Here is a 57,671-nt window from a genome sequence, read left to right as displayed (position 1 = left end):
CCTTTAAAAGAGATTCCATAGCCTTCATCATAACGATCTGGTATGTAGGTTGCGATTTGATCCGATTTGGTTTTCAAATACGACGACATTAACGCAACCGAAGTTGTACCATCAACATCATAATCACCATAAACCAAAATATTCTCGTCTTGAAGAAGCGCAGCTTCAATACGTGCTACAGCTTTATCCATATCTTTCATAAGAAAAGGGTCATGCAAATCATGAAAACTTGGGCGAAAAAATGTTTTGGCATCTTCATAGGTCTCTATGCCTCTTTGTACTAATAAAGACGCAATAGATATATCTACTTGTAATGCTTTTTGTAAAGTATCTACCGTTTGAGGGTCAGGTTTTGGTTTTAAAGTCCAACGCATATACTAATATAGAAAATTTTCGCTATACGTTGTGATAATGAATAGATGTTTTTACATCTGCAAATTTGCGGAACATTTCCATGACACCACAATATTTCTCTATGGAAAGGTCAACAGCTTTTTTGATCTTCTCTTCATCAAGATCTTTACCATACATGTGGTACTCTACCGAAACAGTATGGTAATATTTTGGATGTTCATCGGTAAGCTCGCCATAAGTGTCAATTCTAAAATCTGAAAAAGGTACTTTCATTTTCTTAAGAATAGAAACAACATCCAATCCAGAGCAGCCTGCTAGCGACGATAACATCATCGCTTTGGGGCCTAATCCAGAATTATGACCTCCGTGTTCTGGTGTTGTATCCATGGTAACTAGTTTACCATTAGGATTATCAGATTCAAATTGTAAATTTCCTTTCCAATGCGTGATAACTTTATGAGACATATCTGAAGAATTTTTCGTTTATTGTTATCTCAAAAATACCACTAAAAAAATCAAAAATATGCCATTAGTTACACCTTTATCTGCAGAACACGATCCAGAAACAAAACAACTTGCCGAATTTTTTAACGAGACTCTTGGGTTTTGTCCAAATTCAGTATTAACTATGCAACGTCGTCCTGCTATTAGTAAAGCATTTATCAATTTAAATAAAGCAGTTATGGCCAATGAAGGTCGCGTAACCTCAGCCTTAAAGCGTATGATTGCTTGGGTAAGTAGTAATTCTACTGGCTGTCGCTATTGCCAAGCTCATGCTATTCGTGCCGCAGAACGTTATGGTGCCGAACAAGAACAACTCGATAATATTTGGGAATATAGAACACATCCTGCATTTTCAGAAGCCGAGCGTGCTGCCTTAGATTTTAGTTTAGCTGCCTCTCTAGTGCCTAATGCCGTAAATGCTGATATCAAAAAACGTTTATATGAACACTGGAATGAAGGTGAAATTGTTGAAATGCTTGGTGTGATATCTCTATTTGGTTACCTCAACCGATGGAATGACTCGATGGGAACATCTATCGAAGAAGGCGCTGTTGAAAGCGGAGATCAATACCTAGGTAAACATGGCTGGGAAAGTGGTAAACATGATGGTTCTCAATATTAGCACATAAAACCTATAGAAAATATTGGAATACCAACAGTATTTAAGCCGACTTTAGGCTTAACTATACCTTAATTTATATTAACCTCTTCAAAATTGAAGAGGTTTTTTGTTTTAGGACACTTCACTCAATCAAAAGTGGCATTCACTCATTTTTAGTTTCTAAATCTCTAATGCTGAAATAGATTTGAACTATTAAACCGTCAGTATTATGAAAAATCAATTACTTAAAAAACTATGCATAGGGTTGGTCATACTTGTTTCGGCAAACCTGTTTGCCCAAGAAGGTATTGTGAGTGGTACCATAAATTCTGAAGCAGATGGTCTTCCTCTTCCAGGTGTTAATGTTATGGTGAAAGGCACCACTAGAGGTGTTCAAACCGACTTTGATGGTAATTACAGTATTAAATGCAAAGTTGGAGAAACTTTAGTATTTACTTATATAGCTATGACAACCAAAGAGGTAAGGGTCACGTCAAAAATGTTAGGATTAGATTCCAACGATTTTTTTGTTGATCAAATTCCTATTAAACCTATTGAAAATGACGCCTACAAGAATGCTATAAAAACTACTAGCGATACTCCATTTAATGTGCCTAGTTTAGACCTTTCTAATAAAACATATAACAAAGTAAATAATCACCAATATAGTAGAATTAAGGAGATTGAAGTGAAGGACAACAAAGTAGATATGACCTATTTTAATTCGGATATCTATTTTGAAATTAAATTCAATAGTAGGTTCGGAACTCAATTTTTTAAAGATAAGAATCTACCTAAGTTACAATCTGTTTATGCTCAAGGTGCTTCTCTCAATGATGAGCTTACTTTTCTAGGTGCTGAAACAGGAAATTTATTTTCTTATGGCCCAAAACTGAGCAACCTAGAATTTAATGGTAGCATTTATGATTATGATATTAACGGACAATTAGTTGCCCTAGGTAATGGAAATGGGATAGCTTCTAACCTATACGATAATGCCGTTTTACAAACAACATACAAAACAGATAATACGCTTTCCTTTAGCGCTTCTACAGATGGAAGTATTATCGAACTTAACTATACAAATACCCAATTTAAAGATGTCTTTAATAGAGAAAGAAGTGTTAGTGATTATATGAAAATCTCTTTTAATCAAAGCTACCGTAATTCAAAAAAATTGTCATGGAAAGCTTATCTAAAATATGGAAAAAACAGAGACAATCAACCCAATGTAAATGGATTTTTAAATAACACGTTGTTAAATGCTTGGGCTACTCCAGCTAGTTTTAGCAATGCTCAAAACTCTATTCTAGCCAATAATACGCAGCGTCGTTTTAATGCAAACTTCAATAATCCTAATTGGTTGCTAGACAACAACCGCAACGCCGAAAAAAACAAATTCTTTGTCGCTTATCTTAAAAATGGGATGGAACTATCTGAAACCATTAATATTCATAATAGTTTAAGTTATACAAGAAATACTGATACTCAAAATTTCGGACTGGTAGCTAATTCTGCTGGATTTGAAGATGGGTATTCTAGTGATAAAACTATTGAAAAGAATGTATTCAATGCAGCACTTGATTTTGAATACGAAAGCGACGATCGCAAAAATGAAATTCAAGTCTTCTCTAAACTCGACTTTTCTTCTGAAGATTTAACATATAACCTCAATGAAGGTATAGGGTTTAATCCGTTTAGCTTTGAAAACCCACAAACGATCAATACCATCAATAATCGATTGAACAGAAACACATTAAGAATTCTAAACAAATTCACGTACGGATTGAACTATTCTGATGTTGAGTTCACTATAGGAAATAATTCGTATATCTCATCAGTTCAAAACAATAAGTGGGCACTTCCATTTTTACAACTTAATGTTGACCTTGAGAGGATATTCGATATTTATAATTTTAGCAATTTTAATGTTTATGCTTCAACATCTTTTGATGTTAATAACCCATCATTATTTTACAACAATCAAAGTCATAACAGTCTGGCATTATTACCGTCTCAAAGTTTAGCATATACCGCCAACAACGATTTGTTTTTGAGTAATGCCTTAGATTTAGAAGAAAAAATAAATTATCAGTTTGGTGTAGATCTCGATTTTTATATCAGGAATATTTATTTCAGTTTTGATCTGGATTATTTCAATACTCAAATTAAAGGTTCTGTATTTCCAATTTTTGAGAACAATAATTATGCATTAAAAAACATTGCAGATATAACAAACAAAGGGCTTGAAATGAGTCTCAACTCAAGACTTAGAATAACAGATGATTTCTACTACAGTCCAACTTTTGTTTTTTCCACTAACAGAGCAAAAGTCACTAGTATAAATAGTGACGAAGAACGTGTTCCAATTGCTGGATTTTCATCGGTATCCAAAAATCTTATTGTAGGAGAATCTGCCGGAGCTATTGTTGGATCTGCTTATGCTAGAGATAGTCAAAATAACATAATCATTGATAATGAAGGGTTTCCTTTAGTGGCTAGTCAACCACAAATTATTGGTGATCCAATTCCTGATTTTAATCTTGGAGTCAGTCAGTCATTTACATGGAAAGATTTAAAACTAAAAGTTGTTTTAGATATCCAAAAAGGAGGAGATGTTTGGAATGGCACTCAAAATGTCCTTAACTATTTAGGGAGGTCTCAACAGTCTGCTAATGAAAGAACAATTACCAACTTTATATTTTCAGGCGTCAATCAACAAGGGCAACAAAATACAATTCCTGTAGATTTCTATAATCCGCAAAATGATATTTCACAAAACAGATTTGTACGATACGGGTTTTCCGGTGTTGACGAAGCTGCTATTCAAGATGGGAGTTATGTTAATATAAAATCAATCGACCTCTCATATAACTTCGATTTTGACGACGACCGTTCTACTTTTATAAGAGAATTAACTCTTGGTTTGTACGCTAATAATCTTATCACATGGACCAAGTTTGATGGTGCCTCTCCTTATCGTAGTCTCTACGATACATCATCTAGTCTTGGATTAAACTTCTTTAATATGCCAATTACTAGTGAGATTGGCTTTATGCTCAACATTAAAATATAATCGTTATGAAAACTATAAAAAACATAGGTGCTTATTTTCTTTTAGCTGTTATTGTCATGACATCATTGACGGCTTTCAAAGCGTATCAAAACACAATAGCTCCAATAGAAAAAATATATACACAAACTGATAGACCATTTTACTTTCCAGGTGAGACACTGTGGTTTAAATCTTATGTCGTTACCGAAAACAATACAGTTTCCAATCTTAGTGATGTCGCACATGCAGAACTTATTTCCCCTAAAGGAGCTATAGTTAAATCTCTAAAGCTATCTATCAAAGATGGTTATGCCTATGGCGATTTTGATATTAACGCTAATTGGGTAGGCGGTATTTACACATTAAAAGTCTATACGAATTGGATGCGCAATTTTGGTGAAGACTCCTTTTTTACAAAACAAATCACAGTTCAAAAAGTTGTGAAACCTAATTTGCTTTTAACATTGGACTTTCAAAAAGAAGGCTATGGAAAAAACAGTGAAGTCATTGCCAATTTTGAAGTTAAAGACCTAAAGAACAACCCACTTGCTAGTACAGAAGTCACGTATGAAGTCTCAGTAAAAGGACAAAAAATAATCACTCAAAACGCAGTGACAGATGTTAAGGGAAAAATAAATCCATCATTTACGCTTCCTAAAGCGTTGAGCTCTACAGATGTGGTTCTCAATGTTCTTATTCCTTATAAAGGATCAACAGAATCTATTTCTCGAAGTGTTCCTGTGGTCTTAGACAATCTTGATCTTCAGTTTTTTCCTGAAAGTGGACAAATCATAGCAGGAACTACAAACACTATTGCATTCAAGGCCCTTAATGAATTTGCAAAACCCGTTGATGTAAGCGGCGATATTATTGATAGCAAAGGTAACACTGTAGCCACATTTTCGAGTTTTCATGACGGTATGGGACGTGTTGCTATTTCCGCAGAACAAGGTGAAACCTATGTGGCAAAATTAAAATCGCCTTTTGTTTCTGAACGTGATATTGTACTTCCAAAAGTTCAAAATAAAGGAACGCGATTTTCAGTAGAGATTGAAAAATCTAGAGCTAAAATCATCCTGTTTTCTACTGAAAAAAAGTCATTACGATTAGAGGTTTCAAGTGCTTCCAAAGTATTACTTGAGAAAAAAATATCTAATAACGAGAATTTTATTAGCATAAACACTAAAGACTTTCCAATGGGAATTACCAAATTCAGTATAAAAAATAAAGCAAATCAAATTGTAGCTGAACGTCTGGTATTTGTCAATGCACATAAACAGTTAAATGTTGCTATAGACTTAGAAAAAACCGTTTACGAAACTCGTGAAAGAGTAAAATTAAAGATCAATACTACAGATGCCAAAGGTCAGCCTTTGCCTTCTAATGTATCTATTGCTGTTGCAGATAACAAGTTATTATCGTTTGCAGATGACAAGCAAGATCATATCCTGTCGTACTTATTAGTGTCTTCAGAATTAAAAGGAAAAATCCATAAGCCAAGTTTTTATCTCAATCCTAAAGAAGAAAAATCTGCCGAAGCTTTAGACTATTTGATGCTTACCCATGGATGGAGAAACTATATTGTGAATCCACAAGTGACATTAGAAAATGCTGAGTTTTTACCAGAACAACATGCCATACAATCTGGAACTGTTGTAGATAAAAAAGGAAAACCAATTACAGCGCATTTACTCCTTATGGATAGATTTGGTCATAAAATACTTGTATTTGATACTGAAGACGATGGGACGTTTACATTTAAATTCACAGATAGTCAGCACCTTGTTCTATTGGCTTACAGAGATGACAGAAAATCTGTATTTATCAAAAAAACGAACTTGATTAATGGTCGTTATCAATATCATAAAGACGCTACTTATAAAGAAAATGCTGAGAGCGTCAAAACATTTGACAAACGTGAAAAGCCTTTAAAAAAGAAAATCCTAAAAAAAGTGAAAGCCGCTGAAATCGCACTTACTGAGGATTCTAGTCAACTTGATGAAGTGGTGGTTGTAGGATATCGAGCAACAAGTAAGAGCAAAGCTACTACTGCTTCTATAGTAATAGTCTCAGAAGAAACTCTTTCAAATACATCTTCTGTAGCGCAATTATTACAAGGGCAAGTGGCAGGACTTAATATCACAACAGCCAATGGTGCGCCAGGCGCAAACTCAACCGTTCAACTGAGAGGTGTTGGAAGTATCTCTGGAAACATTGAGCCTTTGTTTATAGTTGATGGAGTTCCTGTAGACGACAGTGTTTTTAGAAACCTTAACCCTTCAGACCTCTATAGTGTTAGCGTGATAAAAGATGCTGGAGCTACTGCTATTTATGGTTGTAGAGGTTCTAACGGTGTTATTGTAATTCAAACCAATAGTGGTGGTTACATTAATAACAGTTCAAAGAAAAAACTAAATAACGCAAAGTTTAATAACTACGGTATCGCCTATTTTCAAAACTCGAAACCATCACGCCTCTCTCGAGTAAAGGAATTTTATGTTCCTGTTTATGTAGGTGAAAACACCACAAGTGAGAGAACCGATTTTAGACAAACCATTTATTGGAACCCTGTAGTACAAACTGATGCAAATGGGCAAGCAGAGGTTGAGTTTTACAATAACGATGCTATCACATCTTTTAAAATTACTACTGAAGGTGTTGGCTTTAATGGTATGATTGGACGTCAAGAAGAAACTTATGCCACAAAAAAATTATTGAATGTCGATTTTAAGTCACCTAATTATATGGCGCTCAAAGATGATGTGGTTTTACCATTAACCATAACAAACGAAACAGCAAAAGACATTACGACTGACATTGAAATTATACTGCCAAAACAATTAAAATTTGCCGAAAATTATGATCGTCAAGTCACTGTTAATGCCAACAGTTCGATATTGAGAAATGTTCGTGTTGTTCCTATTGAAAAAGCAGGGAACGCAACACTTGAAGTTCGTATAAACTCAGAAACACTAAGTGATGTGGTTAAAAAGAACGTGACGATTTTAAGTCCGTACTTCCCAACAGAAACCTCAATTTCTGGATCTAAATCTGGAGTCTACCAATTTGATATTAATAGTGTTGTTGATGGAAGCTTAAGCGCCAACTTCAACATTTATACAGATGTTATTGGTGATGTGATGAACGGAATAGAGTCTTTAATAAGAGCACCTTACGGCTGTTTTGAGCAAACCTCATCATCTACATATCCAAACATTATGGTACTTCAGTACCTTAAAGAATCTGGTAAAAGCAATCCTGAAATAGAAGCTAAAGCTTTAGACTTTATTGATAAAGGTTATAAGCGTCTCATCGGGTTTGAAACCAAGGAAGGTGGTTTTGAGTGGTTTGGTAAAACACCGCCTCATGAAACCTTAACAGCTTACGGGATTTTAGAATTCACCGAGATGAAACAGGTCTATGGTAATGTAGATCAAGCCATGATCGATAGAACCGTACAATGGCTAATGAGCAGAAAAGACGGGAAAGGTGGCTTTAAAAAAAGCACTAAAGGTTATGATAGTTTTGCGAGCTCTCCAGCAGATGTTGCCAATGCCTATATCGTCTATGCGATCAGTGAAGCTGGAATTGATGTAGACCTCAGCTTAGAGTACGAAGCAGCATTTAAAGATGCTCTAAAAAGTAAAGATGCCTATAAAATGGCAATGATGGCCTTGGCCAGTTATAATCTTGATATGCCAGAAAATGCAAGCACACTCATTAATAAACTTAAAGATCAGATCTTTAAAAACGAATTTAAAGGCTTACCAGTAGAAAATACTATTACAAGGTCCTACGGAAATGCAAAACATATAGAAACTACCGCTTTTACCTTGTTGGCTTTAATGAGAGAAGTTCAGGCAGATAAAGCTTTAATTGCTAAAGGTGTTGAGTACTTAGTAGGTCTAAGAAAGCAAAACAGATTTGGTTCTACACAATCTACTGCTATGGCATTAAAAGCATTGATTAATTACACTAAAATGCAAAAACAACTCATTATCAAAGCTAATGACACTGTAGAATTAACAATTAACGGACAGTCTCTAAAAAGACGACTGAGCATCAACGCTCAAGGAAAGATTATTATTGATAGTTTAGAAACTTATTTCAAAAAAGGACAACAAAAGGTTCAAGTACAATTTGCTAATGATGAAGTTACCTTCCCATATTGTTTAAGTATAAACTGGGATAGTTATGTTCCAGATTCGTCTGCTGAGAGCCCACTAAAATTAGACACAAAGCTTCTTGAAAACAAGTATAACGTTGGTGATAATGTAAGTATGACGATACATGTATCTAATACCAAAGAAGAGCCTTTAGGAATGGTGACATCTATTATTGGTATTCCATCAGGAACCACAGCACAACCATGGCAATTAAAAGAATTATTAGAAGAAGAAAAAGTAGCCTATTATGAAGTGTTTGATAATTATCTGGTGTTTTACTGGAGATCGCTCAAACCTTCTGAAACAAAAACCATCAGGCTTGACCTTAAAGCAGATATTGCAGGCGACTACCAAGCACCAGCAAGTACAGCCTACTTATATTATGGTGATGAATTCAAAACTTGGATTGAAGGAAATACAATTAAGATTTTGAATTGATGGTTGTCATATTTTAGTTGTTGAATGAGGCCTCTTCAGAAATGGAGAGGCTTTTATTTACGATAATCATCTATTCAAAAAGTAAATGTTCACATATTACTGATTTTTAAAAACAAAACCTCCTTGTTTATTAAGCAAGGAGGCTAATTTAACTATTGATATCCCTTAAATAATACAAATAGCTTGCAATAAACACTATTGCTATTCTTTTATCAGTTTGAAGGTCTTATTTGCTCCTGTATCACTATAAATTTTTACTAGATATACTGCCGATTTTAATTGACTTGTATCTAATCTGTTATCCAATATATCTTCTATAACCATGACGCGTTGTCCAGTGACGCTATAAACCTCAGCTCTATCTAGTATTAGATTACTAGCTAGAATTCTAACCTCATCCTGTGCTGGATTTGGATATACTGACAGTTCACTTATACTAGTCGTTGGAACGCTCAATGTATCAAATTCGTATGAAACTGTTCCTGATAAACCAGAAGCCATAGCATCAACTACTGGAGGAAATAAAGCCATTCCATCGTCAATCATATCTGCAGACATAAAGCATTTTAAAGGTGTTATTGCACTAGCTAAGGCAGAATCATTTGCTAAGATGCTAATAGTTCCTGTAGTTGGTGTACTATTCAATTGAATCGTAACTATAGGAGAAACTATTCCGCTTGATGGTGCTGGTAATCCTATAGGACTTCCTAGTGTTTCTGTAATTAAGTAACCGTCAATGGTTGGTTGCCCAACATTGGTTCCGTCGAAGAAAGTAGCAGCAGCTCCATTTCCAAGAGAAGATGTTACAGTGGCCGTAATTCCATTAGGTAAAATAATTGTAAATCCATAACTCTGTACAGATGTTGCAAAATTAGAAGCGCTTGCGTTTGGTACTACAGAAACTGAATAATTAAAGTTTCCGTTGTCTACTAATGTATAGGTATATCCATCTTGTGCATTTGATTCTCCTGAGAAAAAGCAAAGCACTAAAATTAGTAATCGAGATAAAATAATTTTGTTCATAATAAATAATTTAATAGGGTTATATGTTTAGTTTTCTTGAAGTATTTGTTCTTGTATTTGATAGGTACTAAAGTTTAGGAAGTTTCCTGGGTGTGCCAATACATTTTGAAGAATGAAAGGTGTATCAGGATTGGTTCCTGAATACTGTATATTTCCATCCATGTTTACATCATCTACTAAATACCCTGAAATACTATATGTAGGAAGATTTAAGAAGTTTCCTACGTCATTAAGTACAGAAGATAAAATATCTGGTACATCAGGATTGGTTCCTGAGTATTGAACAATAGCATCTCCATTTACATCACCAGCCCACATGGCAACAACACCGCTTGGCATGCCAAAAGTAGTCTGTGCATTGGTTCCATAGGTTGTTGGATTATTAGCATCTGTAAAGTCTATTGCTGTTACTGTGCTTGATAATGCTATTGTGTTCGATGTCATAATCCCTAAATGATTACGGTGCTTAATAACCACATAGTAATTATCTGGTGCTATATTAAATCTAAGGTTAGATACACCGTCTAGACCTACAACATCACCATCGCGTTGTAAAAGAGCAGATTGTGTATCTTCAATTTGTAAAACATCAAATTGATCTATTATTTCTACCCAAACCCAATCTACAATAGCATTGTCTCCAGTTGTAAGAAATACTCCAGCATCTATAATTGCTTCATCATTATAAGGGGTTAATGTTGGTATTAGATTAGCCACACGTAAATCGTCTCGCATAAGGTTTTCTTCTCCTGTATTTGGATTAAGTGTTGCTCCTTGTAAAAATACTTTTGGCGCTATAAAAACTGTTTCGCAAGTCGTATCGCTAAAACTCGTTTGCGGATCAATAAAATCACTCCAAACAGCATTAGCTGATGCCACATTACCTACTTTTATACAATACAGATTTGGATTACCTGTAGCATCAAAACCTAAGTTATCCTCACTAGTGCCATCCGCGAGACTTAGCGTGCTCAAATCGTTATTCTGTACATAAATCTGGTCTAAGCTACCGTTAGCCTCTAAGCTAAGCGTTGTTATATTGTTATCGTTAGCATATAAATTATCGAGTTCTGTATTAGAACTTAAATATAAAGCCGTTAATTGATTGTTACTACAATTTAAATCTAGTAATAAAACAAAATCTTCGATTCCAGTTAAATCGGCAATATTTTCATTACTTACATCTAAACTTTGTGCTTGATCTATATGAGCAGTTGTAACATAATTATCATTTGCAATGCCATTACCTAAACTACTAGAGTCGCCCAGTGGAACAACATCACCCATATCATTATGCGTTTCTAAGTAATTCTCAAAATTATCATCAGGCACATAGGTCTCGCATTTTACATCATTATAACTCGTTTGATTGTCTTTAATATCCCAGTACTCTAAAGAATATGCTGCGTCATCAACTAATACACAAGTTAGATTGGGATTAAAATCTATCTCAAAATCTGTAATAGCCATATTATTACCGTTAGCCGCATTTAATATCCTTAAGTTATTATCGTCGGCATATAACTCTTCTAATACTATATTTTGTGAAAGATCTAAACTAGTAATTTGATTATTTCCTAAATCGAACTCTTTTAATAATGGGTTTTGTGTGACATCTATACTTGTTAAATCATTCTTATCACAAAACAAGTAAACAAGATTAGGATTACTGGTAACATCTATATTTATTACGCTATTATCAGCTAAATCTAAATCTTCTAAAAGCGGATTTTGTGTCACATCCAGATTCGTAAGAAAATTGTTGTGACAACTTAGTATTTCTAAAAGTGGGTTCTGTGTAACATCTATGCTTGACACAGTATTATCACTTGTAGTTAATGTTACCAAAAGAGGGTTCTGCGTAACATCTAAATTAGCTAAATTATTATTGCCTATTCTAAGCGTTACTAAAAGAGGGTTTTGTGAAACATCTATACTTGTTAAAGCGTTATTTTGACAGCTCAAAGTTGCTAGTTGTGTGTTATTAGTAACATCTAAACTGGTTAATGAATTACTTCTACAAAACAACTCTGTTAATGCCTCAAAATCCTCTATTCCAGTTAAATCTGCTATGGCCTTACTTGATACATCTAAACTAGTTACAGTATTAACCTTGGCAGTTGTTACATAATCGTCATTAGCAATACCATTACCCATACTAGTTGGATCTCCAACTGCTACTGTATTTCCGGAAGCATCATGTGTTTCTAAATAATTTTCAAAATTATCATCTGGTATATAGGTATCATTACAATGTTCACTATAAGATGCTGTTGCGTCTTTTAGCCATGAAGGACCAGATAAATAAGATGCGGTGGCATCATCTACATTAATACATGTTAAATTCGGGTTATTTTCTGCATCAAACTCGGTAACATTTAAATTATTTCCATTGGCAAGACTTAATGCACTTAAATTATTACCTTTAATTTGTAATCTTTCTAAAGCTACGCAGTTATCTAAATTTAATTCTACTAAATCATTATTGTTTAAAAAGGCTTCTATTAAAGCAGTATTAAACTGTAAATCTAAAGTGGTTAGATTATTAGGTGATGAACTTAAATATTGTAGATTCGTATTTGCACTAAGGTCTAATGCTGAAATCTGATTTCCATAACATCTAAGATTAATTAATGCTATGTTTTGACTTGTATTTATTGTTGTTAAGTTATTGTTATTACAGAATATGGTTTCTAAAGCTGTGAAGTCTTCAATTCCTGTTAAATCGGCTATACTTCTACTACTAACGTTTAAGAAGGTTACTCCTGAAATTAAATCAGTAGGGACGTAATCATCTAAAGGGCCTGAATCGTAACCTAATTCAATTAATCGAGTTTCAAAATTATCATCGGGTACATAGGTTAGTCCACAATGTTCACTAAATAATGCTGTAGTATCGATATTTTCCCAGGTTGTGGTTGAGAAATTTTCATCATCTACATTAATACACGTTAAATTAGGGTTTCCTGTAGCATTAAAATCTGAGTTTGACTCCATTAATGCATTGGCACCATTTCTAATATCTAAACTGGTTAAATTATTATTAGACACAATTAAGCCTGTTAAATTAGGAAACGATGTAAAATCAAGACTGGTTAATGCATTATCGTGTAAGTTTAGAAATTGTAATGCTGTTATATTTTCTATATTAACAGACGTTAATCCATTACTCATAGCTACTAATACTCTTAAACTTGTATTAAAGTTTACGTCTATAGTGGCTAGATTATTATTACTACAAAGTAGTACTTCTAATGCTATAAAATCTTCGATACCTGTGAGGTCACTTATATTTAATCCACTTATACCTAGTGCGGTAACGGCATTAATAGAAGCCGTCGTTACATAATCATCCATAACACCATTTCCTAAGCTAGAAACATCACCAAGGTTTACAATAGCACCATTGATATCGTGAGTTTCCAAATAGGTTTCAAAATTATCATCTGGCACATAGGTTTCATCACAATGTTCATTAAAGGAAGTAGTAGTATCTACATGAGTGGTCCAGGTTTGTGTCGCAAAAACTTCATTATCTACATTAATACAGGTTAAATTAGGATTTCCTGAGGTTCTAAAGCTATTATCTACTATAGCTGTATTATTACCATTACGTATATCTAACGCTGTAAGTTCATTATCAGTGATGAATAGTTCCTCTAAGTCCGTGTTCGCCTTAAGATCTAATGCTGTCAAGTTATTATTTGATAAATTTAATAACCTTAAATCAACCAAATTATTTAATGTAATAGCAGAAATACTATTGTTGCCAGCAACAAGAATTTCTAGTAATGGGTTATTACTAACATCTAGGCTTGTTAATTGATTACCATTACATCTTAAATCAATTAAAGTAGTGTTTGTACTTATGTCTAAAGCCGGAATATTTGCATTAAAAACAAATAGTGTTTCTAAAGCAATATTGTTAGAAACATCTAAAGTGGTTAATCCAGTATCATAACACCAAAACTCTTTTAATAAGGTTAAGGATGAAATATCAACAGCCGTTAATTCCTCATTTTCTGTTACACGAAGGTCTTCTAAATGAATATTGTTTGTAAATGCTACTGAAGTTAAATTATTTCTCCAAGACTTAAATATTACCAAACCTAAAAAATCCTCAATTCCTGTTAAATCTGTAATTCCTAAATCATTTAAAGTTAATTCTGTCAGATTCGAAATACGGTAAGTAAACACAGTATCATCATTGGCTATTCCATTACCCATGCTAGATGCGTCACCCATACTTACTGTGTTTCCTGAGGCATCGTGTGTTTCTAAATAATTTTCAAAATTATCATCTGGCACATAGGTAGTAGCATTACAATCTTCACTAAAAAAAGTAACAGCATTATTAATACTAGTCCAATGGGTTGTTGAATAGGCCACATTATCAACAGTTGCACAGGTTAGGTTGTTGCTTCCTGATGTACTAAACGTTGTAACATTGGCATTGTTCCCGTTTTTAATATTCAAACTCTCTAATGCGCTATTGTTAGCTCTAAATTGTGTTAAAACAGTATTAAGGCTTAGATCTAGGTTAGTTATTGACGAATTGGATATATGTAAAAAATCTAACAACAGATTATTACTCACATCTAATGACGTTAATCCAGGTGCTCCCGCCCAAATTCTGTTTAATACGGTATTATTACTTAGATCTATAGCAGTAATTCCTGTACTCGAAATTTCTAAAGTTTCTAAAGCTGTTAATGTAGAAATATTCAAGCTTGTTAATGCTGTTGAAAAACTACACCATAGTTCTTTTAAATTTATATTCGCTGTTACATCTAAACTAGACATTGGATTCTCCATAGCATATAAAGTTTCTAGTGCCATAAAATCTTCAATACCAGTAAAATCTGAAATTCCCTGTCCTATAACACTTAAAAATGTAACTCCAGAAATATTAGCCTTAGTTACCAAATCATCATTTGCTATACCGTTACCCATACCGTTGGCTTCTAAATAGGCTTCAAAATTATCGTCTGGCACATAGGTACATTGACTATTAGCTGTACTAACAGAATAACCACAACCTGGATCTTCTGCGAAAATATCCATCGTGTAATTAGCAGCATCTATATCATCAGAGGTTAGCTCAAATTTTACATCACTAATACTTAAATTGTAATGCATTACTGCATTAGGGTCAATAACGTGTCCTAATTGATGTGCATGCCCTATTTCGTGTAATGCCACTGTTTTAAAATCATAGCGTGGTCCTGGTGACCCATAACCATAATACCAACTGACGCTTTCATTCCAGGTAATATCCATCTCGACTATAATACCTTTACTACTACTTGAACAAGCGATCATAAATCTAGATACAGCTCCTAAAACGCCAGAAGGTAGTTCTCCATTATCAAATCGAACCACATTAACGTTATCACTTGCAATCTCATCTATAGTTGTTGTTTCTGTTGCTATTTGAAAATTAACCCCAGATTGACAATTCCAAAGCGCTAATGCATCTTCAAAATATGTTTCTGCCTGTGTGGTCACAAAACCAGTATGATATTCAAAAGTAAAACCACCACTGCCATTATCATCTTGTAGAACAGTAGGAAATGGAATTCCAGCATTTATAGTATTAAGATGACTGTATCTAATAGTAACTGAAGCACTACTTGTTACAGTTTCATTTGTAGCATTGGTCACTCTTATGGTTCCTGTACCTGCTGTAGATGGCACTTCTATTTGTATTTGGGTATTAGACCAAGATATAATTTCAGCAGCTTGGGCAGCGATATAACTAGAACCTCCACTATTAGCAGATTTAAAACTTACTTCGCCTTGAGTTGAGCCAAAATTACTCCCATTTATCGTTAATATACTTTGTGTACCCGCAGTAATTGTTGTTGGTGAAAAGCTTGAAATTACTGGTGTAGCTCTGCGCAAATTTGTGATAGCTGGTCTTTGCTTTCCTTTTATTACAGTAAGCCTTTTATTGGTGGCTTGCTCTAGTTTAGAGTACAAATCGTTTTCTATTGAAAGATAGTTGTTAAATACATCTGATGCATTGTTCTCTATACGATTATATTTAATATAACCTTGGGCAGCAGCAACCATTTTATAAGTGGTTTGCGGTATACTAAATGAATGATTAGACGGTTTAAGAAAGAAGATGCCTTCATAGCCTATTCTTAATCTTGCAGCACTTGAAACTTCTTGGATTAGATCGCCAACTTGACCTCCTTGAGTTTCAACAAAAACAGTAGTTGCATTAGTACCTTTAGCATTTTTATACACGGTAACTTCGTGAATGGTATAAATGTTTTTATGGTCAACATCCCAATAGCTATTACTATTTATAACTTCGCCTTCTACGATAAGCGTGGCTTCATTTGTACGGGCTTGAAGAGATACCGGTTCCATTAGTGAGGAACATTCTTGAGCTTGAAAATGTAATGTAATCAATAATGTAAAAACAAGTAGGTATTGCTGTTTCATTGTTAGTAGGTTTTGATAATTAGTACTGCAAGGGTAAGAATCAATACCTAAATCTATCTGTTTTTGAAGTGACAAAAAGTGGCAATAGAGGTGACAAAAAGTGGTGCCGTGGACTTTTTTCTACTTTTAAACGGTTTTTTAAAGCTTTTAAACGGCGATTAACTTAGAGGTTTTGAATGAATTGTTCTAATTCATCTTTGGGAGAAAGGTCTAATTTTTTACGAATACGATAACGAACAGATTTTATAGCATCTTGTGAAGCGCCTCTAATATTCATAATTTCTTTAATAGATAAATTTAATCGTAATAAAGAGCACACTTCACGTTCGGTTTTAGTTAACTGTGGATATAAATCACGAAGTTTAGCCTCAAATCCTTCATTAACTTCACTTATACTTTGTTGTAAAAAGGAGAGTTTGTTTTCTGTTGAAATCTGTGCTTGTAAATCTGTTGTAAGTGTTGATATACGATCTTTTAATCCATCAACATTATCATTAGAAAGTTCCTTTTTTAATTGACCTAATAACTCTTCTTTAAATGCTAATCGCATATTATTATCAGCAACTAAACGCTTAATTTCTTCTTCTTTAGAGTGAACTTTATGGTTTAAAAGTTCTTTTTGAATCGCTTCTTTTTTTAGTTTCTCTTCATTTACAATAGATTTGCTTCTAAAGACACGACGTGCTAAAAGACCAATAATTAGTGATGCAATTAATGTGAGTATGAATAACAAGAAATAGGATTGCTTTTTAGACGCTTCAGCTTGAGCTAATACTTCAACTTCTTTTTTTTCTTGAGCAAAAGCAAGACTATCGGCTAATTTTTCTTTTTCAAATAGATAGGTTAATTCTAATTCTTGAATCTTCTTTGCATTATCTGAATTGTAAATAGAATCTGAATATTTTTTATACGTCTTATGGGTTGCGTATGCCGATTTATAGTTTTTTAATTTAGACCATAATATGCTTTTCTTTGCATAGGCTTCAGCAATCTTTTTTTTAAATCCTTCTTTTTTTGCTAACCTTAAAGCAGAATCGACATAACGTCCTGCTTCTCTGTATTCCTTCTTTTTATGATAAATACTTGATGTTGCCAAATAATTTGATACCAGGTTTAATCTTCTGTCTTTCTTTTTCGAATAAGCTACATTATCCTTGCTTAATTTTAAGGCTTCAGCATCTCTCCCTGTTCTACGATACAACGTCACCAAGTAATTATTGACTTGATGGAGATGTATAGGGTCATCAAGAGTAGTAAATATCTTTTTCGATTTATTATAGTATATTTCTGTAGAATCGTATTCCTTTAATGATTTATAACTACTACCAATCATCAATAATGCTAAGCCTAAATCCACATCATTATTCAATGACTCATTAATCTTTACGGCCTTTCCAAAGTAATCAAAAGCTTTTGGGTATGCTTTTTGAAACTTATAAATCATACCAATGTTATGATACACATCTGCAATGTTAGACGAATCTTGTTCTTTTTCAAAAATATCTAGTGCCTTTAAATAATGATTCAAAGCTTCGGTGTGCTTTCCCTTTCTTCTCTTCAAGATACCTAACTCCACAAGCACTAAAGCCTCATAATTTTGCCCTAGGTCCGTTTTATCGTCTTGTACAAAGGCATAGGCTTCATTAATAATATCTTCAGCTTTCCTAAAGTTATGATCCAGTTCATACTCACCTAAATTGAGCATTGCCTTGATTTTTGCAGTATCAGTCGTGGCTATTTCAATTGCTTTTTCCAGACGCATTAGGGTGCTATCTACTTCTTGAGAAAAGGATAAATTACTTATAAAAACTAATAGGGAGAGCACCAATAATTTCATGAATGCAAAATTACTGAATTAAGACCAAAATCTAACCATCTCATTAGTTTAGCTTAGGTGACAAAAAGTGGCAATATCAATATTTGACGCACATTTGCTAACTTCATAATACAGCCAATCGAAGATTAATCATTTTGAATTATATTGAAATCTCTTCAGAAATGGAGAGGCTTTTAAACTAAATGTGTTACTCTCTTTTTCAACTCTGGTAACACTTCCGTTTCAAACCATGGATTCTTAGCTAGCCAAAAACGGTTTCTCGGACTAGGGTGTGGCAAAGTAAAATATTGAGGCAAATAGTCTTTGTAGTTAGCGACCGTTTCAGTCAGCGTACGTTTAGCTTGGTCTTTTAAATAATACTTTTGTGCATACATGCCAATTAAAATAACCAACTCCACTTGTTTCATATGGTCAAATAAGGGCTGATGCCATTGTGGTGCACATTCGGTTCTTGGTGGTAAATCTCCACTTTTTCCTTTTCCAGGATAACAAAACCCCATTGGTATTATGGCAAATTTACGCTCATCATAAAAGTCGTCATCAGAAACACCTAGCCATTTACGTAATTGCTTTCCGCTAGCATCATCCCATGGAATTCCAGAAGCATGTACTTTTGTTCCTGGCGCCTGACCTATAATAACGATTTTAGAATCTGGATGTCCACTCGCAATTGGTCGTGGACCAAGTGGTAAATGTTGTTTGCAAATACTGCATTGCCTAATATCATGTAATAAATCTTGCATCACTTATTGCCGCTTACTATAATTACTATCTCTCCTTTTGGTGGCTTATTGGTATAATGCTCCAAAACTTCTTTTGCAGTACCTCTTATGGTTTCTTCATAAAGCTTGGTTAATTCTCTTGACACCGAAACCAATCGATCTTCCCCAAAATATTCACAAAAATTAGTGAGCGTTTTTATGAGTTTGTGCGGACTCTCATAAAACACCATTGTTCGGGTTTCTTCAGCTAATAATTTTAACCGTGTTTGTCTTCCTTTTTTTACCGGAAGAAAGCCTTCAAATACAAATTTGTCGTTTGGTAATCCTGAGTTGACTAAAGCAGGAACAAATGCAGTCGCTCCTGGTAAACAATCTACTTCAATGTTGTTTTCAATACAAGCTCTAGTTAATAAAAACCCAGGATCTGAAATTGCTGGTGTTCCAGCATCACTAATGAGTGCGATAGACATTCCGCTTTTTAATTTTTGTACGAGTTGATCTACCATTTTATGCTCATTATGCATATGATGGCTTTGCATTGGTGTTCCAATCTCAAAATGTTTCAGAAGCTTTCCAGATGTACGTGTGTCTTCAGCTAAAATCAAATCAACATCATTTAGAACTTCAATAGCTCTAAATGTAATGTCTTTTAAATTTCCGATAGGTGTTGGTACAATATAAAGTTTACTCATTTGTAAGAGATTTCTTTTCAAATTTACAATGTTTTAGACTATATTAACGCAACCTTTCGCAATATTTAGCGTCTTGTATTAAACCACCATTTATGATTGGAAAATTTTTCCGCTTAATTTTCTTTCTATGTGCTTGCAGTCAAATTTATGGGCAAACTACAGATTTGTCTATTGTTGCTCAAGCTCAAAATACAAGTGGTAGTGCCGTATCGCAAGTAGAAATTTTTCAAGATTTTCAATACATCGTAACCATAATTAACTCAGGTAATACTGTAAACGATGCGACATTTGAAATTACAATGGACAATGATTTGGCAAATTTAGATATTGATGCCATTAGTTCTCAAAATAATTCTGGAGGTGCCTCTGATGCATCAAACCTTAATCTAAATGGAAGTATTCTTACTGGAACCGTTGCTAATTTACCGAGTGATTCTAGTGTGGAATTAAAAATTGAAGTCACAGCTCCTGCTCAAGTTGGAGGTATTGCTATTAATGCGATAATCACGCCGCCTAATGGTACAACAGATACAAACGACTCTAATAACCAGTCGCTAATCTCTATTGATGTGATTGATGTGCTTATAGATTTTACTGTAGAACATTCTCAAATTTCTCCTACTCAAGGCACACCTATTCCTTCATGGAATACTTTTGTGACCTATCAATTTACCATTACTAATAACAGTGATATTGACTTCCCTTTAACTGAGATTGTAGGTGAGCTTAATTTACTTTCAGATTTAGACTATGGTCGACCAAATGTAAAATTAGAATCTATTGAATGTATTGGCACCACTAATGGAACAGAATGCCCAGATGTTTCAGGACTTGCTCCAGGAACGCCTAATTTGATTAGTGCCACTACAGATATGTTTTCTATTGGAGCTCCGCTTATATTTACCGCAGGAGGATCGGCTACTTTTGAAATTGTATACGAGTATCTTGATCCGTCTTGTGCTGTAGAGCAAATGCCTATTTCGGTGTCGAGTATTATACGGATAGAATTAGATCACGCTAATGTGTCACCAAGCGAATCAGATCCTGTTATAACACCATTACTAGAAGCTGAACTATGTCAGTTAACAGATCTCTGTATTGACACTATTCAAATCGATCCAGATCCTGCAACTGTAGCCGATTGGAATGAGGAAGTGACTTTTGAAACTACCATTTGCAACAATGGCCCATTGGATGCTAATGCTGCATTCTTTCTTCAAAATTTATCACCAGCAATTGAATGGCAGATCATTTCAGTAAACTGTACACAAACCACAGGAAATATAAGTTGTGATGATATCAATATAAATGTCAACGATCTATTTTGGGTTAGTGACCCCTTTCTAATGCCAGTTGGTGCTACAATCACGATTACGACAGTCGTTATATTTTTAGAGCCCGAATGTTCTTTCAGTACCGATATAAGTATGGCCAATATTAGAAGTGGGACAAATGTACTTGAAGCCGATATATTAGATTCTAACGTTCAAAATAGTTCGCAAACCGATTTTGTTATGTTGCCTGCAACTGAGGCTTGCCCTACAATAAATTTAGAAGTCACAAAAACGCAAATCGATCCTGTTTTACCTATTGGTGAGTCGCCTGATAATACAATTCAAGCAGGAAATGTGACCTATGAAATTACAGCTTCTAATCTTAGTGATTTAGATACAGAAATTGAATTGATAGACTTTACCGAAAATTTAGGAAGCATAAGTTACACAGGAGAACTGGTGTCGGTTGACTGTGTATCAACAACAGGTGACGCTCAGTGTTTTGCTATAAACACAGCCAATATTGGTGTGCCTTTGGATGGTATTTCTCTTAATGGTGAACCTGATATCTTTTGGGAAATTACCGAAGCTGATAATTGGACTTTACCTGCCAATAGCTCGGTGACGTTTCATGTTACAGTCGCTTGGGAAACCGATTGTGATGTCAATGCTATACCTGTTTTTAATTCTGTAGAAATCAACCATGCCAATAGTTCTTTTGATAATAATCCAGCAAATAACGAAGATAGTGTCACAACGTTTATTGCACCTTGCGTTGATTTAGTGGTTCAGACATTTCCAGAATTTACTCAAGTAAATATCAATCAAAATTTTAATTGGATCGTAGATATTACTAATAGTGAAAACAGCTCAAATGCTATCAATATTGACTTTGAAAATACTATTAATGACGTATTTATAACCAATGGTACTCCTACTTGTGTCGTTACCAACGGAAATGCAACATGTAGTACAGATCTTACTATAACCAATAATATTGTCACAGGAACTATTGCTAATATGGATGCAGGTTCTACGATAAGAATTACAATTCCCGTTACAGCTCCTAGTTTTGGAGGTGCTTATAATAATATTGCCGTAGCAACACCAAATGAAAATGATAATTCTGAAATTTCCCCTGAGACCAATACTTCTATCAGTAATGTTCAAATTGTAGCTCCTGTTCTTGACAAAAACTACAATCCTGATACCATAACTATTGGAGAACAAAGTACACTAACATTTACTATTACTAATTTACCGTCAAACCCATCTCAGAGCGATATTTCATTTACTGATGTGTTTCCTCAAGAGATTACTTTGGTTTCGGCTCCAGATTGGGTCATGAGCAACGGTTGTACAGCAACATTTGTTGGGAATACTGGAGATAATTTTGCAGGTGTTACCAATTTGGTTTTTCCTGAAGGCGTAGCTTCATGTACTTTTGATGTTGTGGTTACTTCCAATACACCTGGAGTCTATCTTAATGATACCAACAATTTTGAATCTCAAAACAATATAGATACGTCTCAAACGAATGCAACATTAACAGTGTTAGATGATAATTCTGATGTGGATATTCAAGTTTTAAAAACTGTTTCTCCTGAAGAAGCTTCAATTGGAGATCAAGTCACTTTTCAAATTACTGCTACTAACTTGGGAACGTCTCAAGGTACTGCAATAGAAATACTCGATGTGTTTCCAAATGGAATGAGTTTTATATCGGCATCTACTTCAGCAGGAACATTTAATAGTTCAACATTTATTTGGTCTATTAATGCATTAGATAGCAATCAATCTGAAATATTAACTATTGTTGCTCAAGTTACTTCAAGTTCTGATTTACTAAACGTGGCCTTGCTCAATAGCTTAGAGCAACCTGACAGAGATGAGACTAACAATATGGACGATGCTGAAGTCACTGTTGACTTTTGTCTGTATATTCCTGAAGGGTTGTCACCAAATGATGATGGCTTAAATGATCTGTTTTCTATAGAATGTATCGAAGAATATCCTAATAATCTTATTAAGATCTACAATAGATTGGGTGTACAAGTTTATGAAAGCAAGAATTACGAAAGTAATTGGGATGGAACACCAAATATGGGTATACCAACAACTTCAGGGTTACTTCCTGTTGGCACTTATTTTTATATTTTAGACCTAAATAATGGAGAAAAACCTATCCTAGGCTGGGTGTATTTAAATTATTAGAACGTACACGTTTTCCGAGAAAATATGACACTAATAAAATAGGGATTCCTGCTACCGAAAGTCCTATTGCATGTCCTGCATTTTGATGAGCTGCAGTTGCTAAAATCAAATCAAAGAAAAAACCTGCATAGGCCCACTCAGTAAGCCAATTACTTTTTCGCCATAATATCATAATGACACCTAAGACTTTAATAATAGCTAACGGAATCACAATATAAGAGGGATAACTAAGCGCTTCAAAATAACCTTTTACCATTTCGGTATTAAAAAAATACATCTGCGCAGAATATAAAAATATAAGCGATAAGAGGATTGTGGAAATCCAATATACAATTTTGGTTGTTTTCATTTGATGGTAGTCGAAAAACCTTAATCGAACTTACGCTCTACAATAGATAAAAAGCGTTCCTCAAACTCTTCTTTTCCTTCCCAATTATTATAATCGGGTTTAACTATATCTTTTATAAGGTGAGACGCTTCTTTAAAGGAATTAGTTGTTTTTAATTGAGACAATACACGCTCATAATCTTCAATTTTGCCATTAAAAAGATGTTTTATAAACGCTAATTTGTCATTAAGACCAATATTTAGTCCACCATTTTTAAGTTTATCATTTAATGATTTTCTTAGGTTTTCGTTGGACTCCGATACTGGCTCAAAAACGGGAATATCTTCAAAACCTGCCGTGATATCTTCAAGATGTGTTTCATGTTTAGGTTGCTCTGCAACTGCCGTTTCAACCATCTCATCAACTTGTTGTGATTCTTGAGGCATTTGAGCCACCATATCTTTAATTTTTTCCATGACTGGTTCATAGATATGGTCGTCTTCCTTTTCATCTAGATTAACATAAATCTTATCCTCAATTTCTATATTGTCACTCACCTTGTTATTGAAAGCTGTATCTAACATCCCGAAGAATGAAGAGTTGCTTCCTATTGTTGGTAAGTCACCTTCAAAATTCTCATTTGCAAACTTGAGAACACTTAATTTTTCATACAACGCAGAAACCTCAGCATGCAATTTCACAACATCTTCCTTTCCTTTAAGCTTTAAAATTCTATGTGCAATACTAATTAAATCTGCTTCCAGCTTCTTCTTCATAACTTTTATTTTTTATTCCCAAATAGGTTTTTGTTTTTTAATAAATTTACGCCACCTTTATACAAAACGAACTTAAGGTGAGTTTTAGTGTTAAAATTACAAAATGTTTCTCGAAAATACAGTAAATCATAAAGAACAATTTGGATGGATTGAAGTCATTTGCGGTTCAATGTTCTCTGGTAAAACCGAAGAATTGATTCGCAGACTCAAACGTGCGCAATTTGCAAGACAAAAGGTTGAAATCTTTAAACCTGCTGTTGATGTTCGTTACGATGAAGATATGGTGGTTTCTCATGATTCTAATGAAATTAGATCCACACCTGTTCCTGCAGCTGCAAATATTCCCATTTTAGCAGATGGTTGCGATGTAGTTGGAATTGATGAAGCTCAATTTTTTGATGATGAGATTGTAAGAGTTTGTAATGACCTTGCCAACAAAGGTATTCGTGTTATTGTAGCTGGTTTAGATATGGATTTTAAAGGCAACCCATTTGGTCCTATGCCTAATTTAATGGCTACGGCAGAATACGTTACTAAAGTACATGCTATTTGTACCAGAACAGGAAACTTAGCCCAATATAGTTATCGTAAAGCTACTAGTGATGCTCTCGTTTTACTAGGAGAAGTTGATGAATATGAGCCTTTAAGTCGTGCTGCTTTTTACAAAGCGATGTTACGCGATAAAATTCGACATATGAAGGTTAATGATGCTGAAGAAGTTTCTAATAAAGACAGTAAAACCAATGCCCAAAGCTAAAGAAACTGTTTTAGAAATAGACCTAAAAGCACTCAAACATAATTTCGAGTACCTCAAGTCTAAACTTAAAAGTAATACCAAAATTTTAGCTGTTGTTAAAGCCTTTGCTTATGGTAGCGACGCCAATGTTATTGCAAAATATCTTCAGGATTTAGAGGTCGATTATTTTGCTGTTGCCTATGTTAGTGAAGGTGTTGCATTACGTGATGCTGGAATTACAACACCAATTTTAGTACTACATCCTCAAGCAGTAAATTTTAAAACCTTAATTGAACGCTGTTTAGAACCAAGCCTATACAATGCAAAAGTTTTAAATGAGTTTATTGCTATTGCTACAGAAGAACACCAAACCAATTATCCTGTACACATTAAATTCAATACAGGTTTGAATCGTCTAGGTTTTTGGGAAAATGATGTTGATTATATCGTTTCAAAACTTGAAAACACCTCGTCAATAAAAGTAAAATCGTTGTTTTCTCATTTGGCTGCCAGTGAGGATTTAAACGAAAAAGAATTCACAGAAACACAAATTAAAAGCTTTAAAAGTATAGCAGAGAATTTTTCAAAAGCTATCGGATATCAACCTATGTCCCATTTGACAAATACCTCTGGAATTATTAATTATCCCGATGCACATCTCGACATGGTGAGAACTGGAATTGGTCTATATGGTTTTGGGAATTCTGAAAAAGAAAATAAAAATCTTAAACCTGTTGCAACTTTAAAATCTATTATTTCTCAAATTCATAGGATTGAAAAAGGAGAAAGTGTAGGCTATAATAGAGCTTATATAAGCAGTGGTTTTGAAAAAACAGCCACAATCCCTATTGGTCATGCCGATGGTATTGGAAGACACTACGGACATGAAAAAGGATTTGTGATTGTTAATGGCAAAAAAGCGCCAATAATAGGTAATGTATGTATGGACATGATTATGGTTAATATTAGCCATATAGAATGCCAAGAAGGAGATGAAGTGATTATCTTCGGAAAACAATCTGACGCCTCAAAATTTGCACAAACAGCAGATACCATTTCATACGAAATAATTACAGCCATTTCTCAACGTGTTAAGCGTATTATCTTAAAATAAAGCATTAGGTTTTTTTTAACATATTATTTTTTTAGTTATTTTAGGGTTCTAATAACTAACTTAATATATAAATTATGTTGAAAGAATTTAAGAATTTTATCATGACAGGAAATGTCATCGATTTTGCAGTTGCTGTAATTATGGCTGGTGCAGTAGGGCTTGTTGTTAACGGCTTTGTTAATGACATTGTAATGCCAATTGTTGGTAATTTTGCTGGAGGAATGGACTTTGCAAGTATGAAACATGTACTTTCACCAGCTGTAATGGATGGAGATGGAAATGTAACTACACCTGAGAACGCTATACGCTATGGTGCATGGATTAACACAATCATCAACTTATTAATTGTTGGACTTGTAATGTTTATGATTGTTAAGGCTTATAATAAGACTAAAAAACCAGCTGAGCCAGAAGCTCCTGCAGGACCATCTGAAATTGATTTATTAACTGAAATCAGAGATTCATTGAAAAAATAAGATGTAACTAATCGCTACACTATATATTTTAACTTTAACCGCTTCAAAATTGAAGCGGTTTTTTTATGCTTTTTTTTAGAACTCAAATTGATTTAATAACTACATTTGCCTCTATAAAACACGTAATTTTTTTCTTATGAGAGTAGCTGTTGTTGGTGCCACAGGTCTTGTTGGCGAAGTCATGCTCAAAGTTCTAGAAGAACGCAATTTTCCTGTTTCAGAATTAATTCCTGTTGCTTCAGAACGATCAATTGGTAAATTAATTTCATATAAAGGGAACGACTATAAAGTAGTTGGGATGCAAGATGCTATTAATATGAAACCTAATCTGGCTTTATTTTCGGCTGGAGGTAACACCTCTTTAGAATGGGCTCCAAAGTTTGCAGAAGCAGGTATTACTGTAATTGATAATTCTTCGGCTTGGCGAATGGACCATTCCAAACAATTAGTCGTGCCAGAAATTAATGCTCATAAATTAACAACAACAGACAAGATTATTGCCAACCCTAATTGTTCTACAATACAAATGGTTGTGGCTTTAGCTCCGCTTCACAAAAAATATAAGATCAAACGTATAGTCGTGTCTACATATCAATCCATAACTGGAACAGGTGTAAAAGCAGTGAGGCAATTAGAAAACGAACTCGCGGGAGTTAAAGGCGAGATGGCTTATCCATATCCTATTCACCAGAATGCTATTCCGCACTGTGATGTATTTGAAGAAAATGGGTATACTAAAGAAGAAATGAAATTGGTTCGTGAAACTCAAAAAATATTAGACGATCGCACTATTGCTGTAACTGCAACAGCCGTAAGAATTCCAACTGCTGGTGGACATAGTGAGGCTGTAAACGTTGAGTTTGAAAACGACTTTAATGTTCATGAAGTAAGACAGTTACTTAATGATACACCAGGTGTTGTTGTTCAAGATAATGTAGATGTTAATACATATCCAATGCCTATTTATGCTAATGGAAAAGATGATGTATTTGTTGGAAGAATTCGTCGTGACTCTTCGCAACCTAATTCTTTAAACCTATGGATAGTAAGTGACAACCTTAGAAAAGGAGCTGCAACCAACACCATCCAAATTGCCGAACATTTAGTTGCAAATAACTTGGTTTAAGTAATTATATTGTAACTTTAGTAAGTAAAATACTGCTAAAGATACAATTATGATTCCAAAAATTATTCACTTTTGCTGGCTAAGTAATGACGAGTATCCAAAGTCGATTAAAAAATATCTTGATTCTTGGAAAAAGAAACTTCCAGATTACGAATTGAGGTTATGGAATACCGAACGTTTTGATGTTAATTCAACAACATGGACCAAGCAAGCTTTTGAGGCTAAACAATACGCTTTTGCTGCAGATTATATTAGGTTACATGCTGTTTATACGCATGGTGGTATCTATTTAGATATGGATGTTGAAGTTTTAAAAAAGTTTGACGATCTTCTTGACCTACCTTACTTTATTGGAGTTCAGTTTGATAATGATGTTGAAGCAGCTATTTTTGGTGCTGAAAAAGGAACCGATTGGCTTCAAACCTGTTTAAATTATTATGATGATAGATCTTTTATAAAAGAAGACGGTAGTTTTGATCAAGAGACTTTGCCGATTATCATGCAAACTCAAATTGAGAAAAAGAGAAAAATTATACATCTTAAATCTGATGAAGTAGATAACATTCGTGACCTGATTAAAAATGAAGGCTCCTTATTCTTATTCCCTTACGAATACTTCAGTCCTAAAAATCATCAAACGCGTAAAATTTCAAAATCAAAAAAGACGTATACCATTCATTATTACAACCATTCATGGTTCTCACTCTCTAACGTTCTTCGGTTAGAAATCATAAAACTTATTGGACTCAACACTACCGAAAAACTCATTGGTTTTTTCAATTTAAGAAAACTGCGTTCAATGCTCAAAAAAAAGTAAGTAGCTTGAGCGATTAAGTTATTATGAATAATTCTAAAATTAAAGTAGGGTTTTTTGCTTTTAAGTTGTTTAATTAGTATAAACTTTGCAAAGTTCCTAACCAGCTAATAATATTTGCAGATTTTTTTAGCATTTGGACTCTTGTTGTCTGATAAAAAGTGTATTACAACTAATTAATTGTAAGGATTGATGGCTTTGTAACTATATTTACTATCCAAATTTTACTATAAATGTTAAAAAATCACCTGAAATTACTTAACATATTTATACTTATTACAATAATCTACTCTTGTAGTGAGGATGATAATTATGTGCCTATAGCTATTGAAGCTAACGCAGATTCTGCAGAGGTATCTCAAAATAATTCAATCATAATTGACGTATTATCAAACGACACAAATGTTCCAGAACTTGGAACACTTTCTGCTCAAAATTCTCAAAATGGGACAACTCAAATTCTTGACCCCAATTCAACACCCAACAACCCGTCTGATGATGTTATTATGTACACTCCAAATGCAGACTTTGTAGGAAATGATACGTTTCAATACACCATTTGTAATGACAATAACAATTGTGCAACAGGAACAGTTATGGTTACTGTAACACCTACTTCTCCAGTTAATTTCGATTTAGGAGAGATTCCTTATGCAACCCTTTCAGAATACAATTTCTTTGACGGTGAAATGAAAGATTTAGACCCAGTATATGGCGTTTTACCTTATAATTTAAATTCTACATTGTTTACAGATTACGCTCACAAAAAACGTTTTGTGTGGATGCCTGACGGAACAAAAGCAAATTACAATAGTGATTTTACACCTTTAGATTTCCCTCTGGGCGCTGTACTTATAAAGAATTTCTATTATGATAATGTGCAACCAAGCAATACTACTAGAATCATTGAAACACGATTGATGTATATGACTGAAGAAGGGTGGGATTTTGCAAAGTATGTTTGGAATGATGATCAAACTGAAGCAACATTTACCAACGCTGGAAGTTTTACAGATGTTGAATGGATCGAAAATGGAGTGCCTTATAATGCAACATACCGAATTCCATCAAGGAATGAATGTTTTACATGTCATAACAAGTTTGGAACACCATTACCTATTGGGCCAAAACCACAAAACCTAAATAGAGACCTTGCCTATACTGATGGTGTTTCTAATCAATTACAAAAATGGATTAATGTTGGATATCTAGAAGATAATCTTCCAACATCTATCGTCTCTACAGTAAAATGGGATGATGAATCATTAGACCTAGAATTAAGAGTACGCTCTTACTTAGATATTAATTGTGCACATTGTCACTCTGAAGAAAGCTATTGCGAATATAGACCTATGCGATTTGCTTTTAATGAAAATGATGATGATACAAATAAAGGATTATGTGTTACTCCAGATACTCAAATTGCTGGAACAACACATATCGTAGTTCCTGGAGATATAAATGCTTCTGTACTTCGATTTAGAATTAACTCTACCGAAGAACAAAACAGAATGCCACTTTTAGGAAGAACATTAAAACACGATGAAGGTGTTAGATTAATCGAAGAATGGATAAATTCTCTTAACGGAGAATGTGAATAAATTAAATAAAGAGTTATGAAATCAAAATTACTAGTATTAACAATTTTTGCTTGTTGCAGTTTATCTTTTGGACAGCCTGCAAATGATAATTTCGCTGGAGCAATTCCAATTACACCTTCTGCTGAAGGTACAGGGTGTGGCTCTCCTACTTTTAATCTGCCTTTTTCTACAGATGGCACTACAGATAGTGGTGTTCAAGGATCTTGTAGAACGTCTGGTAGAGATCAGTTTTTTACATGGACAGCAACAACTAATGGATTATTTTTCTCTTCTGAAAACCCTGGAAATCCTGGGATCGTAGTATGGAGTTCTGATGGATTAACCGAAATTGCATGTACAGATACATTTGCCGTAGAAAGCATTAATGGTTGGACTATTGGAGACGATCTAGTCATTCAAATCTATGATTTCCAAGGCACAGGACTTTCTGATGTAGCTTTCTGTCTAGAAGCTATCAATTACACCCCACCTCCGCCAATGCCAGTAACATTTACGTCGCAAGCTTCTGGGTCTTCTGGAACTTATAGAATCGCTGTTGTTGATATGAATGGTGATTTCTTAGACGATATGGTTTCTATTTCACAAACTAATGTCAATATTAGAGAACAAAATTCTGATGGTAGTTTTACCACAAAAAATATCACAACACCAAGTGCTGATTTTCTTCCTACTTGGAGTTTAGCAGCAGCAGATTATGACGAAAATGGTTATACCGATTTATTATATGGTGCTGGTAGTGGTGTTACATTTATGAGAGCAAATTCTACAGGAACAGGTTTTACTGAAATTTCTGGTCCGGAAGATGTTTTCTCTCAACGTTCTAATTTTGTTGACATAAACAATGATGGAAATTTAGATGCTTTTGTTTGTCATGATGTTGCTCCTAATGTGTATTATATGAATGATGGTAGTGGAAACTTGACCTTTAACCAAGGCGGATTAGGAGATTATGCCTCTGGTGGAAACTATGGGTCTATTTGGATTGATTATGATAATGATAGAGATTTAGATATGTTTATTGCTAAGTGTGGTGGCGAAACTGCACGTAGAACAAATCAAATGCATACCAATGATGGAAATGAAAATTATACAGAAAATGCCGCTGCAATTGGTTTAGCAGATCCAATGCAAACATGGTCTGCCGCTTGGGGAGATTTTGATAGTGATGGTGACATGGATGTATTTGTTGGAGCTAGCTCTGGAGCACATAAGCTTATGAGAAATGATAGTGGTATGTTTACCGATATCACTGCTGGTTCTGGTGTAACTGTACTTACAAGTAACTCTACCGAGACTGTTACTTTTGACTTCGATAATGATGGTAACTTAGACCTCGTTTCTGGCGGTAACATTTTATTTGGAAATGGTGATATGACCTTCGATGTTTATACAACTGTTTTCCCTGGTTCGGGTGCATATGGTGATTTAAATGATGATGGTTATATAGATGCCTTCAATTCAGGAAACTTATACATCAATAATGCTGAAAGCAATAACAACTGGATCAAAATTCATACTGTAGGAACGGTAAGTAATGTAGATGGTATTGGAGCTCGTGTTGAAGTTCACACAGCGTCAGGAATAAGAATAAGAGATGTGAAAAGTGGTGATGGCTTTAGATATATGAATTCTTTAAACACACATATTGGTATTGGTTCAGATACAACTATTAACAGTGTTGTTATTTATTGGCCATCTGGAATTATCGATACGGTTACCAATCCATCGATAAACACCCCTTTAGAAGTCGAAGAAGGCGCAACATTAGGCCTAGAAAACTCATTAACTGATGAACTAATAATATATCCTAGCCCAGCTAAAGATGTTATAAATATTGAATCCCTAGAGTTAAACGACTCTACCATCTACTCAATATTTGATATTACTGGTAAAAGAATTATGAATTCTAAATTAGAGTCTCCTACAATAGATGTTTCCAAATTAAGTCCAGGAAACTATATTCTAAGAATTGTATCGGGGACTTCAATAAAGAGTCAAAAATTCATCAAAAGCTAAACAAAAAAGCCTCTAAACTAATAATTTAGAGGCTTTTTCCTTACTTTTATAACCTTTTCTTAATTAATCTTGAAAACCTATGAAAAAAATTACGCTAACACTTTTTATATTAAGTGCCTTTTTTAGTTTTTCCCAAACCTTGAACCAACCAGCAAACTGGCCTAACCCTAATTGGTCTATTACTGGTAATTACTTATTTGATTCAGCAGTATTTGAAGCAAATCCTACACAAGTGAATAGTTTTGCATATGACGATGACGATGCACAAAATGGTCATGACGATGACATCGCAGCTGAATCACCAGTTATAAATTTAACAGCAGCTAATGCCGCAGGAGAAAATTGGATTTCAGTTGGATCAAGCTATGTGTTTAATAACATTGGAGAATTACTAACAATACAATACTGGGATGCAGATGCAGGCGTTTGGGTTGTTTGGGGCGACCCTCTTACGGGGACTTCTAACCCTCCAAACGATGACTTTTGCTCTGGAGCATATGAAAGCTTTACCTCTGCGCCACTAAACATATCAGGGTTTAGTGCTAATCAGTTAAGCAACTTTAGATATAGAGTTTCATATGATGATAATGGCATATGGGGATGGGGATTTTGTTTTCAATCACCTACGATAAGTTCTCAAACACCTCCTCCTTGTCCAAATATTACCAGTCTTACCGCTACTAATGTTACTATAGATTCTGCTGATATAACTTGGCAAGCTGGAAGTACTGAGTCAAACTGGGAAATAGTAGTACAAACACCAGGCTCTGGTATTCCTGCTGGATCTGGAACCGCAACATCATCAAACAACCCGTATCCTTTAACCGGTTTAAATTCTGGAACTAGTTACGAAGTATATGTAAGAGGGTTTTGTGGTGGTTCAGATTATAGCAATTGGGTTGGACCAGTTGTTTTTAATACATTAACACCAGCAAGAGTTAACTTTATAACCGAATCATTTCCAATTGGAGGCTATGATTTAACTGTTGTAGACATGAATGGTGATCACTTAGATGATATCGTATCTGCATCAAGCACTAATGTCAATATTTTCTACCAATTAAGTACTGGTGGCTTTAATGAAGTTGACATTCCAACGCCTAACGCCGATTTCCTTCCTACATGGAGTATGGCGGCGGCTGACTTTGATGGAAACGGACACACAGACTTACTTTACGGTAATGGGTCTGGTGTGACATTTATGAAAGCCAATAGTGACGGAACTGCATTCACTGAAATTTCAGGCTCAGAATATGTATTCTCACAACGATCAAATTTTGCCGACATCAACAATGATGGTCATTTAGATGCTTTTGTTTGTCATGATGTTGCTCCTAATGTGTATTACATCAATGATGGCAATGGAAATTTGACATTTTACCAATCAAATGTTACTGCAAATGCTCCGGTTAACCTAGGAGATTATGCTTCAGGAGGAAACTATGGATCTATTTGGATAGATTATGATAATGATAGAGATTTAGACATGTTTATCGCTAAATGTGGAGGAGAAACAGATAGAAGAAGAAATAATATGCTAACCAACAATGGTGATGGCACTTATACAGAAAATGCCGCTTCACTTGGTTTAGATGATCCAATGCAAACATGGTCTTCATCTTGGGGTGATTACGATAACGATGGTGATATGGATCTTTTTGTTGGTGCAAGTTCTGGTAATCATAAATTAATGAGAAATGATGGTAACGGTGTGTTTGTAGACGTTACGACGGCGGCAAATGTGAGTTCTGCTCCTACTGGTCATGAAAATGTAAGTCATGATTTTGATAATGATGGGTTTTTAGACATTGCTTGTAATGGAACCATTATGTATGGTAAAGGTGATATGACATTTGAAGATTTAGACTCTAGCCAAATTAACTATAAAAATGGATCTTTTGGTGATTTAAATAACGACGGATTTATAGACACTTATTACAATGACGTCATCTATTGGAATGGCACAACATCTAATAATTGGATTAAAATTAATACAGTAGGAACGGTTAGTAATATTGATGGAATTGGAGCGAGAGTAGAATTGTATACAAGTGCTGGAGTTCAAATTAGAGATGTTAGAAGCGGTGAAGGTTTTGAATACATGAGTACGATTAATACACACTTCGGAATTGGATCTCAAACAACTATTGATAGTGTTGTCATCTATTGGCCTTCTGGTATTATTGATACTGTTCTAAATCCAACAATAAATACACCTCTAGAAGTTATAGAAGGAGCTACGCTTACCATTGAAGATTCTTTTGTAAACGATTTAGTTGTCTATCCAAACCCTACAAACGATGTATTAAACATTTCAACTAGTGATAACTTACAAAATGCCATTTATACCATTTTTGATATTACTGGTAAACGTGTTATGAATGCAAAGCTAGACCAAAACAAAATTGATGTTTCTGCCTTAAATACTGGGAACTACATCTTAAGAATTGTGTCTGGAAACACTATTAAAAGTCAAAAGTTTATCAAACAATAGATAACTCTTAATGATATCTTAAAAAAGCCTTTACATTAAGTTGTAGAGGCTTTTTTGTTTATTTTTGAGACACTAATCAAGACATGATACATCATGAAAAAAATTTCAATATTATTAATTGCTATTGTTGCATTTAGCTCTTGTAAAGAAGAAGCCGAATCAAAAAAAAGAGATATTGTGGTAAACTACCCTGAAACTAAAAAAGTAGATACAGTAACCAATTATTTTGGTACAGATGTAAAAGACCCTTACCGTTGGCTGGAAGATGATAGAAGTGAAGAAACAGAGTCTTGGGTAAAATCACAAAATGAAGCAACATATGGGTACTTAGACAATATCCCATATCGCGAAGAATTAAAAGATCGTTTAACTAAACTTTGGAATTACGAAAAAGTAGGCGCTCCCTTCAAAGAAGGTGACTATACATATTTCTATAAAAATGATGGACTCCAGAATCAATATGTAATTTATAGACATAAAACTGGAGCTGATCCAAGCACAGCTAGTGTGTTTTTAGACCCAAATACATTTAAAGAAGACGGAACCATTTCGCTAGGAGGACTAAGTTTTTCTAAAGATGGTAAAACTTTAGCTTACTCTATTTCTGAAGGCGGAAGTGATTGGAGAAAAATTCTGATAATGAATGCTGAAACTAAAGAAATTATAGAAGACACCTTAGTCGATATTAAATTTAGCGGTATGTCATGGTATAAAAACGAAGGTTTTTATTACTCAAGTTATGACAAGCCAAAAGGAAGTGAATTATCTGCTAAAACCGATCAACATAAAGTATACTATCATAAATTAGGAACATCACAAAAAGATGACAAATTAATTTTTGGAGGTACTCCTGCTGAAAAACATAGATATATTGGAGCAGGCGTTACCGAAAATGACGACTATTTAATTATTACAGCAAGTGTTTCAACTTCTGGAAATAAATTATTCATTAAAGATTTAACTAAGCCTAATAGCCCGTTAGTAACTATTTTAGATAACACCGATAGTGATACTTATATCATAGAAAATGAAGGAAGCAAGTTATATCTAGTAACAAACCTTAACGCTCCCAATCAAAAAATTGTGACAGCAGATGTCTCTAATCCAACTCCTGAGAATTGGGTAGATTTTATTCCTGAAACTGAATATGTATTAAGCCCTTCAACAGGTGGTGGTTATTTCTTTGCAGAGTACATGGTTGATGCAGTATCTAAAGTGAAGCAGTATGATTACAGCGGAAAATTCATTAGAGATATAGAACTTCCTGGAGTTGGTAATGCTGGTGGCTTTGGTGGTAAAAAAGAAGAAAAAATAGATTACTTCTCATTCACAAATTATAATACACCAAGTAGTATTTATACCTATAATGTTGATACAGGAGAATCTGAATTGTATTGGAAACCGTCTATCGAATTCAATAGTGATGACTACGAGAGCAAACAAGTATTTTACACCTCAAAAGACGGTACAAAAGTACCTATGATAATTACACATAAAAAAGGTATTGAGCTCAACGGCAAAAACCCAACAATTCTTTATGGTTATGGAGGATTCAATATTAGTCTAAACCCTGGTTTTAGTGTTACCAATGCTGTTTGGATGGAGCAAGGCGGCATCTATGCTGTAGCAAATTTACGTGGTGGTGGAGAATATGGAAAAGAATGGCATAAGGCAGGAACCAAAATGCAAAAACAAAACGTGTTTGATGACTTTATTGCTGCTGGAGAATACCTCATCGCAAATAAATATACTTCGAGTGATTATCTTGCAATTAGAGGAGGTTCTAATGGTGGTTTATTAGTTGGTGCAACAATGACCCAACGTCCAGATTTAATGAAAGTAGCACTCCCTGCCGTTGGTGTTCTTGATATGCTACGTTATCATACGTTCACCGCAGGAGCTGGATGGGCTTATGATTACGGTACTGCAGATGACAATAAAGAAATGTTTGAATACCTTAAAGGCTATTCACCTGTTCACAATGTGAAAGAAGGAGTTCAATATCCAGCAACCTTAGTCACCACTGGAGACCATGACGATCGTGTAGTTCCAGCGCATAGCTTTAAATTTGCCTCAGAACTTCAAGATAAGCAAACAGGTAATAACCCTACATTGATTCGTATTGAAACCGATGCTGGTCATGGCGCAGGAACACCTATTAGTAAAACAATTGAACAATATGCGGATATCTTTGGTTTTACATTGTATAATATGGGCTTTGATGTCCTGCCAAGCAAAACAAAAGAAGAAGTAAAAGGGTAACTCTTTTTCTCAAAATATGTAAAAGTCGCTCTAAATTAGAGCGACTTTTTTGTAGTATTTTTGCAATCGTATGTTAAGCGTTAAACACCTTTCATTTTCTTATCATAAAACACCTGTATTAAAAGACTTGTCTTTTAATATCAATCAAGGTGAACATCTTGCTGTTATTGGCGAAAGCGGCTCAGGTAAAAGCACGCTTTTAAAATTATTGTATGGCGAATATGATTTAGACCTTGGAAGCATTCACTGGAAAAACAATGAGATTCTTGGCCCAAAATACAACTTGGTTATTGGCTACGATTTTATGAAATATGTTGCACAAGAATTTGATCTAATGCCTTTTATTTCAGTAGAAGAAAACATAGGAAAGTTTCTTTCTAACTTCTTTCCAGAGGAAAAAAAAGAACGTACGGCCGAATTACTCGATGTTGTAGAGCTTTCAGCTTTTGCTAAAACCAAAGTCAAAACTCTTTCTGGTGGGCAAAAACAAAGGGTTGCGCTCGCTAGAGCCTTAGCTAAACAACCCGAAATTATTCTCCTAGATGAGCCTTTTAGTCATATTGATAATTTTAAAAAACAATCGCTCAGAAGGCGGGTTTTTAGATATCTGAAAGAAAAAAATATTACCTGTATTGTCGCGACACACGATAAAGATGATGTGCTTGGTTTTGCAGATACTATGATCATTTTGCATAACAACAAAATTGAAACCATTAATACGCCTGAGCACCTTTTTAAAAACCCCAAAACACCATTAATTGCTTCATTTTTTGGCGAATTTAATGTCATAGATAACAAGATAGTTTATGCTCATCAACTAGAACCTGTTGAAACATCTCAACTAAAGGCAACTGTCGTACATAGTTATTTTAAAGGCAATTACTATTTAATCGAAGTGAAAGTAAATGAGGACACTATTTTTTTTGAAAACGATACTAAACTCAAAACAGGAGATATTGTATTTTTAAAATCGCTTAAATAATTTACTATATATTTGTGCAAGTTCATTGAAAGTTCTTTTGTAAAATCTTGAAGGATATGTAAGTCAATAATGGCTTATATAACTTTTAAAATTTAAAATTATGAATTGGAAAATTCAAAAACTTCAAAATGGTGAAACCATCATTTCAAAAGAACCCGGTAATTCGATGTTACCTCTACTAAAATCTAAACAACCTGTTAAAATTGCTCCTATTAACTGGGAAAACTGCGAAACAGGAGATATTGTATATTGTAAAGTTAGAGGGAATTGTTTTACGCACCTTGTAAAGGGCAAAAACAACAGACGTGGATTATTAATTGGTAATAATCATGGTAGAATTAACGGATGGACAAAAAATGTTTATGGAAAAGTAATAGAGATATTACCAATGTCATAGACATTACTTATTTAAACACATTTACAATAATTCCTTTTCAGCATATTCTAATCCATTTGGTAATTCTATAGACGCAAACTCCAAATGTAATACACGTCGTCTACGCTGAACTTTAGATTCAGAAGACGCATGAAGTAATAAGGGTTTTAACAATTGTACTCCTCCAGAACCAACTTCACTTACAAACGGAATAGAATTCATCGTTATTAGCTTAATTTCTTCAGTGTTTAATCGTTTTTGATGCGATCCAGGAATAACTTTGAGCGCTCCATTTTTGATTGTGGTATCGTCTAAATGAATGCGCATAGAGAATGTGTTTTTAGAAATTTCTTCTGGCGGAATAACACTAACAACCCCTTTTTTATTGGTCCATGCACTAAACCCTTTGGTTTCTGCCTTTTTTAAAACATTAATAGGTATATCTTGATGCCAAGTCACATACCAATTATCTTTAGGGGACTTATCAAAATAAATAGCTTTTGTTAAAAAAGCATCTTTATCGATAGACTTTATGAGTTTTTTGAAATTTTTATTGAATAAAATAGGTTTGAGTTCGGGTAGTTTTAAAAGAACTTCTCGCATCCCAAAAACCTGTTCGTTGTTAAGCTTAATATAGGCATCAAGTTTTGTCTTTAACTTTCTAATATCTCGCTTAGAATATACATGATTCAAAATCCCAAAACCTTTATATTCCAATCGTTTCGAAATAGTTCTCAGATTTTTGTCGTTAATTTCAGTTTCATAAGCATCTACAGCATCATATAAACGTTCTTTAATATTTCGTTTTAAACGCTCTGGTGCTATTACTTTTATACCTTCTCCTAAACCTAGAATTTCTTTTTCCAACTCAAAATTCAATTGTACATCCAATGAAATAGTCACACCATAGTTATCTCGCGCTACTTCTTTTTGAGAATAATGAAATGGTTTTGTAAGTACATAAGGAGCTTGCTTATGGTTAACATAAAGCAATACATTCTCTGGTTTTATGTTTGGACTCACAGAAACACCAATCGCCTGTTTATAATATGTTTCCGAATTAAAGCTTTTATCTGCAACAAATGTTTTATTACTTTTTTCTACTGAAATAATGCGATCTAGAGCCAAGTTCATAATCCCTTCTGAAGATTTTCGTTTGCCTATAACAAACCACCTATTCCTAAATTCTTTTAACAGATAGGGATGAAAACTAAAAGTGCTTTCTTGTCTAGCTTTAAATGATTGATACGTCATCTCAATAGCTTGTCTTTTCAAAATAAATTGATAGAGTTCATCCAGAAATTCCAGACCTTTTAAGTTGTCGTTCTTTTCAAAATCTATGAGTGATTTTTCATGTGTTTGTTGTGTGTAAACATGATCTTCAAGTTTTTGAACCATACTGCCCAATTCAGCAAAATGCGAGAACCCTTGAAATTGTTTTAAAAACGAAACCGCCTCAGATAATTTACTTAAATCTTGATTTGAAATGGGACTATTAGTAATGCTATAATTTGTATCTTCATATTTATAAAATTTTCGATCATAAACCACAATTGGCGCATTGTAACCTAACTTATCACTTCGCATCATTTGAATATCTAATTGAACGGTTCGCTTGCTTACATCAACATCTTTCCCTTCATATTCATACAACGCATCAGAACAAGCTTCAATCAAGTCGTTAAGCGTCCATTGCCTAAAATTATTTTGAAGACATTTATCAATGGTTTTATATCGAATTAATGCGTTTTTGTTAACCGCCATATCTTAGTCATTACAAGTTTTACAAAACAAATTTTTAACCCCATCATCTCTTAAATTTTGAAAGTCTCTATCAATCCATCTACACCATCTGTCCTTGTTAAATGAGATGGTTTTCTTATGAATATCTAACAGCACTTCAGCATTGTAATCCTTATTATTTGCAACAAAAGTTTTTATTAAAACAAAAGAGGATTCTTCATCTAATTTACCATCTTCAAATCGTTCTAATAATCTTTCTATAGTCATAGTGTACATACTCCAACTATTAAAAAACAAACTTAAATCGGTATCATCTTTTATGTTCTTTGAAACACTTTTAAAGTAATTTGTTATAAAATCAAATGATTCATCAATTTTAGGACTGTAATTTATTTGTCCGAAATATTCAATACTCGACATATGAAAATTGAGAAACAAAGGGTTGACCTTATTTTGATTTTTATAATTTTCAAAAAGAGGCTCCACCTTTTCCGGATGCATGACTTTAGAGAAGTCTTCTATACTACTATCCCAGTTTCTAAGAAGTTTTCTCGACGTAATTGTATATAGATTTAGTAAATTTTTTTGAGCTTCTTCTGAGAGTAAATGAGACTTCGATAACCAGTTTCTAACAAAAAACACGACATTATCGGTAGCATAGAAATTGATGTTTTTTAGCAGCAAAGCCGATACATTTTGAACCAATTCCTGCTTATTAAACAGCTTATCATGAATAAACTCTTCGTTTAAAAAAAGATCACTATTAACTTCAAAATACATATCTGCTAACACCTGATTTGCCAAATCATAGTTTTGATTTAAAAGGGCATCAATCAAATTGTTGTTTAAATGAAGATCGTCATCCTTATTCCAGGTACCCTTTGTATAAATTATCGCTTTCGATTGCCGTTGTAAACTAAGAGACTCTTCCCATTTATCATCCAAATTGTTCTGAATATAGGTTTTAATCACTTCCTTATTTTGTCCTAAAGTATGATCTAATCCTAAAAGCTCTAGATGATAAAAACACAGTTCCCAGTTTTCTTTGGCATTAATATTTATAGGAATCTTACTCAAACCTAAATTCTTATTTAAGAAATCATGAATGTAGTTCGCGCGTTTAGTATGTAATAGGTGATTCGCTTTTGAATTTCCATCAACTGAAGTGAAACTTTTAATGTCAATAGAATGAATATTACCCTTATCAATATCTATCTTAGGGTTGGATAGAGGTTTTGTTTTTCCACTTTCAAAATCAAAACGAACCTCAAAAATCCCATGAACTCCTTCAGTTTTTAATGCAACACCTGGTATAAAAACTTCTGGCTCAATAGGTCTAAGGTTATATCTTCTACTCGGAATATTTGATGGGACAGCATAGCTACACTTTTTCCCGTCTTTGATTAAAATCAAATTTGGGCTTAACGTCTCATTTTTAAGATGCTCTGGCACTTTCCCTAAAACGACCACAAGCCGTTTAGGGTTTTGAGCAGTATTACCAGCAAAAATTTCATCTCTATATTTAGGTTTAAGCAAAACACCTTCATAAATGCTAGATGCATCCAACTTATTCTCTTGACCACAAACCAGTTGATCTCTAGTTACCAAATCAATAGCCAAGCCATCTTTTGCACTTTTAAAGATCTCTTGTATAATCTCAAGATTATGATATGAAAAGATAACTTCATCATTAACAATTGATAAGGCATTACCCATATTAACAATAATATTTCCTTTATTACCTATTAAATCATGACATGACAAATCACTTGGTAGAATCCCAAATGCATTTTTAGACAATTGACCACCAACAATATGTCCTTTTTTACCAAAAACTTGAACAGCAAACACACGCTTCGATTTTGAATTATAGGTAAACCCGAAATCGCCATAGGTAAAACTATCAGAAATCATATTAGCATAATGACCAGGAGAGTTTTTCCAAGAACGGTACATATCAATTGCCAACTTTTTTAAATTACCCATAGATAAAGGCGTTCTTATCATTTTTGAATACAGAATATTCTCTCCAATATTTGTAAATGATACATTAAATTTTTCAACCCTATCCCTTGGTTGTGGTAGTGCCGTTTTAATTTGAATGTGCGTGAGCTTATTTCGCTTTGAGATATAGCCTGAATGTAACTTTGCTGCCTTCGCTAAATCTTCATGTCTTTTAAGAGGTTGTTTCCCTTTTTCAACTCTAAGTTTGTTGATTTTTTCGGTCAATAGAACCGCTAATTTCTCTTCATCTGCAATGCTAAGTTGCGCATACAAACTCTGAAAACTAATAACAAAAAAACAGAAAATAAAACACTTTAATTTCATATAAATTTAGAGGGCTTTTTATACTGAAATTAAATATACGCAATTAAATTGCGTAGAAAGAAAATTAGATCAAAAATGAAAAATTTGCATTAACCCTTTGATTTTTCAAAAAAAGTTAATACTACGTATTAAGACATATAATTTTCTGAAAATGAAAAAATAAATTTTGATAATTAAAAAATAAATCCAAATATTTGCAGCGAAGAATTAAACAATTCAGGAAAAAAAATTAGTATTAACAAAAACACGAAGCTATGTATTTATTCATACCTATTTCAGGAAATCCAGTGGGAAAAACCCATTCTGTGATGCTTCGAGCGTATAGCTAATATACTTTTCAAAACATAATGAAAAATCCGAAGCACTTGTTTAACTGTTTCGGATTTTTTGTTTTCAGTCATTAGCAAGTCTGCTAAACCTCCTCCAAAACAGTTAAAATATCAAGCCGTTAAATGGCTTTAGCGAACTTATATGTCGCAAAAAATGAATTATTAAAATAGTAAAAAAACAATGGACACGAATTTGTTAAACAATTACGTGCTTAAAGCCATAGATGCTTATCCATACGATTTAGAAGAAACTGTAGAAAATCTAAATTATGCGTTGTCTTACGAGAACACTAATGCATATGCATTATATCTCATGGGACGATTACAATCGGAACAGCTAGGCGATTACGAAAAAGCCAAATATTATTTTGCTGAAGCCTTAGCTAGTAAGATGGATTTTGTGAAAGTATATCCTAAATATATCTTGGTTTTGATTTGGAATCATGATTATGATGAAGCGCAAAAACTAATCGATTTTGCATTTACAGTAAAGTCAATTCAAAAAGGCGAGCTTATTGTATTACAGGCACAGCTTTTAGAATGCCAAGAAGCGTATAAAGAAGCATTGAAAACTTTTAAAAAAGCAAAGTTGTATGTATACAACAACAGTTTTATGGCGTTTATCGATTCTGAAATAACAAGAGTTAAAAACAAGATAAAACCAAAGAAAAAGAAAGCTTCCAAAAAGAAGAAAACAAAAAAAGGGAAGCAAAAAAAGAAGAAGGATTAAGCAATCCTTTTCATAAAAACATATTATAAAACATGAATAAAACTAGAAACATATATTTCACTTCAGACCATCATTTTGGTCACGAGAATATTATAAAATTCACCAATCGTCCATTTGGTAGTGTAAAAGACATGGACCAAGAACTCATAAAACGCTGGAATAGTCGAGTTAATAAACATGACAAGGTCTATCATTTAGGTGATTTCGGACTCTGTAAAGCTGAGCGAATGCGAGACATACTTGAGCAATTAAACGGACATATCTTTTTAATTCGAGGCAATCACGAAGGTGCTGCCTTGGCAAACCCAAACCGATTTGAATGGATAAAAGATTATTTCGAACTCAATGTTAATGATGAAGAGGCGCCAAATGGTAAGCAAAAAATCATACTCTTGCATTACGCAATGCGTGTATGGCGTTCAAGCTTTAGAGGAACATGGCACCTTTATGGCCATTCACATGGAAGTTTAACCGACGATCCAACGATGAACAGTTTTGATGTTGGTGTAGATTGTCACGATTTCTATCCGATAACCTACGAAGAAGTCAAAGCGATTATGAGTAAAAAAATATGGGAGCCACCATCTAAAAATGAATAAATAATTTACTACGTAAAAACAATGCGTATTATTGGACTTATATTTGCAGTATAAATAAAAAGTATATTTACAATATAAAATGGTAAAACAACAGATACATAAACAACCGATGTCGCGTTTTAGTGAATGCGATTATAAATGGGCAGTCATTTTACTGAATTCCCTACAAGGACGCTTTGTATCTATTTTTAAGAGTTGAATATGATTTAAATACTATTAAAACCGTAATATGAAGCGTCCAACCTAAAAGTTGGACGTTTTTTTTTAAATTTTTTATAAAAGTGATTATGAAACAATAAAACGTAAAATAGAGATTTAATAAACAGTGAAACAATTGGGAGACAGACTATTGTATAACATGTACATTATCCGTTAAAAAACGGACAGGAATTTTATTGTCTAAATTTAACATAACTATTTGATTATCAGTAAATTAAATCAAAAATTTCTTGTGTATTTAAAAAATTCATTTCATATTTGCACCAACAAAAAACAAACATAATAATAATGCGAAATTATTTACAACATATAATTCAGTACATGATCTGGTCGCTCGAACCGAAGCAAATAGAGGTCATATTTAGTTGTGATGCCGAATTAAACATATACTATAGGAAGGTTATAGGTACATGAGTTGATGTATTTATAAAATTAAGAAAAGCACCTTCCGTAAACGAGGTGCTTTTTTTATGGTGTGTATTGAAATAAACATATTGACTTGTAGCTCAGCAAGGTTAGAGCAAGGCCCTTTTAAGGTCGAGGTCATGGGTTCGATTCCCATCAGGTCAACAAACTAGGAAGGGCAAGCCAATAGGCGGTGGCCACAGTTTTGAAATGAGGGTTCGAATTCAACGAATCGTATTTATAGAAATAATATTCTTTGAGTTAAAACTGTTCGGAGATTACGACTCGTGTGGGTTCGACTCCCACTCCTTCCGCAAAACTGAGAGGAGAACGACGGCTAGTTTACTCGCTTTGGAAGCGAGAGGTTGCAGGTTCGAATCCTGTCTCTCAGACGAAACAATCAAATCAAGTTTACTTGAATTTGATTGGCAATGAGATACAACAGGAGAGACGAAGTCAACCCTGTCTCTCAGACTAAATAATTATTGGAGAGTAGGCAAATATTGGTTTGTTGCGCTTGCCTGCTAAGCAAGTCTGCTTAAATGCAGTAAGAGTTCGATTCTCTTACTCTCCGCTAAAAATTGGGGTTATAGTTTAACAAGCCAAAACAGTGGGTTTGCAACTCGCAGAATGGAGTGCAAGTCTCCGTAGCTCCACAATATGATATCGTAGCTCAACGGCAGAGCAGTCGGTTGTTAACCAACAGGTTATAGGTTCGAGTCCTATCGGTATCGCAAAGACAAGGTGGCCGAATTGGTTAAGGCGTCAGTCTGCAAAACTGATCTTTATGAGTTCAAATCTCATCCTTGTCTCAACATAAGGGAATACGTCAACGTTGGAGAGTTGAGCCAGTCTGTAAAACTGGTGCTATTGCTAAATAGGTTCGAATCCTATCATTCCCACAACAGACATTAGATATACAAAACTGGTTCATTGGGGTAATGGCTATCCTTCCCGACTGTCTCTTGGGAGATACGAGTTCGATTCTCGTATGAACCGCAATTTGCGTTAAGGATTGAGGTACTGTTGGAGCTCCTCGTAGAGAGCGACTACCGAAAGCCTGACCCAATAGGGTAACGCCATAAAAAACATATTCCGTTGGTCAAATGGTTAAGACGGTTGACTTTCTATCAGCAGATGGGAGTTCGATTCTCCTACGGAATTCAAATTGAGGTATAGCTCAGTGGTAAGAGCGTCACGCTTACATCGTGAAAGTCATAGGTTCGAATCCTATTACCTCAACATATTGAGATGTAGCTTAATCTGGTAGAGCGTCGCTCTCATAAGGCGAAAGATTCAGGTTCGATTCCTGACATCTCAACAATTGCAGGAATGGCGGAATTGGCATACGCTCTTGTCTTAGAAACAAGGTTTTGAGAGTTCGAGTCTCTCTTCCTGCACAAATACTTCGTTGGCCAAACTGGAAAAGGCATCAGTTTTAAGCACTGTGATTTCTTGGTTCGAATCCAAGGCGAAGTACAACAATGACCCGTGGTGTAAAGGCAGCATTCAAGACTTTGACTCTTGAGGTATAGGTTCGAATCCTATCGGGTAAACAAACTCTGACATAACTTAATTGGTAAAGCGCAGGCCTGATACGTTTGCAGATAAAGGTTCGATTCCTTTTGTCAGAACTAAAATATGGTGGTTTTAGCTTATATGGTAAAGTACCTCACTGTGAATGAGGAGAACAGAGTTCGAATCTCGAAATCACCCAATAGGAACAATAGCAAAGTTGGTCTATGCGTCGGATTGAAGCTCCGAAAATACTGGTTCGATCCCAGTTTGTTCCACAACATAATTATTAAATAGAAACTAAATAGAGATGAAAATTGTACAACAAAAATGGAGAAACTTTAGTGGGAAGGTTTTTGACCAACCCATCACCAAAGTAATCGAAAATGCTATTGTAAAAGAACAAAAAAACGGACATCGTTTAAAGGTTTGTGTTGGTTCAGATTCTCAAGCCTATAAATCTCATGTTGAATATGCAACAGTTATTGTGATACTGCGTGAAGGAAAAGGTGGTTTTATGTTTATGAGAAATTACAAAGGGACAAAACATATTCGTATTAAAGAACGTATGCTTAAGGAAGTAACGATGTCTGTAGAAGTCGCATATTCAATTTGTGACATTTTAGATAAGTACAATGTAGAACTTGAGGTTCATGCCGATATTAATACAGATCCGAAATTTCAATCTAATGTAGCTCTAAAAGATGCAATGGGCTACATCTTAGGAATGGGTTTTATTTTTAAAGCAAAACCTTATGCTTTTGCAAGTTCATCTTGTGCAGATAAAGTGGTATAAACTTAGGCACTAAAAAAAGCATATAGTTTAATTGGATAAAACATTAGGGTACGATCCTGAAGATGCGAGTTCGAATCTTGCTTTGCTTACTTTTTTAAAAAATAATTATACTACGCAGAAAGATTGCGCAATAGGATTAAATATTTGCAAGGTAATCATAAAGAAGTCTTATTAGTTAGACTTTGGTAGTAGTGCTCCATCAGTCGAGGGAACTGGTGGAGCTTAATAAAAAATAAAAATATGAACACAAAAATCACAGGTCACGATTTAATTGCCTTAGGATACAGACAAGGTAAATGGATGAAAGAAGCCATAATTTATATTAATGAAAATAGATTAGAAGATGATGCTTTAGAAACTTACTTAGAGCAGTTTAAATCACCAGATCCGATAGCGTTGCATAAAACGCCAATTGAGTTTTCTATTAATATAAAAGCTGAAAATGAGCTGGAAGAAGACAATGTTTCTAAAGTGATCAACTCTATGCAAACCTTGATGAAGACACCAACTTTGGTTGATGGCGCCATTATGCCTGATGCTTGTCCAGCTGGTCCTGACGGAACGATTCCTGTTGGTGGTGTTGCTGTTGCAAAAAATGCGATCCATCCAGGAATGCATAGTGCTGATATTTGTTGTTCAGTAATGTTAACCGATTTTGGTAATGCTAATCCAAAAGACATCCTTGATGCAGCTCATGTTAATACTCATTTTGGTCCAGGAGGACGTGATAGAAATACGCAATTTAGATTTCCGAAGGAATTATTAGATGCATTTAAGTCTAACTACTTTTTGAATGATGGAAACATGATTCAAATCGCAAGATCACATTTAGGAACACAAGGTGATGGTAATCATTTCTTATTTGTAGGAACGTCTAAAAAAACAGGAAATACCATGATGGTAACACACCATGGATCAAGAGGTCCAGGAGCACGTTTATACACGAAAGGGATGAAAATTGCCGAACGTTTTAGAAAAGAATTATCGCCTGAAACGAAGAAGCAAAATGCTTGGATTACATTTGATACTGAAGAAGGGCAATCGTATTGGGATGCCTTGCAAGTGATTAGACAATGGACAAAAACGAATCATGAAGTATTGCATAATTCTGTTGCTGAAACCTTAGAAATCGCTATCGAAAACAGATATTGGAATGAGCATAACTTCGTATTTAAGGATGGTGATTTATTTTACCACGCTAAAGGTGCTACACCTCTAGACGCTAAGTTTATGCCAGATATTACTGGTCCGAGATTGATTCCGTTAAACATGAGTGAACCTGTATTGATTGTTGAAGGATCTACTACACAAACCAATTTAGGTTTTGCACCTCATGGTGCAGGTCGAAATGTAAGTAGAACACAACATAGAAACAGCAAAACCGGTACGATTATGCAAATCTTTAAAGAGGAAACCCGAGGGATTGATGCGCGGTTTTTCTCAAAGGAAATTGATATTACCGAATTACCTAGCGCTTACAAAAATGCAAAAGCTGTAAGAGCACAAATGGAAGAATTTGGTTTAGGAACTGTCATTGACGAAGTGATGCCTTATGGTTGTGTTATGGCAGGTGACTGGCAAAAAAATGCACCTTGGAAAATTCGTAGAGAAAAGAGGAAACGAAATAGAGGCTAAATTTTAAAAAGACAAAAGTAGACTGACTTTGGTTGGTCTGCTTTTTTATAAAAAACAGAGCGATGCAAATCAAAAAAGGAACACTGTATTAAGTTTTTAATTCAAAAATTTAATACAATGAAATCTTACAAGAACAAGAAGTTTTATAATTACAAAACTGTTCACAAGAGAAAAAAAAGAAGTATTGAAAGAAGTCATTTTTGGGATAAACTTGGAAAAGAATACACCAAACAAGAACGACGAAATTACAGAGTCAAATCCAAAGTTATTTTAATTAAAAAACTTAAAGGATATGAAACTGAATTCTCTATTTACAAAAAAACAATGTCTTGGGATACTTAAATTAAAAGGAAGACCAATTTGAATTGGTCTTCCTTTTTGTTTCAATACAAAACACTAATTTCAGAATTAGAAAAACAACAATATGCCCAACCAAAGAAATACAGGAAAAAACAGTAATGATGATCCGCTTTTTAGCTCAAAGAATATTCAACAAAATCTAGTAAACAAACCCAGAAAACCGTCCGCAATGCGTCAAAGAAAAGGATAGGGTTAATTGCTCAGAATTAATGAATAGTTGCGGAATGCCTTGTTCTGTTTTTTTTATTTTAATAGCATTAAGCTCAATACTTCTGTTTTCAGAAACCGATGCTACAAGAGACTGTTTCAACTCGTGGCTTTGTGTGTTATGAGATTTTATTTCAGCTTTAAAAATTGAACTATTTACAGCTTTTTGGCCATTTAAATTTGCAATCGTATAGACATAATCTTCAGTAATCGTAGAGTCTGTAAAATAGTTGTTGTTATCTATTCTCACAATGCCTTTCTCTTCGGAAATGAGCTCACACACTAATCGTTTCGGATTAAAAAAACGCCTTCCATATTGCTGAACATGACATTTATAAGCCGCTTCTTTCATACTCCATAGTAACCATACGGTTCGATGTTGCTTTTCAGAAGAAAAAATAAGTTGCTGTTCGTTTTGGGTGAAGACCTTATCTAAAAAACGTGGTCGTTTCCAATTTACGGTTTGGCCTATTTGTTTTAAATCAACAATATCATTACCAATCATTTTGTGGCAAGTTTTTCATTGACGATATCCATTGCAGCTTTTACAGATGTCATTTTTTCCATATCGTCGTTTTCGATTCTAATATCAAACTCATCTTCCACATCTAGAATTACATCCACAAGATTTGCAGAGTTGATTTTGAGATCATTAATAAAATCGGTGTCTTCAGACAGATTATCAAATGCTACTTCGTCTTGAATATAGGGTTGAACAATAGTTTTTAATTTGGTAATTAATTGGTCTTTGGTCATAGCTTAATTATATCTCTTAAAGATAATACAAGCATTCACATCACCAAAACCAAAACTGGCTTTTGCTGCAATATTTAATTCCGTTTTTAGTACTCGTTTTACAATCTTTTCTTCGGAAATCAAATTGGAAATTTCTGGATGAACATCATCACAATTAATATTTGGAAACACAAATTGTTCTTTTAACTGCAATACTGTTGCTACAGATTCAATACTTCCTGCTGCAGCCAAACAATGACCAACCATAGATTTCAAAGAATTGATAAATGGAAAATCATTACCGTTTCTATTTAGAGCTTTAGTCCAATTTTCAATTTCTAAAGGGTCTTTTGACGTTGCTGTTAAATGCCCATTTATGGTATCGATCTCCTCTGCAGAAATATGAGCATTTGTCATTGCATTCATAATGCATCGCTTTACTGCTTCAGCATTTGGAGCAGTCATGGTACCGCCTTGCCGTTGACCTCCAGAATTAATGTTTCCGCCTAAGATCTCAGCATAGATTTTAGCGTTTCGATCCAAAGCACTTTCAAGAGACTCCAATACTATAGCGCCTGCACCAGATCCTGGCACAAATCCAGAAGCGCTAGCACTCATAGGTCGCGAGCCTTGCTCAGGCGTATCGTTGTGCTTATAAGTCATTACTCGCATAGCGTCAAATCCGCCCCAAATGTATGGACCATCATCACTACAACTCCCAACTAACATGCGTTTGGCTTGACCATTTTTAATACGCTCATAACCCATTAAAATCGCTTCGGTTCCAGTGGTACATGCCGAAGAATTTGTGGTCACTTGATTTCCCAAACCTAAGATACCACCAATAAAAGCACTAATCCCACTAGCCATAGTTTGTACTACAACGGTACTCCCTAAACGTTTGACTTGGTTGTCATCAAGTTTATAGATTGCTTCTCTGAACTTTTCAACACCAGATGTTCCAGTGCCAAAAACAGTTCCACTATCGAAGTCCAATTTACCTTTAGGGTCTACTACTAGTCCAGCATCTTTCCATGCATCGATTCCCGCGATACATCCATATAAAATCCCAGAACTATTAAAACCTCTGAGCTGCAAAGGTGTTAGGTATTCGAGTTTTTTTTCTTCGGAAATTAGAGGCACTCCACCTATACAGCAAGAAAATTGTAAATCGGCTAATTGCTGGTGAAAGGTAATTCCTGATTGACCTTTTTTGATAGCTTTAGCAAACGCATCAAGGCCTACACCATTTGGTGATACAACTCCTAAACCTGTTATGACAACTCTATTTTTCATGTTTTAACCATTCCTGAAATTCTTCCCCGACACACCAAATCACCTCTTTCATTAAATAATTTGACCTTACATTTCAGCTTATTAAAACGAAAAACCTCTTTCTCTGAAACCACCAGCACTTTCTCACCTGGATATACTGGTAAAAAGAAATCTACCTGACTTGAAGTCAATGCAATTTGAGGGTTCGTTTGTTCTGAAAGCTCGTCTTTCAACATATAAATGCCTAAGCATACCAGTCCGATTTGAGCCATACACTCGATCAAAATAACACCTGGCGTGATTGGATTGTTCTTAAAATGCCCTTTATAGAAATAGGCATCGCTTTGAAAAGTATAGTGTCCTGTAATACCTTCAGAAGAAAATGCGGTAAGTTCATCAACAAACAAAAAAGGCTCTTGATAAGGTAATAATGCTATAATCTGTTGCTCTGTCATTTTAACTTATATGTTCACCTCCATCGACAGGAATTACACATCCATTAATCCAACGCGCTTCATCTTTACTTAATAGGTAGACAGCATTTGCGACATCTTCAGGTTGAGTTAGCCGTTTAAATGGGTTACGCTTTAAACTGTGCGCTTTTATTTGATCGCTACCAGGAATCATTCGCAATGAGGCTGTATCTGTAACACCAGCTTGAATACAATTAGCCCTAATACCATATGGTGCAAACTCTAAAGCAATATTTCTGGTAATAGCTTCCAATGCAACCTTTGCTGCTGAAACTGCTGCATAATTCTTCCATGCTTTCGTATTGCCTTCACTAGTGAAGCTTATGATTCGTGCGTCTTCAGTAAATAATTTTGTTTCAAAAAGAGACTTGGTCCAATCGTATAAGCTAATTGCCATAGCATTGATAGTTAAATTGAAATCATCATTTTGAAGCGTTGGTTTTTCATCATCTAACATGGGTTTTAAATTTCCTTTTGCAACGCTATGTACTAAGCTTCTTATTTTTCCTCCTTCTAATACTGAATCTAATTCTCTAATAATTTGCTCGCGTTTTTCTGGCTTAAATGCATCTACATTATACGATTTAAATGTCACTCCTTCGGCTTTGATTTTGTCAAACTCTGCATTAATTTCCGTCTCTTGAGACCTAGAATTTCGATGAATGACACATATATTCATACCGTGTTTAGCGAGTTTTTTTGCCGTGGCTAAACCTAATCCGCTAGAACCTCCCAAAATGAGTGCCCAATAGTTTTTGTGTTCAAATTCTTTTACCATTCTAATAAAATTCGTTGTGCTGAAAACCCTGGTCCAAAACTTAACATTAAACCTTTATCACCTTTTGGTAATTGCTTATCCATAAACTGCTCTAGCACATATAATACTGTTGCACTACTCATATTTCCATAGCGCTTCAATACCTCTTTGGTATCTTCTATGTTTTTTCCTAGTGCCCCAAATAAATCTTCAACTGTTTGTACGATTTTCTTTCCTCCAGGATGAAAAATAAGATGGTCAACATCTTCAATGGTCATACCATTCTGCTTTAAAAAAGGATGTACAATTTTAGGAAAATGAGTAGCAATCGTTTCAGGAACTGCTTTATCTAAAATCATTTGTAACCCCGTATTTACCAATTTAAAACCCATCATAGTTTCAGCATCATAAAAGTGATACATGGCTTCATCAATAATCTTAGGTCCTTCTTCGTTTTCATAAGATGATAAAATCACGCTTGAAGCTCCATCTCCAAAAATAGCAGCACTTACGATATTTACCATCGAAAAATCATCTAACTGAAAGGTTGCCGTTGGTGATTCTACAGCAATTACGGCGGCGCGTTTATTAGGATTCGCTTTTAAAAAATTCTTTGCATAGATAATCCCTGAAACACCAGCAGCACAGCCCATTTCGGTTACAGGAAGCCTTACAATGTCTTGTTTCATCTTAAGGTTATTTATTAAATAAGCATCCATAGACGGAATCATGATTCCTGTACAACTCACCGTTATGATATAATCAATATCTGTAGGTTTTAGGCTGACTTTTTCAAGGGCTTTAATCAAAGATTTTTCGGCTAGTTTCACGACTTCTTTTGAATAGATGTCATTTTTCTCTTCGAAAGAGGTTTTCATAAAGACATCTTCAGCATCCATAATAGAATAACGCCTATCGACTCCAGCATTTTCAAAAAGCTTAACCACTTTACGTTGAAAGCGCTCTTCCTGACCAGCTAACCAAAGATTTAAATACGGAATAATATCTTTAGTCTCTCTAGTATATTTAGGTAATTGTTTAGCTACAGCTGTTATTTTTACACTCATATTATTTTTGCTTCAATAGCCACTGGAAACGAAATGCCCATTTCCATTCTATTTGATAATTGGCATGCAATTGTTGTGATATATGTATTAACTCTTGTCGTTTAAATCCTCTTAGTACAGACGTTAATCCATCTTTAATTATTGTTTTGTTCTTTATCGTTAAACACAATAGTTTAAAAAGATAATAGGCTAGTTTATGCCTGTGCAAATCGTTAACTACAATGCCTAACTTCGCTTTTACTAAAACAGGTTTTAAAAACGACACCAATTCGTCTTCCTTGAAATGGTGTAAAAATAATGTTGTCAATACCAAGTCATAGTTGAGCTGTTTAAAATTTTCCGAAAAAATATCTATGGCTTTAAACTCAATATTTTTATACGCTTTTGACGATGTCTTAGCATAATCGATTGTATGGTGATTAGCATCAATGCCTAGCAATTGAAAATTATAGCCATTACGTTTTCCAAATTGTGAAACAGCTCTCAACATATCTCCGCCTCCACACCCAAGATCAATAATAGTAATAGGCTTCTCTTTTGGGTAGTTTTTTAGTGCTTTTTTAAGTCCGTTAAGCGTCACTTTATTTCCACCTAACCATTGATTGATCTTTGCTAATTTATCGAGCGCATCATGAAGTATTGGACCATTATAATCCAAATCATCCATGATTTCTTCTGCATCACTTCTATATTTTGTATTGACGAGTAAGCTCATTCAATCTGCATTAATTTACCATGCGTTCGTTTAATGATATATGGCAAAACACCTGGAAACCATTGCAATCCTTTCATCAAAATTTCTGACAATTTTGGCTGATCAAACAAATTAGCCATCATATGTCCCGTTTTTAAACGGGACTTAAAGGCTGTATTCCATTCTCTAAGATACTGCTTTTCTAGTGCTTCTCTTGTTGAAATTTCAGAATTAAAAAATTTAATAATTAATGCAGACGCTATCTGTGCGCTTCTAATTGCCATACTCATTCCGTTGCCACACAATGGATGAATAAGTGCGGCTGTATCACCACACATCAAGATGTGATTCTCTAATGGTTTTTTATCTTCAAAAGAAATCTGGCTTATCGTTAAAGGATGTTCAAAAACCGGTGTTGTCCTGCTAAAAATATTTTTTAAATAGGTGTTTTTAAATACCACTTTGTGTTGAAACTCCTCAATATTTTTATACGTTTTGAATACTTTAAAATTTGCAATATAACAAAGATTGATACTATCATTCTCTACTTTAGAAACACCACAATAACCGCCTTCAAAATTATGAAGAGCCACTAAGTCTTCAGGAAAATCTCCTTTAACGTGCATTTTAACAGCTAGATAAGGAGACTTGTTTTTTATAAACTGACGCTTAAGCTTTATATCAATATTAGATCGTTTACCATAGGCACCAATTACCATCTTAGATTTAAAGTGTTTTTGGTTTTTGGTAATTACAGTAAATTGATCATTATCAAATTGAACATCTTCTACGGTATCTTGAATGATTTCAACATTATTATCCATGGCTTTTCGAGCAAGAGCCTCATCCAAACAAAAACGACTAATTCCAAAACCACCTAAGGGTAGAATAGTAGAAATGAGTTTGCTTTTTGTGGTAGATAGTTGAAATTTATCAATCTTTTTGGCGCCTAATTTAAAAACATCAATGTCTAAATAATTGAGGTAAGGGAGTACTTCATTTGAAATATATTCGCCGCAAACTTTATGCTTAGGATACTTGTTTTTCTCTATAACCAAAACACTATACTCGTGCTTTGCTAAGTGGATAGCGCTAGATAAACCAGCCAACCCTCCTCCAATAATAAGCACATCTATTTTGGAATTCTTTCGATTCAAGTTATTCCTTTTTTAAGGTATAGTTTACATTTATTCTAGCAGTATTTGATAGTGTTAGGCTACTTCCTCCAACACCAAAATCCCTTCTGTTTATTTCAAAATAAGCACTCAGCTTCAAGCTATTGTCGTCATCACTAATTTGCATTGGAATTGTTATCCGTTTGGTCACGTCTTTAATAGTAAGATTCACCTCAACCTTATACTTGTTTTTAGATGTCTTTCTAAAATTTGTTGCTTCTAGAGTTATATCTGGATAGGTTTTAACATCAAAATAATCTTCTCTTAATAAGTGTTCATCGCGTTTTTTGATGCCTGTAGCAATGGAATTGGCTTTTACACTTCCAGATAAGGTCCATTTCGTACTATTGTCACTGTTAAAGTTTGTGGTAATAGAAGCTCTTGAAAAGTAACCATCAACATTAAACCCTAGGTTTCTAATTTTAAAATCTACAGATATTTGAGTTTTAGTATCTTGAGCAAAACTCATCAATGAGAATATCGTACTTGTAAGCAATACAAGTGTAATTTTAATCTTTTTCATAAACTAAAGATACACTGAAATTGGATGAGATAAAAATTAGTAGACTTCAATAATTTTAAAATCCTGATTTCTAAATTGAATGTCATCTCCTATAGATTTCCCTAATAACAATTGGGCAATAGGTGTGTGTGCTGAAATCGCATAAAACACTTGATTGCTTACTTTCAATTCTCCAGCACTAATGGCAATGAAGTAATTGGCATTGGTTGTCATTACAACACTTCCTAAGCCAATGGCTTTTGAGGTATTTGAAACATCAATCTTGGATAATAATTGATTAATTCTTTGAATTTCTGCCAATTGCTGTCCAGTTTTTTCTCTTTCTAATTGCAACATAGCTCGACCTGTTTCGTGTTTGTCCCCTGCCGAACTCTTCGTTTCAGAGGTTAATGATTCTTGAATTTCATGAATGGTTTTTTGAACCGCTTGCAAGCGGTCATCAATAAACTCTTGGCATTGGTAATATAGTTTTTCCTTGGTATCCATTACAATAAATCGGCTAATTCTTTTCCAACCAAACTCCCAATAGCGACTCCCATGCCTCCTAAACGCACACCACAAAAAACATTATTGCTAAGCTGTTTTACAATAGGTTTCTTTTGTTGTCCAACACCCATAATACCTGTCCAACGATAATCAATTTCGAAAGCTGTATGAGGTAATATCGTTGTTCTTAATAAGTCTTCTAACTTATCTTGAATACGTTGGGTTTGAATCAATTTAGTAGTTTCTTCTCCTTTAAAATCCAGATTTCGCCCACCTCCAAATAGTAAGCGGTTATCAATATTTCTAAAATAATAATACCCTTGATCTAAATGAAATGTACCTTTAATATGAAGGTTTTCGATAGGTTTTGTAATAAGGACTTGTGCTCTAGCTGGTTTTACTTCGGAAATATCTAACATTGAGGCAAAACCATTAGTGGCAATTAAAAGTTTTGAGGTAGAAAATTCAAATTGATCTGTTTTAATGTTAACAGAATTGTCATTTTCAGAAAACTGTTTGACAGTACTATTATTCAATATTTTTATCCCAGAACCTAATACTAATTGCGTTAATGAAGCCATCATTTTTCCCGTGTCTATTTGGCCTTCAAATTGATTAAAGCCTAAGGTGTCATGACAGTTTTTAAAATTAAACTCATTGGGCTTGAAGCTAAATACTTCTTGATTAAATAGTGGTTTTAGAAGCAAATTTATAGTGTCTTTTTTAGACTGGCATTCTTCATATAAATCATCTGTTTTTGAAAACAATTCATAACCGCCTAGCTCTTGGTAGCCTATAATCTCATCTCCTAAAGTTTGTCGCAATAACTGCAAACCATCAATACGTTTTTTTACCAATTGTAACACCTCATCTTCAGAATGTGTTTTAAGGTCATTGATAATTTCACTCAGGCTCCCAAAACATGCAAAGCCTGCATTTTTAGTGCTGGCACCTTGTGGTAAAGTGCCACGCTCAAGAATTAAAATGCTAGCTGTTGGAAATCGTTGTTTTAATTGTAATGCACAATTGAGGCCTACAATACCACTACCTACGATTGTATAATCGACATTAGTAAGCCATGATTTTATTTCCCAGTAGGATAGATTCATAGAATTTATATTGGCAAAATTGCTGGTCCGATGTAACCTAACCAAAGATAAGCACTTATAAAAGATGCAGGTAT

At 34.3% G+C, this 57,671-nt stretch carries 43 protein-coding genes and 17 tRNA genes (2 of these 60 cut by a window edge); 37 read left to right on the top strand and 23 right to left on the bottom strand.

The window, feature by feature from the left end:
- Both recJ and Q0783_RS05250 read right to left on the bottom strand, forming a co-directional pair.
- Positions 1–374, bottom strand: the beginning of a protein-coding gene (gene recJ / locus Q0783_RS05255; protein ID WP_298893801.1) for a single-stranded-DNA-specific exonuclease RecJ. 1,315 nt of this gene lie to the left of the window's left edge; the window shows 374 of its 1,689 coding nt (coding positions 1–374); it begins with the start codon at positions 372–374; the stop codon falls past the left edge of the window.
- Positions 375–396: 22 nt separating this feature from the next.
- Positions 397–819, bottom strand: a complete 423-nt coding sequence (locus Q0783_RS05250) for an OsmC family protein (RefSeq protein ID WP_298755823.1) — start codon at positions 817–819, stop codon at positions 397–399.
- A 58-nt stretch (positions 820–877) separates the two neighbouring features.
- Here Q0783_RS05250 and Q0783_RS05245 point away from each other — a divergent pair, with 58 nt between their 5' ends.
- The 3 genes from Q0783_RS05245 (at position 878) to Q0783_RS05235 (ending at position 9,118) form a co-directional block, all read left to right on the top strand.
- Entirely contained in the window at positions 878–1,480 is a 603-nt protein-coding gene (locus Q0783_RS05245) for a carboxymuconolactone decarboxylase family protein (protein ID WP_298755821.1), read from the top strand.
- Between the two features lie 208 nt (positions 1,481–1,688).
- Positions 1,689–4,535 carry a carboxypeptidase-like regulatory domain-containing protein gene (locus Q0783_RS05240; protein WP_298893800.1) on the top strand — a complete coding sequence of 949 codons (2,847 nt, stop codon included), beginning with the start codon at positions 1,689–1,691 and terminating at the stop codon, positions 4,533–4,535.
- Positions 4,536–4,540: 5 nt separating this feature from the next.
- Positions 4,541–9,118 carry a TonB-dependent receptor plug domain-containing protein gene (locus tag Q0783_RS05235; RefSeq protein WP_298893799.1) on the top strand — a complete coding sequence of 1,526 codons (4,578 nt, stop codon included), beginning with the start codon at positions 4,541–4,543 and terminating at the stop codon, positions 9,116–9,118.
- Positions 9,119–9,319: 201 nt separating this feature from the next.
- Here Q0783_RS05235 and Q0783_RS05230 read toward each other — a convergent pair whose 3' ends face one another.
- The 5 genes from Q0783_RS05230 to rsmI form a co-directional block, all read right to left on the bottom strand.
- Complete coding sequence (locus tag Q0783_RS05230) at positions 9,320–10,141, bottom strand: T9SS type A sorting domain-containing protein (RefSeq protein ID WP_298893798.1); 822 nt, start codon at positions 10,139–10,141, stop codon at positions 9,320–9,322.
- A gap of 27 nt (positions 10,142–10,168) precedes the next feature.
- Positions 10,169–16,597 carry a matrixin family metalloprotease gene (locus Q0783_RS05225; protein WP_298893797.1) on the bottom strand — a complete coding sequence of 2,143 codons (6,429 nt, stop codon included), beginning with the start codon at positions 16,595–16,597 and terminating at the stop codon, positions 10,169–10,171.
- A gap of 163 nt (positions 16,598–16,760) precedes the next feature.
- Positions 16,761–18,434 carry a tetratricopeptide repeat protein gene (locus Q0783_RS05220; RefSeq protein ID WP_298893796.1) on the bottom strand — a complete coding sequence of 558 codons (1,674 nt, stop codon included), beginning with the start codon at positions 18,432–18,434 and terminating at the stop codon, positions 16,761–16,763.
- Between the two features lie 173 nt (positions 18,435–18,607).
- Positions 18,608–19,177, bottom strand: coding sequence for a uracil-DNA glycosylase family protein (locus Q0783_RS05215; RefSeq protein WP_298893795.1), 570 nt, complete (start codon positions 19,175–19,177; stop codon positions 18,608–18,610).
- Complete coding sequence (gene rsmI / locus Q0783_RS05210) at positions 19,177–19,848, bottom strand: 16S rRNA (cytidine(1402)-2'-O)-methyltransferase (RefSeq protein ID WP_298893793.1); 672 nt, start codon at positions 19,846–19,848, stop codon at positions 19,177–19,179. Before rsmI ends, Q0783_RS05215 begins: the two co-directional genes overlap by 1 nt.
- A gap of 92 nt (positions 19,849–19,940) precedes the next feature.
- Between rsmI and Q0783_RS05205 the strand changes: the two genes are divergently transcribed.
- Entirely contained in the window at positions 19,941–23,336 is a 3,396-nt protein-coding gene (locus Q0783_RS05205) for a gliding motility-associated C-terminal domain-containing protein (RefSeq protein ID WP_298893791.1), read from the top strand.
- Here the strand turns inward: Q0783_RS05205 and Q0783_RS05200 are convergent.
- Complete coding sequence (locus Q0783_RS05200) at positions 23,305–23,685, bottom strand: DoxX family protein (protein WP_298893789.1); 381 nt, start codon at positions 23,683–23,685, stop codon at positions 23,305–23,307. The two genes, Q0783_RS05205 and Q0783_RS05200, sit on opposite strands and share 32 nt — an antisense overlap.
- A 20-nt stretch (positions 23,686–23,705) precedes the next feature.
- Complete coding sequence (locus tag Q0783_RS05195) at positions 23,706–24,440, bottom strand: hypothetical protein (protein WP_298893787.1); 735 nt, start codon at positions 24,438–24,440, stop codon at positions 23,706–23,708.
- A gap of 103 nt (positions 24,441–24,543) precedes the next feature.
- Between Q0783_RS05195 and Q0783_RS05190 the strand changes: the two genes are divergently transcribed.
- From Q0783_RS05190 to Q0783_RS05140, 11 genes are all read left to right on the top strand, one after another.
- Entirely contained in the window at positions 24,544–25,197 is a 654-nt protein-coding gene (locus Q0783_RS05190) for a thymidine kinase (protein WP_230934707.1), read from the top strand.
- Positions 25,184–26,290 carry an alanine racemase gene (gene alr / locus Q0783_RS05185; RefSeq protein ID WP_298893784.1) on the top strand — a complete coding sequence of 369 codons (1,107 nt, stop codon included), beginning with the start codon at positions 25,184–25,186 and terminating at the stop codon, positions 26,288–26,290. The genes Q0783_RS05190 and alr overlap by 14 nt, the downstream gene beginning before the upstream one ends.
- 74 nt (positions 26,291–26,364) lie before the next feature.
- Positions 26,365–26,766: a large conductance mechanosensitive channel protein MscL gene (mscL, locus tag Q0783_RS05180; RefSeq protein ID WP_298755786.1), complete on the top strand. Its 402-nt coding sequence runs from the start codon at positions 26,365–26,367 to the stop codon at positions 26,764–26,766.
- A 136-nt stretch (positions 26,767–26,902) separates the two neighbouring features.
- On the top strand, positions 26,903–27,892 hold the full coding sequence (locus Q0783_RS05175; RefSeq protein WP_298893782.1) for an aspartate-semialdehyde dehydrogenase: 990 nt from the start codon (positions 26,903–26,905) through the stop codon (positions 27,890–27,892).
- 49 nt (positions 27,893–27,941) lie between these two features.
- Positions 27,942–28,709: a glycosyltransferase gene (locus tag Q0783_RS05170; RefSeq protein WP_298755780.1), complete on the top strand. Its 768-nt coding sequence runs from the start codon at positions 27,942–27,944 to the stop codon at positions 28,707–28,709.
- A gap of 230 nt (positions 28,710–28,939) precedes the next feature.
- Positions 28,940–30,307 (top strand): Ig-like domain-containing protein, encoded by a 1,368-nt coding sequence (locus Q0783_RS05165; RefSeq protein WP_298893780.1) that lies wholly within the window; start codon positions 28,940–28,942, stop codon positions 30,305–30,307.
- Positions 30,308–30,322: 15 nt separating this feature from the next.
- Positions 30,323–32,323 (top strand): FG-GAP-like repeat-containing protein, encoded by a 2,001-nt coding sequence (locus Q0783_RS05160; protein WP_298755772.1) that lies wholly within the window; start codon positions 30,323–30,325, stop codon positions 32,321–32,323.
- Positions 32,324–32,402: 79 nt separating this feature from the next.
- Positions 32,403–34,817 (top strand): FG-GAP-like repeat-containing protein, encoded by a 2,415-nt coding sequence (locus Q0783_RS05155; protein WP_298893778.1) that lies wholly within the window; start codon positions 32,403–32,405, stop codon positions 34,815–34,817.
- 93 nt (positions 34,818–34,910) lie between these two features.
- On the top strand, positions 34,911–37,079 hold the full coding sequence (locus tag Q0783_RS05150) for a prolyl oligopeptidase family serine peptidase (RefSeq protein WP_298893776.1): 2,169 nt from the start codon (positions 34,911–34,913) through the stop codon (positions 37,077–37,079).
- A 70-nt stretch (positions 37,080–37,149) separates the two neighbouring features.
- The gene (locus tag Q0783_RS05145; protein WP_298893774.1) at positions 37,150–38,061 is read left to right on the top strand and encodes an ABC transporter ATP-binding protein; all 912 of its coding nucleotides are present in this window, start codon (positions 37,150–37,152) and stop codon (positions 38,059–38,061) included.
- Between the two features lie 100 nt (positions 38,062–38,161).
- Positions 38,162–38,458 (top strand): S26 family signal peptidase, encoded by a 297-nt coding sequence (locus Q0783_RS05140; protein WP_298893772.1) that lies wholly within the window; start codon positions 38,162–38,164, stop codon positions 38,456–38,458.
- Between the two features lie 21 nt (positions 38,459–38,479).
- Here Q0783_RS05140 and Q0783_RS18375 read toward each other — a convergent pair whose 3' ends face one another.
- Together Q0783_RS18375 and Q0783_RS05125 are read right to left on the bottom strand one after the other, a co-directional pair.
- Entirely contained in the window at positions 38,480–40,201 is a 1,722-nt protein-coding gene (locus Q0783_RS18375; RefSeq protein WP_366915433.1) for a WYL domain-containing protein, read from the bottom strand.
- Positions 40,202–40,204: 3 nt separating this feature from the next.
- The gene (locus tag Q0783_RS05125; RefSeq protein WP_298893771.1) at positions 40,205–42,508 is read right to left on the bottom strand and encodes a CAP domain-containing protein; all 2,304 of its coding nucleotides are present in this window, start codon (positions 42,506–42,508) and stop codon (positions 40,205–40,207) included.
- A gap of 510 nt (positions 42,509–43,018) precedes the next feature.
- Between Q0783_RS05125 and Q0783_RS05120 the strand changes: the two genes are divergently transcribed.
- The 22 genes from Q0783_RS05120 to Q0783_RS05015 all read left to right on the top strand — a co-directional run bounded on the left by Q0783_RS05120 (position 43,019) and on the right by Q0783_RS05015 (position 49,078).
- Positions 43,019–43,567: a hypothetical protein gene (locus Q0783_RS05120; protein ID WP_298893770.1), complete on the top strand. Its 549-nt coding sequence runs from the start codon at positions 43,019–43,021 to the stop codon at positions 43,565–43,567.
- Positions 43,568–43,599: 32 nt separating this feature from the next.
- Entirely contained in the window at positions 43,600–44,166 is a 567-nt protein-coding gene (locus Q0783_RS05115) for a metallophosphoesterase (protein WP_298893768.1), read from the top strand.
- 714 nt (positions 44,167–44,880) lie between these two features.
- A tRNA-Lys gene (locus Q0783_RS05110) sits at positions 44,881–44,955 on the top strand.
- A 154-nt stretch (positions 44,956–45,109) separates the two neighbouring features.
- Positions 45,110–45,182: transfer RNA gene (locus tag Q0783_RS05105), tRNA-Pro, on the top strand.
- A gap of 95 nt (positions 45,183–45,277) precedes the next feature.
- Positions 45,278–45,364: transfer RNA gene (locus tag Q0783_RS05100), tRNA-Ser, on the top strand.
- Between the two features lie 9 nt (positions 45,365–45,373).
- A tRNA-Ala gene (locus Q0783_RS05095) sits at positions 45,374–45,446 on the top strand.
- A gap of 6 nt (positions 45,447–45,452) precedes the next feature.
- Positions 45,453–45,524, top strand: a tRNA-Asn gene (locus Q0783_RS05090).
- Positions 45,525–45,528: 4 nt separating this feature from the next.
- A tRNA-Cys gene (locus Q0783_RS05085) sits at positions 45,529–45,602 on the top strand.
- Positions 45,603–45,610: 8 nt separating this feature from the next.
- A tRNA-Tyr gene (locus Q0783_RS05080) sits at positions 45,611–45,692 on the top strand.
- Positions 45,693–45,882: 190 nt separating this feature from the next.
- Positions 45,883–45,954, top strand: a tRNA-Glu gene (locus Q0783_RS05075).
- Positions 45,955–45,959: 5 nt separating this feature from the next.
- Positions 45,960–46,032: transfer RNA gene (locus tag Q0783_RS05070), tRNA-Val, on the top strand.
- A gap of 5 nt (positions 46,033–46,037) precedes the next feature.
- Positions 46,038–46,111, top strand: a tRNA-Met gene (locus tag Q0783_RS05065).
- A 5-nt stretch (positions 46,112–46,116) separates the two neighbouring features.
- Positions 46,117–46,190: transfer RNA gene (locus tag Q0783_RS05060), tRNA-Leu, on the top strand.
- A 5-nt stretch (positions 46,191–46,195) separates the two neighbouring features.
- Positions 46,196–46,269, top strand: a tRNA-Leu gene (locus tag Q0783_RS05055).
- 6 nt (positions 46,270–46,275) lie between these two features.
- Positions 46,276–46,346, top strand: a tRNA-Gln gene (locus Q0783_RS05050).
- A gap of 5 nt (positions 46,347–46,351) precedes the next feature.
- Positions 46,352–46,424 (top strand) — tRNA-Ile (locus tag Q0783_RS05045).
- Positions 46,425–46,434: 10 nt separating this feature from the next.
- Positions 46,435–46,505: transfer RNA gene (locus Q0783_RS05040), tRNA-His, on the top strand.
- A gap of 5 nt (positions 46,506–46,510) precedes the next feature.
- A tRNA-Phe gene (locus tag Q0783_RS05035) sits at positions 46,511–46,583 on the top strand.
- 32 nt (positions 46,584–46,615) lie between these two features.
- Positions 46,616–47,101, top strand: coding sequence for a ribonuclease H-like YkuK family protein (locus Q0783_RS05030; RefSeq protein WP_298893766.1), 486 nt, complete (start codon positions 46,616–46,618; stop codon positions 47,099–47,101).
- A 16-nt stretch (positions 47,102–47,117) separates the two neighbouring features.
- Positions 47,118–47,190: transfer RNA gene (locus Q0783_RS05025), tRNA-Arg, on the top strand.
- A 151-nt stretch (positions 47,191–47,341) separates the two neighbouring features.
- Positions 47,342–48,736: an RtcB family protein gene (locus Q0783_RS05020; RefSeq protein ID WP_298893765.1), complete on the top strand. Its 1,395-nt coding sequence runs from the start codon at positions 47,342–47,344 to the stop codon at positions 48,734–48,736.
- A gap of 117 nt (positions 48,737–48,853) precedes the next feature.
- Positions 48,854–49,078 carry a hypothetical protein gene (locus Q0783_RS05015; RefSeq protein WP_298893764.1) on the top strand — a complete coding sequence of 75 codons (225 nt, stop codon included), beginning with the start codon at positions 48,854–48,856 and terminating at the stop codon, positions 49,076–49,078.
- Between the two features lie 157 nt (positions 49,079–49,235).
- Here the strand turns inward: Q0783_RS05015 and Q0783_RS05010 are convergent, their stop codons facing one another.
- The 12 genes in view from Q0783_RS05010 to Q0783_RS04955 are tightly spaced (at most 36 nt apart) and all read right to left on the bottom strand, a layout consistent with a single transcriptional unit that may run on beyond the window.
- The gene (locus Q0783_RS05010) at positions 49,236–49,808 is read right to left on the bottom strand and encodes a 4'-phosphopantetheinyl transferase superfamily protein (protein ID WP_298893762.1); all 573 of its coding nucleotides are present in this window, start codon (positions 49,806–49,808) and stop codon (positions 49,236–49,238) included.
- Entirely contained in the window at positions 49,805–50,059 is a 255-nt protein-coding gene (locus tag Q0783_RS05005; RefSeq protein WP_298755736.1) for a phosphopantetheine-binding protein, read from the bottom strand. The genes Q0783_RS05010 and Q0783_RS05005 overlap by 4 nt, the downstream gene beginning before the upstream one ends.
- 3 nt (positions 50,060–50,062) lie before the next feature.
- Positions 50,063–51,334, bottom strand: a complete 1,272-nt coding sequence (locus tag Q0783_RS05000) for a beta-ketoacyl-[acyl-carrier-protein] synthase family protein (RefSeq protein ID WP_298893760.1) — start codon at positions 51,332–51,334, stop codon at positions 50,063–50,065.
- Positions 51,331–51,768, bottom strand: a complete 438-nt coding sequence (locus Q0783_RS04995; protein WP_298755731.1) for a hydroxymyristoyl-ACP dehydratase — start codon at positions 51,766–51,768, stop codon at positions 51,331–51,333. The genes Q0783_RS05000 and Q0783_RS04995 overlap by 4 nt, the downstream gene beginning before the upstream one ends.
- A 1-nt stretch (position 51,769) precedes the next feature.
- Positions 51,770–52,564, bottom strand: coding sequence for an SDR family oxidoreductase (locus Q0783_RS04990; RefSeq protein WP_298893758.1), 795 nt, complete (start codon positions 52,562–52,564; stop codon positions 51,770–51,772).
- The gene (locus Q0783_RS04985) at positions 52,558–53,610 is read right to left on the bottom strand and encodes a type III polyketide synthase (RefSeq protein WP_298893756.1); all 1,053 of its coding nucleotides are present in this window, start codon (positions 53,608–53,610) and stop codon (positions 52,558–52,560) included. The genes Q0783_RS04990 and Q0783_RS04985 overlap by 7 nt, the downstream gene beginning before the upstream one ends.
- A gap of 1 nt (position 53,611) precedes the next feature.
- A complete protein-coding gene (locus tag Q0783_RS04980) occupies positions 53,612–54,325 on the bottom strand; it encodes a methyltransferase domain-containing protein (RefSeq protein WP_298893754.1) in 714 nt (237 codons plus the stop codon).
- On the bottom strand, positions 54,322–55,461 hold the full coding sequence (locus Q0783_RS04975) for an NAD(P)/FAD-dependent oxidoreductase (RefSeq protein ID WP_298893752.1): 1,140 nt from the start codon (positions 55,459–55,461) through the stop codon (positions 54,322–54,324). The genes Q0783_RS04980 and Q0783_RS04975 overlap by 4 nt, the downstream gene beginning before the upstream one ends.
- A gap of 1 nt (position 55,462) precedes the next feature.
- Positions 55,463–56,002 carry a YceI family protein gene (locus Q0783_RS04970; RefSeq protein WP_298893750.1) on the bottom strand — a complete coding sequence of 180 codons (540 nt, stop codon included), beginning with the start codon at positions 56,000–56,002 and terminating at the stop codon, positions 55,463–55,465.
- 36 nt (positions 56,003–56,038) lie between these two features.
- A complete protein-coding gene (locus Q0783_RS04965; RefSeq protein WP_298893749.1) occupies positions 56,039–56,488 on the bottom strand; it encodes a 3-oxoacyl-ACP synthase in 450 nt (149 codons plus the stop codon).
- Complete coding sequence (locus tag Q0783_RS04960) at positions 56,488–57,597, bottom strand: FAD-dependent oxidoreductase (protein ID WP_298893747.1); 1,110 nt, start codon at positions 57,595–57,597, stop codon at positions 56,488–56,490. The genes Q0783_RS04965 and Q0783_RS04960 overlap by 1 nt, the downstream gene beginning before the upstream one ends.
- 5 nt (positions 57,598–57,602) lie before the next feature.
- A protein-coding gene (locus Q0783_RS04955) for a hypothetical protein (protein ID WP_298893745.1) crosses the window boundary here: on the bottom strand, positions 57,603–57,671 show its 3' portion. The gene runs 522 nt beyond the window's last position; the window shows 69 of its 591 coding nt (coding positions 523–591); its start codon lies beyond the right edge, outside the window; the stop codon is at positions 57,603–57,605.

Source organism: uncultured Psychroserpens sp. (assembly GCF_947500255.1).
Taxonomy (GTDB): domain Bacteria; phylum Bacteroidota; class Bacteroidia; order Flavobacteriales; family Flavobacteriaceae; genus Psychroserpens.
This window is presented reverse-complemented; position numbering and strand designations above follow the sequence as displayed.

Excerpts from the sequence above, each read along its gene's own strand:
- Q0783_RS05150 (WP_298893776.1), top strand. The coding sequence starts at position 34,911 with ATGAAAAAAATTTCAATATTATTAATTGCTATTGTTGCATTTAGCTCT.
- Q0783_RS05175 (WP_298893782.1), top strand. The coding sequence starts at position 26,903 with ATGAGAGTAGCTGTTGTTGGTGCCACAGGTCTTGTTGGCGAAGTCATG.
- Q0783_RS05240 (WP_298893800.1), top strand. The coding sequence starts at position 1,689 with ATGAAAAATCAATTACTTAAAAAACTATGCATAGGGTTGGTCATACTT.
- Q0783_RS05140 (WP_298893772.1), top strand. The coding sequence starts at position 38,162 with ATGAATTGGAAAATTCAAAAACTTCAAAATGGTGAAACCATCATTTCA.
- Q0783_RS05120 (WP_298893770.1), top strand. The coding sequence starts at position 43,019 with ATGGACACGAATTTGTTAAACAATTACGTGCTTAAAGCCATAGATGCT.
- Q0783_RS05020 (WP_298893765.1), top strand. The coding sequence starts at position 47,342 with ATGAACACAAAAATCACAGGTCACGATTTAATTGCCTTAGGATACAGA.
- Q0783_RS05250 (WP_298755823.1), bottom strand. The coding sequence starts at position 819 with ATGTCTCATAAAGTTATCACGCATTGGAAAGGAAATTTACAATTTGAA.
- Q0783_RS04990 (WP_298893758.1), bottom strand. The coding sequence starts at position 52,564 with ATGGTAAAAGAATTTGAACACAAAAACTATTGGGCACTCATTTTGGGA.
- Q0783_RS05000 (WP_298893760.1), bottom strand. The coding sequence starts at position 51,334 with ATGAAAAATAGAGTTGTCATAACAGGTTTAGGAGTTGTATCACCAAAT.
- Q0783_RS05205 (WP_298893791.1), top strand. The coding sequence starts at position 19,941 with ATGATTGGAAAATTTTTCCGCTTAATTTTCTTTCTATGTGCTTGCAGT.
- Q0783_RS05215 (WP_298893795.1), bottom strand. The coding sequence starts at position 19,177 with ATGCAAGATTTATTACATGATATTAGGCAATGCAGTATTTGCAAACAA.
- Q0783_RS04995 (WP_298755731.1), bottom strand. The coding sequence starts at position 51,768 with ATGACAGAGCAACAGATTATAGCATTATTACCTTATCAAGAGCCTTTT.
- Q0783_RS05235 (WP_298893799.1), top strand. The coding sequence starts at position 4,541 with ATGAAAACTATAAAAAACATAGGTGCTTATTTTCTTTTAGCTGTTATT.
- Q0783_RS05030 (WP_298893766.1), top strand. The coding sequence starts at position 46,616 with ATGAAAATTGTACAACAAAAATGGAGAAACTTTAGTGGGAAGGTTTTT.
- Q0783_RS05230 (WP_298893798.1), bottom strand. The coding sequence starts at position 10,141 with ATGAACAAAATTATTTTATCTCGATTACTAATTTTAGTGCTTTGCTTT.
- mscL (WP_298755786.1), top strand. The coding sequence starts at position 26,365 with ATGTTGAAAGAATTTAAGAATTTTATCATGACAGGAAATGTCATCGAT.
- Q0783_RS05125 (WP_298893771.1), bottom strand. The coding sequence starts at position 42,508 with ATGAAATTAAAGTGTTTTATTTTCTGTTTTTTTGTTATTAGTTTTCAG.
- Q0783_RS05010 (WP_298893762.1), bottom strand. The coding sequence starts at position 49,808 with ATGATTGGTAATGATATTGTTGATTTAAAACAAATAGGCCAAACCGTA.
- alr (WP_298893784.1), top strand. The coding sequence starts at position 25,184 with ATGCCCAAAGCTAAAGAAACTGTTTTAGAAATAGACCTAAAAGCACTC.
- Q0783_RS04985 (WP_298893756.1), bottom strand. The coding sequence starts at position 53,610 with ATGAGTGTAAAAATAACAGCTGTAGCTAAACAATTACCTAAATATACT.
- Q0783_RS05190 (WP_230934707.1), top strand. The coding sequence starts at position 24,544 with ATGTTTCTCGAAAATACAGTAAATCATAAAGAACAATTTGGATGGATT.
- Q0783_RS05145 (WP_298893774.1), top strand. The coding sequence starts at position 37,150 with ATGTTAAGCGTTAAACACCTTTCATTTTCTTATCATAAAACACCTGTA.
- Q0783_RS05170 (WP_298755780.1), top strand. The coding sequence starts at position 27,942 with ATGATTCCAAAAATTATTCACTTTTGCTGGCTAAGTAATGACGAGTAT.
- Q0783_RS04965 (WP_298893749.1), bottom strand. The coding sequence starts at position 56,488 with ATGGATACCAAGGAAAAACTATATTACCAATGCCAAGAGTTTATTGAT.
- Q0783_RS05005 (WP_298755736.1), bottom strand. The coding sequence starts at position 50,059 with ATGACCAAAGACCAATTAATTACCAAATTAAAAACTATTGTTCAACCC.
- Q0783_RS04960 (WP_298893747.1), bottom strand. The coding sequence starts at position 57,597 with ATGAATCTATCCTACTGGGAAATAAAATCATGGCTTACTAATGTCGAT.
- Q0783_RS05165 (WP_298893780.1), top strand. The coding sequence starts at position 28,940 with ATGTTAAAAAATCACCTGAAATTACTTAACATATTTATACTTATTACA.
- Q0783_RS05115 (WP_298893768.1), top strand. The coding sequence starts at position 43,600 with ATGAATAAAACTAGAAACATATATTTCACTTCAGACCATCATTTTGGT.
- Q0783_RS04970 (WP_298893750.1), bottom strand. The coding sequence starts at position 56,002 with ATGAAAAAGATTAAAATTACACTTGTATTGCTTACAAGTACGATATTC.
- rsmI (WP_298893793.1), bottom strand. The coding sequence starts at position 19,848 with ATGAGTAAACTTTATATTGTACCAACACCTATCGGAAATTTAAAAGAC.
- Q0783_RS05200 (WP_298893789.1), bottom strand. The coding sequence starts at position 23,685 with ATGAAAACAACCAAAATTGTATATTGGATTTCCACAATCCTCTTATCG.
- Q0783_RS05245 (WP_298755821.1), top strand. The coding sequence starts at position 878 with ATGCCATTAGTTACACCTTTATCTGCAGAACACGATCCAGAAACAAAA.
- Q0783_RS05015 (WP_298893764.1), top strand. The coding sequence starts at position 48,854 with ATGAAATCTTACAAGAACAAGAAGTTTTATAATTACAAAACTGTTCAC.
- Q0783_RS05195 (WP_298893787.1), bottom strand. The coding sequence starts at position 24,440 with ATGAAGAAGAAGCTGGAAGCAGATTTAATTAGTATTGCACATAGAATT.
- Q0783_RS05160 (WP_298755772.1), top strand. The coding sequence starts at position 30,323 with ATGAAATCAAAATTACTAGTATTAACAATTTTTGCTTGTTGCAGTTTA.
- Q0783_RS18375 (WP_366915433.1), bottom strand. The coding sequence starts at position 40,201 with ATGGCGGTTAACAAAAACGCATTAATTCGATATAAAACCATTGATAAA.
- Q0783_RS05155 (WP_298893778.1), top strand. The coding sequence starts at position 32,403 with ATGAAAAAAATTACGCTAACACTTTTTATATTAAGTGCCTTTTTTAGT.
- Q0783_RS05220 (WP_298893796.1), bottom strand. The coding sequence starts at position 18,434 with ATGAAATTATTGGTGCTCTCCCTATTAGTTTTTATAAGTAATTTATCC.
- Q0783_RS04980 (WP_298893754.1), bottom strand. The coding sequence starts at position 54,325 with ATGAGCTTACTCGTCAATACAAAATATAGAAGTGATGCAGAAGAAATC.
- Q0783_RS05225 (WP_298893797.1), bottom strand. The coding sequence starts at position 16,597 with ATGAAACAGCAATACCTACTTGTTTTTACATTATTGATTACATTACAT.